Annotated in this window: 40 protein-coding genes; 19 read left to right on the top strand and 21 right to left on the bottom strand. The window is 45.4% G+C overall.

What is annotated here, in order from left to right:
• A partial coding sequence (gene tnpA / locus AACT18_RS05440) for an IS200/IS605 family transposase (RefSeq protein ID WP_094146632.1) occupies positions 1–364 on the top strand: 364 nt, incomplete at its 5' end.
• A 140-nt stretch (positions 365–504) separates the two neighbouring features.
• Here the strand turns inward: tnpA and AACT18_RS05435 are convergent.
• The gene (locus tag AACT18_RS05435) at positions 505–1,278 is read right to left on the bottom strand and encodes a RelA/SpoT domain-containing protein (RefSeq protein WP_094124747.1); all 774 of its coding nucleotides are present in this window, start codon (positions 1,276–1,278) and stop codon (positions 505–507) included.
• Between the two features lie 347 nt (positions 1,279–1,625).
• Here AACT18_RS05435 and AACT18_RS05430 point away from each other — a divergent pair, with 347 nt between their 5' ends.
• Positions 1,626–2,273 carry a thiopurine S-methyltransferase gene (locus AACT18_RS05430; RefSeq protein WP_094124748.1) on the top strand — a complete coding sequence of 216 codons (648 nt, stop codon included), beginning with the start codon at positions 1,626–1,628 and terminating at the stop codon, positions 2,271–2,273.
• A 121-nt stretch (positions 2,274–2,394) separates the two neighbouring features.
• A complete protein-coding gene (locus AACT18_RS05425) occupies positions 2,395–3,690 on the top strand; it encodes a methyl-accepting chemotaxis protein (RefSeq protein WP_094143287.1) in 1,296 nt (431 codons plus the stop codon).
• A 69-nt stretch (positions 3,691–3,759) separates the two neighbouring features.
• Here AACT18_RS05425 and purT read toward each other — a convergent pair whose 3' ends face one another.
• Positions 3,760–4,935 (bottom strand): formate-dependent phosphoribosylglycinamide formyltransferase, encoded by a 1,176-nt coding sequence (gene purT / locus AACT18_RS05420; RefSeq protein WP_013856626.1) that lies wholly within the window; start codon positions 4,933–4,935, stop codon positions 3,760–3,762.
• Between the two features lie 288 nt (positions 4,936–5,223).
• On the opposite strand from purT, the gene AACT18_RS05415 reads away from it, so the two are divergent.
• The gene (locus AACT18_RS05415) at positions 5,224–7,971 is read left to right on the top strand and encodes a bifunctional diguanylate cyclase/phosphodiesterase (protein WP_237666691.1); all 2,748 of its coding nucleotides are present in this window, start codon (positions 5,224–5,226) and stop codon (positions 7,969–7,971) included.
• A 58-nt stretch (positions 7,972–8,029) separates the two neighbouring features.
• On the opposite strand, the gene cdd is transcribed toward AACT18_RS05415, so the two are convergent.
• The 8 genes from cdd to AACT18_RS05375 form a co-directional block, all read right to left on the bottom strand.
• Complete coding sequence (gene cdd / locus AACT18_RS05410) at positions 8,030–8,917, bottom strand: cytidine deaminase (protein WP_094125486.1); 888 nt, start codon at positions 8,915–8,917, stop codon at positions 8,030–8,032.
• Between the two features lie 208 nt (positions 8,918–9,125).
• Positions 9,126–9,806, bottom strand: a complete 681-nt coding sequence (locus tag AACT18_RS05405) for a CidB/LrgB family autolysis modulator (protein WP_010319624.1) — start codon at positions 9,804–9,806, stop codon at positions 9,126–9,128.
• Positions 9,806–10,138 carry a CidA/LrgA family protein gene (locus AACT18_RS05400; RefSeq protein WP_033197434.1) on the bottom strand — a complete coding sequence of 111 codons (333 nt, stop codon included), beginning with the start codon at positions 10,136–10,138 and terminating at the stop codon, positions 9,806–9,808. Before AACT18_RS05400 ends, AACT18_RS05405 begins: the two co-directional genes overlap by 1 nt.
• A gap of 124 nt (positions 10,139–10,262) precedes the next feature.
• A complete protein-coding gene (sbcB, locus tag AACT18_RS05395) occupies positions 10,263–11,687 on the bottom strand; it encodes an exodeoxyribonuclease I (RefSeq protein ID WP_017047014.1) in 1,425 nt (474 codons plus the stop codon).
• 151 nt (positions 11,688–11,838) lie between these two features.
• Positions 11,839–13,206 (bottom strand): L-cystine transporter, encoded by a 1,368-nt coding sequence (locus tag AACT18_RS05390; protein WP_026028454.1) that lies wholly within the window; start codon positions 13,204–13,206, stop codon positions 11,839–11,841.
• Between the two features lie 421 nt (positions 13,207–13,627).
• Positions 13,628–15,763: a type I secretion system permease/ATPase gene (locus tag AACT18_RS05385; protein WP_094125485.1), complete on the bottom strand. Its 2,136-nt coding sequence runs from the start codon at positions 15,761–15,763 to the stop codon at positions 13,628–13,630.
• A gap of 1 nt (position 15,764) precedes the next feature.
• Entirely contained in the window at positions 15,765–17,117 is a 1,353-nt protein-coding gene (locus AACT18_RS05380) for an HlyD family type I secretion periplasmic adaptor subunit (RefSeq protein ID WP_094125484.1), read from the bottom strand.
• The gene (locus AACT18_RS05375) at positions 17,114–19,222 is read right to left on the bottom strand and encodes a peptidase domain-containing ABC transporter (protein ID WP_094146631.1); all 2,109 of its coding nucleotides are present in this window, start codon (positions 19,220–19,222) and stop codon (positions 17,114–17,116) included. Before AACT18_RS05375 ends, AACT18_RS05380 begins: the two co-directional genes overlap by 4 nt.
• A 303-nt stretch (positions 19,223–19,525) precedes the next feature.
• On the opposite strand from AACT18_RS05375, the gene rtxH reads away from it, so the two are divergent.
• The 10 genes from rtxH (at position 19,526) to btuD (ending at position 40,359) form a co-directional block, all read left to right on the top strand.
• Positions 19,526–19,861, top strand: coding sequence for a protein RtxH (rtxH, locus tag AACT18_RS05370; RefSeq protein ID WP_013856638.1), 336 nt, complete (start codon positions 19,526–19,528; stop codon positions 19,859–19,861).
• A gap of 15 nt (positions 19,862–19,876) precedes the next feature.
• The gene (gene rtxC / locus AACT18_RS05365; RefSeq protein WP_017044044.1) at positions 19,877–20,338 is read left to right on the top strand and encodes an RTX toxin-activating lysine-acyltransferase RtxC; all 462 of its coding nucleotides are present in this window, start codon (positions 19,877–19,879) and stop codon (positions 20,336–20,338) included.
• Between the two features lie 22 nt (positions 20,339–20,360).
• Positions 20,361–33,995 (top strand): MARTX multifunctional-autoprocessing repeats-in-toxin holotoxin RtxA, encoded by a 13,635-nt coding sequence (gene rtxA / locus AACT18_RS05360; RefSeq protein WP_094124609.1) that lies wholly within the window; start codon positions 20,361–20,363, stop codon positions 33,993–33,995.
• A gap of 192 nt (positions 33,996–34,187) precedes the next feature.
• Positions 34,188–35,216 (top strand): nicotinate-nucleotide--dimethylbenzimidazole phosphoribosyltransferase, encoded by a 1,029-nt coding sequence (gene cobT, locus AACT18_RS05355; RefSeq protein ID WP_094124610.1) that lies wholly within the window; start codon positions 34,188–34,190, stop codon positions 35,214–35,216.
• Positions 35,216–36,016 (top strand): adenosylcobinamide-GDP ribazoletransferase, encoded by an 801-nt coding sequence (locus AACT18_RS05350; RefSeq protein ID WP_094124611.1) that lies wholly within the window; start codon positions 35,216–35,218, stop codon positions 36,014–36,016. The genes cobT and AACT18_RS05350 overlap by 1 nt, the downstream gene beginning before the upstream one ends.
• Positions 36,016–36,615: a bifunctional adenosylcobinamide kinase/adenosylcobinamide-phosphate guanylyltransferase gene (gene cobU / locus AACT18_RS05345; protein WP_088732563.1), complete on the top strand. Its 600-nt coding sequence runs from the start codon at positions 36,016–36,018 to the stop codon at positions 36,613–36,615. The genes AACT18_RS05350 and cobU overlap by 1 nt, the downstream gene beginning before the upstream one ends.
• Positions 36,612–37,214, top strand: coding sequence for a histidine phosphatase family protein (locus tag AACT18_RS05340; RefSeq protein ID WP_094124612.1), 603 nt, complete (start codon positions 36,612–36,614; stop codon positions 37,212–37,214). Before cobU ends, AACT18_RS05340 begins: the two co-directional genes overlap by 4 nt.
• Positions 37,215–37,437: 223 nt before the next feature.
• Complete coding sequence (locus AACT18_RS05335) at positions 37,438–38,466, top strand: succinylglutamate desuccinylase (RefSeq protein ID WP_047691738.1); 1,029 nt, start codon at positions 37,438–37,440, stop codon at positions 38,464–38,466.
• A 155-nt stretch (positions 38,467–38,621) separates the two neighbouring features.
• Positions 38,622–39,617: a vitamin B12 ABC transporter permease BtuC gene (gene btuC / locus AACT18_RS05330; RefSeq protein ID WP_161439642.1), complete on the top strand. Its 996-nt coding sequence runs from the start codon at positions 38,622–38,624 to the stop codon at positions 39,615–39,617.
• The gene (btuD, locus tag AACT18_RS05325; RefSeq protein ID WP_010318604.1) at positions 39,604–40,359 is read left to right on the top strand and encodes a vitamin B12 ABC transporter ATP-binding protein BtuD; all 756 of its coding nucleotides are present in this window, start codon (positions 39,604–39,606) and stop codon (positions 40,357–40,359) included. Before btuC ends, btuD begins: the two co-directional genes overlap by 14 nt.
• Before the next feature lie 228 nt (positions 40,360–40,587).
• Here btuD and AACT18_RS05320 read toward each other — a convergent pair whose 3' ends face one another.
• The 3 genes from AACT18_RS05320 to AACT18_RS05310 all read right to left on the bottom strand — a co-directional run bounded on the left by AACT18_RS05320 (position 40,588) and on the right by AACT18_RS05310 (position 43,157).
• A complete protein-coding gene (locus tag AACT18_RS05320; protein ID WP_010318603.1) occupies positions 40,588–41,163 on the bottom strand; it encodes a nucleoside triphosphate pyrophosphohydrolase family protein in 576 nt (191 codons plus the stop codon).
• 143 nt (positions 41,164–41,306) lie between these two features.
• Complete coding sequence (locus AACT18_RS05315) at positions 41,307–41,873, bottom strand: DUF1415 domain-containing protein (RefSeq protein WP_026027360.1); 567 nt, start codon at positions 41,871–41,873, stop codon at positions 41,307–41,309.
• A gap of 69 nt (positions 41,874–41,942) precedes the next feature.
• Positions 41,943–43,157 carry an MFS transporter gene (locus AACT18_RS05310; protein WP_094124614.1) on the bottom strand — a complete coding sequence of 405 codons (1,215 nt, stop codon included), beginning with the start codon at positions 43,155–43,157 and terminating at the stop codon, positions 41,943–41,945.
• 154 nt (positions 43,158–43,311) lie between these two features.
• Here AACT18_RS05310 and AACT18_RS05305 point away from each other — a divergent pair, with 154 nt between their 5' ends.
• Positions 43,312–44,181: a LysR family transcriptional regulator gene (locus tag AACT18_RS05305; RefSeq protein ID WP_026027359.1), complete on the top strand. Its 870-nt coding sequence runs from the start codon at positions 43,312–43,314 to the stop codon at positions 44,179–44,181.
• A gap of 23 nt (positions 44,182–44,204) precedes the next feature.
• Here the strand turns inward: AACT18_RS05305 and AACT18_RS05300 are convergent, their stop codons facing one another.
• On the bottom strand, positions 44,205–44,432 hold the full coding sequence (locus AACT18_RS05300; RefSeq protein WP_010318599.1) for a glutaredoxin family protein: 228 nt from the start codon (positions 44,430–44,432) through the stop codon (positions 44,205–44,207).
• A gap of 165 nt (positions 44,433–44,597) precedes the next feature.
• Between AACT18_RS05300 and AACT18_RS05295 the strand changes: the two genes are divergently transcribed.
• The 3 genes from AACT18_RS05295 to AACT18_RS05285 all read left to right on the top strand — a co-directional run bounded on the left by AACT18_RS05295 (position 44,598) and on the right by AACT18_RS05285 (position 46,419).
• Positions 44,598–45,101: a M48 metallopeptidase family protein gene (locus AACT18_RS05295; RefSeq protein WP_010318598.1), complete on the top strand. Its 504-nt coding sequence runs from the start codon at positions 44,598–44,600 to the stop codon at positions 45,099–45,101.
• Positions 45,101–46,135 (top strand): 23S rRNA (adenine(1618)-N(6))-methyltransferase RlmF, encoded by a 1,035-nt coding sequence (gene rlmF / locus AACT18_RS05290; protein ID WP_094124615.1) that lies wholly within the window; start codon positions 45,101–45,103, stop codon positions 46,133–46,135. The genes AACT18_RS05295 and rlmF overlap by 1 nt, the downstream gene beginning before the upstream one ends.
• A 62-nt stretch (positions 46,136–46,197) precedes the next feature.
• Entirely contained in the window at positions 46,198–46,419 is a 222-nt protein-coding gene (locus tag AACT18_RS05285) for a hypothetical protein (RefSeq protein ID WP_017048653.1), read from the top strand.
• Positions 46,420–46,441: 22 nt separating this feature from the next.
• On the opposite strand, the gene pilW is transcribed toward AACT18_RS05285, so the two are convergent.
• Both pilW and metA read right to left on the bottom strand, forming a co-directional pair.
• Positions 46,442–47,155, bottom strand: coding sequence for a type IV pilus biogenesis/stability protein PilW (pilW, locus tag AACT18_RS05280; protein ID WP_094123773.1), 714 nt, complete (start codon positions 47,153–47,155; stop codon positions 46,442–46,444).
• 145 nt (positions 47,156–47,300) lie between these two features.
• On the bottom strand, positions 47,301–48,242 hold the full coding sequence (metA, locus tag AACT18_RS05275; protein ID WP_013856656.1) for a homoserine O-acetyltransferase MetA: 942 nt from the start codon (positions 48,240–48,242) through the stop codon (positions 47,301–47,303).
• A gap of 137 nt (positions 48,243–48,379) precedes the next feature.
• On the opposite strand from metA, the gene AACT18_RS05270 reads away from it, so the two are divergent.
• Positions 48,380–48,754: an ATP-binding protein gene (locus AACT18_RS05270; RefSeq protein WP_029189800.1), complete on the top strand. Its 375-nt coding sequence runs from the start codon at positions 48,380–48,382 to the stop codon at positions 48,752–48,754.
• Between the two features lie 4 nt (positions 48,755–48,758).
• Here the strand turns inward: AACT18_RS05270 and AACT18_RS05265 are convergent, their stop codons facing one another.
• From AACT18_RS05265 to AACT18_RS05245, 5 genes are all read right to left on the bottom strand, one after another.
• A complete protein-coding gene (locus AACT18_RS05265) occupies positions 48,759–49,895 on the bottom strand; it encodes an ABC transporter permease (RefSeq protein ID WP_094124616.1) in 1,137 nt (378 codons plus the stop codon).
• On the bottom strand, positions 49,888–51,036 hold the full coding sequence (locus tag AACT18_RS05260; protein WP_094124617.1) for an ABC transporter permease: 1,149 nt from the start codon (positions 51,034–51,036) through the stop codon (positions 49,888–49,890). Before AACT18_RS05260 ends, AACT18_RS05265 begins: the two co-directional genes overlap by 8 nt.
• A 5-nt stretch (positions 51,037–51,041) precedes the next feature.
• On the bottom strand, positions 51,042–52,016 hold the full coding sequence (locus AACT18_RS05255; RefSeq protein ID WP_017042989.1) for an HlyD family secretion protein: 975 nt from the start codon (positions 52,014–52,016) through the stop codon (positions 51,042–51,044).
• Positions 52,013–53,449 (bottom strand): TolC family protein, encoded by a 1,437-nt coding sequence (locus tag AACT18_RS05250; protein WP_094124618.1) that lies wholly within the window; start codon positions 53,447–53,449, stop codon positions 52,013–52,015. Before AACT18_RS05250 ends, AACT18_RS05255 begins: the two co-directional genes overlap by 4 nt.
• 144 nt (positions 53,450–53,593) lie before the next feature.
• Positions 53,594–53,848, bottom strand: coding sequence for a hypothetical protein (locus tag AACT18_RS05245; protein ID WP_013856662.1), 255 nt, complete (start codon positions 53,846–53,848; stop codon positions 53,594–53,596).
• Positions 53,849–54,018: the final 170 nt, after the last annotated feature.

Here is a 54,018-nt window from a genome sequence, read left to right as displayed (position 1 = left end):
ACGAAGGGCAGTAGGCGAGATACTTAGAAAACTATGTGAATGGAAAAGTGTGAATATTATTGAAGCGGAGTGCTGCGTAGATCATATTCATATGCTTTTAGAAATACCACCGAAGATGAGTGTTTCATCATTTATGGGGTATTTGAAAGGAAAAAGTAGCCTGATGCTATATGAGCGATTTGGAGATTTGAAGTTCAAGTACAGGAATCGAGAATTTTGGTGTCGAGGGTATTATGTAGATACGGTAGGAAAAAATACCGAGAAGATACAAAGTTACATAAAGCACCAACTAGAGCAGGATAAAATGGGAGAGCAATTATCGCTCCCGTACTCAGGTAGCCCGTTTACGGGCCGCAGGAAATAGTCATATGCAAATGTCAGATCACTATGCGCCTGCTAGGGCGCTGCCAGTAGGAAAGCCTTATAGGCGCATATGAAAAACCACCGGCTATGCCGGTGGATACTTTTTTTTCTGTTTATGGTGAGTTAAGGGTTCTGAACGTATTAGGCTGCTTGAATATGAGTGGTGATATACGGCTGCCAGGCGTTTTGGTAGAGCTCGATAGATTGGCGACGAAACTGGTTAATTTGCGCCTTTTCAATATCATGTAACGCTCGCTTCTCTAATGCGGCGACACGTTCAAACTTCTGGATCTGTTCATAGAAACGATGCTCGGGGCCATTTTTCACATCGGCAATGGCTTTAAGATGTAATTGTACTTCTGCAATGACATTGGTTTTAGGAAGTTGAACCAGTAAGTTTAAATCGCGATAGCCCGATGCGGCAGGCGATTTAAAGCGGTTCTTTACTTTTACGATACTGGCTTCTCGGCTTAATACCTCATAAGCCTCGACTAAGCTTGGTACATCATTTGCCACCAGGGTTGTTCTGGCTAAATCTGTGATCCTATCAGCTCGCCCACCTAATTCATGTTCTATTTTGTTTAATGCTCGTTCACGTGATTTCACGCCAGAAAAGTGAGCCTCTGTTGATGTCAGTAAAGCAGTACTTCTGCACAATGTTTCAAGTTCACGTTGAGCTTGGTGAGCTTTACTGTAGAGAATTTCAAAATCGTTGTAGGGTTGCAAAGGCTGGTTGTTGGTGGACTGGATGCCATATAAACCGCTTAAACTATGCTTGAACAGTTTAGATGAGAGTTGATTTTTCGATTCACCAACCTTGGCATCACTTTCTGAATTGAACGGAACGGCTGCAAAGGCAGGGGCTCTGCTTAGTACTAAAAGCATCAGTGCCGTAGTACGTAAAAATAGGCTCATTCATTCTCCTTAACTTAGTCTAGGTAAAAGGTGAAACCAAAATAGACCTAAACACGTGATAACCAGAGTCGCTTGCTATGAGATCTTGGGCTAAACAAAGTGAACTCAATAGCTCGTGGAACAATTAATCCATAATTTTGCGCTTTATCACAGGTCTTATCTTCAGACGCCTCGCCAGGCTATCTGTTCAATTTGATGTGTTACCAAGTGTATCTAATGAGGATGAACCAAATATGAACATCTTTATCTGTCTTTATGCTGTTTGTTTAACCCGTTGAGGATTCACTTATTAGTCAGTAGTATGTACTTTGTCTGGCTGTAGATTTTAATCGTAGAGTACGAAGATAATGAAAGATCCCGAGTTTTGGCACAAGAAATGGGCCTCCAACCAAATAGGATTTCACTTAGAAGATGTGAACCCATTGTTGATCGAATATTGGCCTCAACTCTCACCTCAACGAAATGAAAGTGTATTTGTACCATTGTGCGGAAAAAGTGAAGATTTGATATGGCTCGCTTCCCAGCATGAACAGGTTCAGGGTATAGAGCTGAGTGAAATTGCCGTTCGTTCCTTTTTTGCCGAGCATTTTTATACGCCAACGGTCACTCGCTTAAATGGAGCGCATGAACTGTATCAGTTTGATGAACTGATGATTTATACCGGAGATGTTTTTAGTGCGCCGCTAAAAGCGGTTGAGCTTATCTACGACCGAGCGGCGTTAGTTGCGCTGCCCCCTGAAATGCGAAAGGAGTACGTTACTCGCTTGCTTTCATTGTTGAAAGAGGGCGGAAGGGTGCTGCTTGTGACGCTGGATTACGTTCAAAGTGAAATGACGGGTCCTCCATTCTGTGTCGCCAAAAATGAAGTTGAGTCGTTATTCACTGACTGCAAAGTGACGTGTCTGTTTCGTGACGATGCTGATGACAATCACCCTAAAATCAGTCAACGAGGATTAAGCCGTTTTGCTGAAGTCGTGTGGTTAATTGAGAAGTAACAGACTATGCTTAAATCGTTTATTTATACATCTTATACAACAATAAATAGATAGGTTTTAGGCGTTTGATGAGAGCAAGCCATTACGTCTATATCAGCCGCTCTAATACTAAGGAAAAACTATGGGTTTGTTTAGTCGGAAGCCAAACAGCAATCAACAGTCTAAAAAGAGTAGTGATGAACTGGTGGTTGATTCAATAAAACGCACGATGGCTTATATTGAGTTTGATCCACAAGGACATATTCTGACTGCCAGCTCTTCATTCTTGCAAGTGTTGGGTTATTCATTATCGGAAGTGGTGGGCCAGCATCATCGAATGTTCTGTGAAAGTGAATTTGTTAATGCGCCTCAATATAGTCAACTTTGGCAAAATTTAGCGCAAGGTAAAACTCATGCGGGTACGTTTTGTCGTTTAACTAAAAGCCATAATAAAGTGTGGATTGAAGCTACATACATCCCAGTAAAAGATGAGCAAGGAAAAGTGGTTAAGGTGGTGAAGATTGCCAGTGATATCACTGCTGCAAAAGAGAAATTGGATAGGCAAGTGGCCGTATTTGAAGCTGTCGATAAGTCAATGGCGGTGATTTCTTTCACCCCCGATGGGACGGTTGTTGAGGCGAATCAAAACTTTTTATCCTGTGTTGGATACAAATTGGCAGAAATCGTTGGTAAGCATCATCGACTTTTTTGTGATGATGAATTTTATAAAAAGGATCCTAATTTTTGGGCGTCGCTCGCTAGCGGCCATTTTAAAACGGGATTATTTAAACGTTTTACAAAACATGGTGATGAAATTTGGTTAGAAGCGACTTATAACCCCATCTTTAACGAAAAGCATAAAGTGATTGGTGTGACTAAGTTTGCAACTGATGTCACGCAACGAGTACTGCAAGCTCGGGCGATTAAAGAGGCAGCAGCGGCTGCGCATCACACCTCACAAGAAACGGTTAATATAGCTCAACTAGGCACCACCACTTTAGCCGAAGCCGCTTCCATTGCTAAAGAGATTGATAACGCGATCACTAAGGCGAATACATCGATGACGCAACTGGCCAACCAGTCGCAGCAAATCACCAAAATTGTAACCACCATTACAGGCATAGCAGAACAGACTAATTTGCTGGCGCTCAATGCCGCTATCGAGGCTGCGCGTGCCGGGGAGTATGGCCGGGGTTTTGCTGTGGTTGCTGATGAGGTGCGCTCATTGGCCTCCAATACCACCAAAGCGACCGATGAAATTGGTAATATTGTTAAGCTCAATAGCGAACTGACCAACAGCTCGACATCGATGATGGGGGCAATTCAAGGCCAAGTCACGGCATGTAACAGCAAACTAGAAGAGACGCAAAAGCTGATTGATGAAATGAGAAAAGCCGCGGACAGTGTGGTTGGCACGGTCAGTGAACTGATTAAATAGTAAGGCTCTGCAGCGAGTATTGTTGGTGAAGAAAATGAAAGCGAGCCTATAGTGGCTCGCTTTGCGTTTTTACAGAATCACTTGTACGCTTTTGGCACATTGAATTGCGTTGTGCAAAGCCTGTTTGAGTTCTTTATCTTTCGCCAGAGCAACCCCAAGCCGACGGCGTCCATCAATGTCTGGTTTACCAAACAGACGAAGTTGAGTGTGTGGGATAGACAGTGCTTCATTTATTCCATCAAATTTAAGGTTAGTGGAGGTGCCTTGACCTAAAATAACCGCAGATGCCGATGGCCCATATTGGGTAATACTGTTGATTGGCATACCCGTGAACGCGCGCACGTGTAACGCAAATTCAGACAGCTCTTGTGAAATGAGGGTGACCATTCCCGTATCATGTGGGCGAGGGGACACTTCATTGAAGATAACATTATCGCCTTTTACAAACAGTTCAACACCAAATAAGCCGTAACCACCGAGTGAATTAACCACTTGTTCTGCTACATATTCAGCGGCTTTAATTGCGTTAGCCGACATCACTTGTGGTTGCCATGATTCGCGATAATCCCCTTCCTCTTGTCGATGGCCAATGGGAGCGCAGAAATGGACACCATCCACTGCTCGAATCGTCAAGAGAGTAATTTCGTAGTCGAAATCGATAAATCCTTCGACGATCACTCTCCCAGCTCCACTGCGGCCACCTTCTTGAGCGTATGCCCAAGCGCGGCTAATATCCTCTTGCGTCTTAATCACACTTTGGCCTTTACCTGATGAACTCATCACAGGCTTAACTACGCAAGGCATACCGACATGCTCAATCGCCAGTACAAAATCATTATAGTCATCAGCAAACTGATAAGGAGAGGTAGGTAAGGCAAGAGTTTCTGCGGCTAAACGGCGAATGCCTTCACGGTTCATCGTCAATTGAGTGGCCGTTGCGGTGGGGACCACGTTTAAGCCTTGCGCTTCCAGTTCAACCAGCTTGTGAGTGGCAATTGCTTCAATTTCTGGCACCACGTAGTCTGGTTTTTCGAGTTCGATAATGGCTTGTAGCGCATCGCCATCGAGCATATCCAATACGTGGCTACGATGCGCCACCTGCATTGCTGGAGCGTTGGCGTAGCGATCACAGGCAATCACTTCTAAACCAAGGCGTTGGCATTCAATTGCCACCTCTTTGCCCAATTCTCCGGAACCAAGCAGTAAAACGCGGGTGGCATTTTCACGTGTAGCAGTACCAAACATAGTGAATCCTTACATTCAAGCAATAGGTAATAGCGAAAACAGCCAAAATCATACTAAAATTAAGAATAAAAGCAAACGTTTGCCTTTGTGATGAGAGATGAGTAATTTCCTGTTCGTGCTGTCGATAGAGTGGTTTGTGTAATACGCAGTAAACGAACTCATATCTGTACAAAATTAAGGCTGAAATAGCAATTAATGTGCAGTAAACAGCATTCGAGAAACTGCGTTAAGAATATGAAGTAATTTCAGTCTAAGGTTTATGTGGGATTGACTAAGAAAAAGACACCTATGGCTATGAAAACTTTCTTACGTTTGCGTTTTATAACTCTACACACGAAAACTGCTCTGTTGTTTTCTGTCGGGTTGGTTGGGATCATTCTTAGCAGCTTATTTATTACTCGCCACTTTTTTTTATATAGTTTGAATGAACTTGAATCAATTGAGATTCATCGAGATAGCAATCAAGCTCAGTCGGTCATTCAAGATCTTTTAGTACAGCAAGAAAAGCGTTCTTATGATTGGGCTTATTGGGATGAAACTTATCTGCTGCTGTTGAATGGCGACACTCAATTTGCTGAGCGCAACTTGTATCCTGATTCCCTCGATACTTTAGGTTTAGACGTTTTGGCTTTCATCACCGAATCCTCGCAATTGGTTGAATACTTATGTCGGGATATTGAACCTGGCACAAACTGTTCGTTAGTGGAACAGTTGATACGCTCACAAGGTGTGAGCGACCATTTAATTCAGATGCATCACACACTTGATGAGGATAAAACTAGCCGATCTGGCCTCATCCGTGTGGAAAATAGTGTGTGGGTGGTGAGCCTAACTCCGGTGCGTAACAGTGAAGGTACGGCTGATGTTGTGGGGTGGATGCTATGGGGACAGCACTTAACCCGCCGTTTCCCTTCTCAGTATCAGAACCTACTAACCGCTAAAAATGACATTGTAGTTACCGATGCTCCTGTGATTTTACCTGTTAGTCATAATCAAGAGGGTATTGAAAGAGATCAAAATAATATCACGCATTACACCTTACTCAGTGATATGACAGGGCAACCTATTGGCTATCTAAAAACCTGTGCTCAGCGGCTTTACTATCAAAAAGGGAACGAAACTTTTTATTATTTGATTTTGACGATCATCATTGCGGCCGGCTTTGTCGCCGTGGCTACTTTTGCTCTGTTTCGCAGCAAGGTAGCCAAACGGTTTGAGAATTTTGAGCGTGGAATCAATCAGCTGATTGAAGAGAGTGCATTCTCTTCACAATCGAATGATAAACAAGATGAGTTTGAACGAATTACCGAACTTGTCCGTTCACTTGCTGCCTCATCCTCCTTGGCGGAAGATAGGCTTAAAGAGACGTTACAGAAATTTGATGCACTCTATCAAAGCCAAAATCTCGGAATGTTGCTGGTGGTTGATCGCTTCATTGTCGATGTGAACCAAGCCTTGTTGGATATGCTTTCTTATTCTAGAGATGAGTTGGTTGGAAAGGTTTTAGATGAGTTTTGTATTATACAAAATGATGTGGTGTGCAGCAGTGAATTACTCTACCAAAATATAGAACAAGGGATGCGTGAATTTGAGGGACATGTTGTTACAAAGGGTCAGCAGCGTTTAGAGTGTCTTATCGAAGCTACATTGATAGAACAACGTGGGCATCGCTCTATCATGCTATCGATTACTGATATCAGCGAGCAAAAGCAGCAAGAGCAGCTTATTTACGACCTTACTCATTGTGACCCAGTGTCAGGTTTACTTAATCGTCCAACGATGATGAGCCAAGTCCAGCCTTTGATTGACAATCCGACTGAATGTGGTGGGTTTTCCGTGCTCTACCTACGGGTTAAAAGACTAAAAGAAATTTCAGAAGTGTACGGACACAGTGCTTACGATATAGCCGTTAAACATTTTTCGGCTACGCTTAGAAACCGTTTCAATACGTCCATAATGGGACGAATTAGTGAATATGAATTTATGGTGTGTGAGTTGGGTAACGGGGCAACCTCTTTTTTGATTCACAGAGGCACTAAGCTTATCGATAGTTACAAGAGGAAGACTGACATTGGCGGCTTGGAACTCGATTTGAGTGTGGAAGGCGCTGTGATTGATTCACAATTGCCGATCGATTCTTTCGAAACTTTGGTTCAAAGTGGTTTTTATGCCATTCAACAAACAGAGAAAGCTGGAGCCAGCCTGGTTGTTTCAGTGACACAAGAATTGTTTGTTCATGCCCAGAAGTCGTTAGCGATCAATCGAGATCTCATCTCAGCTGTGAAAGATGGTCATATTATTGCTTACTATCAGCCGATTGTTCGTGCAGACAGTGCCGAAATCATTGGCTTTGAAGCTCTAGCTCGCTGGGAACACCCTCAACTTGGTATGGTTTCGCCAGCCGTATTTATCCCTTTGGCTGAGCAACGTAAAGTGATCATTGAATTGGGAGAGCAGATACTAGGCCAAGCCTGCCAATTTATTAACGAACTGCAAACGCAGTCGCAATTTTCGTTGGGTAAACGGCTAAGTATTCACGTCAATCTTTCTAGCCCGCATTTCTACAGTAAAAAATTGGTCGGGTACTTATCAGTATTGATTGAAAAATATCAAATTGAACCGGGACAATTAGTGCTCGAATTGACGGAAAGTATGTTGTTGGGGGCTGAAGAAGAGACGATCAAACGCATGGATGCGATAAAAAAACTCGGTATACAGTTGGCGCTTGATGATTTTGGTACGGGGTATTCCTCGTTTAGTACATTGTGTGATTTTCCATTAGATATAGTGAAGTTAGACCAGTCTTATATTTCCACATTGGAATCCAATGACAAAGCCAAAACCTTGGTGCGCAGTATTATCAATATGTCGCAAGAGCTAGGCTTAACTACCGTGGCTGAAGGGGTTGAAACTGCTTCGCAACTGCGCAAACTCAAAGTCTGGAATATTGATGAGATCCAAGGCTTCTATTTTTACAAGCCGATGAGTAAACAAGAGGTGTTCGATAATTTGTTGGGCGGAAAGGATATGCGGTAAAACCTGCACCATCAAAAGGCAAAAATCCCCATGCGTTGGGGATTTTTCACTAGAGCGCCTAAACCACAAGATAGGAAAGAGGAATGTCTGGGTTAATTACTTCCAAGGTGGCTTGAGTATCGGCTAAATGGCTAATACTGCCATCAGACATCTCAACTAATGCGGCTGTGACAATATTATCAAAGCGTTGGCCATCCATCATTAACTGAACAAGAGCAACTTGCAATGGTGGTAAGCTTGGGTTGAATGCGGCATTTTCAGCATACGCACCGACGTAGGTTTTACCATTCTCAACTTGCAGGGCAACACCACTGAGATTGTTGGTATAGGGTGCGTAACTGCGGTTTAGGCCATTAAGAGCTAAGCCAATGAGTGGGTCATCTTCGGTAGTTGTTTTGCCGTGGTTAGCGTCTGCCATTAGACCAGAATCAACACCTAAATCGGCAGGACCAAATGATTCAGGTAGGTACTCTTGCAGTGACTTCTCATCACGCTGTGGTAGCTGAATGGCAAGCGAGTCTGCGGTCGTAAGCTCATTCATAAACTGACGGCAGTGCCCACAAGGGCTGAAGTTGATGGTAATGTCAGCAACGCCTTGTTCACCTTTCATCCACGCATGGCTGATGGCACATTGCTCGGCGTGTACGGTTTGGCCTAATTGTGCACCGGAAAACTCCATATTCGCGCCAAAGTACAAACGGCCCGATAAACCTCTGACGATGGCTCCCACGTAAAAGTTTGAAAGCGGTACATAAGCATAGGCGGCCGCAAAAGGCAGCAGTGCAACGCGCAATTCCGCATCGTCTAAGCCAGAAAGAGAAAGCAGTTGGTTGAACTGTTCTGGTGATAGGGTTGCGTCAAAATCATCGCACAGCAGAATGGGCGACAAAAATTCTGCAACGGGTTTTGGCGTATCAGCTAGCGCCTGTTCAATACGGCTTTTCATAATGAGTCCTTATCTATGTATTGACGAATATTCTAGGCGAAGAATGAAATTTTACTGAGATTTAAGTCACGTAATTTAATGTAACGTGATTTTGGTTTTCACATTTAGAGTGAGGTCACACATGAAATCGATTACAGTCAGCCTTAGAGTGAGACACGTCTACAATCAAAATCCATGAGTAGACGTATCTTTGATTTCTGTTGGCACTCTATAGCGTGGACAACCACATTGAAAAAGCAAAAAAACTTGGAGCAAGTATCGATGTGATTACGCCGCACACGACTAATGCAAGTGAACTAAATGCTGCGTCACGTGGATCTTTTTCAGCGCAGGTTGCTGTGCCCAGCGCATGAGATACGGTGCCCATGGTTAAGCCTTTAGCAATGGGATGCGTAATGTTGAGAAGGTTATAGATAGGGTAGGCGAGAATCGCGCCAAACAGCCCTACAATGACCACTAAAACGGCGGCAATGGCTGGCTCCCCACCGAGGTTACTGGAAACTTCCATCGCAATCGGTGTGGTAACTGATTTACCCAGTAGGCTGGCGATTAAATGTATATCCGTTTGAAGATAAACAGCAATTAAGCTGGCTGTGAGCATTGACATAGCACTGCCCACCCCGCAGGCGAGGGCAATGATGCGCCAATTTGAGCGGATCTGAGGCAGTTGTTCATAGAGAGGATAAGCCAGCGCCACCACGGCCGGTTGCAACAGAAAGCTCAGCCACTGGTTATCAGCATAGTAACTGGCATAAGGAATGTTAAAAAATAGCAAGATAGGAATGATGATCACAAGGCTGAGCAGTAACGGATTCATTATGGCCGTTTTGCATTTTTTGCTGATCCAACGTGTCAGGAAAAAGACCGCAATTGTGAGCAATAACCACATCACTTATTCCCCTTTTTCAAAAAACGATCCAACCCTAAACCCAGACAAACTAATACGATCAGCGTACCGCCCACCGCGCTGGCAAGAATCGGTATGGCGTTACTCATCAATAAATCAAAATGCTCGATTAATCCGACACTGATAGGGACAAATAAAATGACCATATAACGGATAAAAAGACTGGCACTGGGTTTTACCCATTCGACAGGCACGAGCCCACTTGCCAATAAACTAAACAGAATTAGCATTCCGATAATACTGCCCGGAATGGTGATGCCAAGCCAATGTTGAAGATTGATACCTGCCATCAGGCAAAGGAAAATCAGCCCCATAGAGACCAAATATTTTGCAATGGTATTCACAATAAAAGTCGGTGCCTTGTTGTGCCTAAACTATTTTCGGAAATGGAATCGCAGCGTGTTGGTTTGAAACCTGACAGCGCGAAAACCTCGTACATTAACTCGCGATGTCTTCCACATAACGGTAAACGGATTTTAAAATAGCCATTTTCTTTTCGTCACTGCTGTGGGTGTGAACTAAGTTCTCTAAATTGAGCATGTACTCTTCAAGGTGGCTTTCGAAATAATCACGACAGTGAGTTGCCCAACGTCTTTGCTCTTCGTCACTTAATGTCAATGGGTAATGGCGAGCGCGGTAGCGAAACAGCAAGGGTTCGATGCGCTTATCGCTAAAACTAATGTCTAATGCGGCGAGGTTGACAGGGTCAGCTTGGCGAATGATCTCCATCGCCGCTTTGTCGGCCGGAGAGAAGAAACCGTCGTAGAGTTGAGTATCGACATCGTCACTGTGCTTATATTCGCGCTCAATTGTGTAGAGGCCAATCAGCTTTTCTCTGATCTCTGGGTACTGCTTGATGAGCGCTAAGTGTTCAAGACACAAGTTTCTATCGACCCCGATATGGTCTGCATTTTCGGCCGTTAATGTTTTGGCCGGCGCAAGGATAGGGCATTTATTGAGATGCACTAATTTGATGGGCACTGGCAATTCATCTTCTGCCAACTCTTCGCGTTTGGTATATAGACGTTGATGCAGTTCTTCGCTGCTTAAATCGATCAGGGGTTGAGGGTTTTTGGCAAGGTCCACCACAATAACCGCATTTTGATTGGTGGGATGCCAAGCAATCGGCACGATCCAACTGGTGTATTGGCATTCTCGGCCTAACATACCCGATACGTGCATTAAAGGTGTCATGTTGACGATATCAATCAGATCATTGAGTTTGCGTTTATGGCGCATGTTAAAAAAGTAATCAAACAACTTGGGTTGGGCGGCTTTTACTTTTTTGGCCAGCTCAATGGTGGCGATAACATCAGCCATAGCATCGTGGGCATTCGCATGTTCGATGCCATTGGCAACTGAGAGATGCTCCAACTTAAAACTGGTAAAGCCTTCGTCATTTTCGGGCCAGTTGATGCCTTCTGGGCGTAGCGCATGGCAGGCGCGCATCACATCAAGTAAATCCCAGCGTGAATTGCCGTTTTGCCAGCTCCAAGCATACGGATCAATGAAATTACGATAGCAAGTGTAACGCGTTACTTCATCATCAAAACGAATACTGTTGTAACCAAGACTGGTGGTGTTGGGTGTGGCGAGTTGTTGATGAATTTTGGCGATAAATTCAGGCTCTGGCAAGCCTTGGGCCACCGCTTTTTGTGGAGTGATACCCGTAATAAGCGCCGCTTCTGGAGAAGGCAGATAGTCTGCTGGTGGTTGGCAATAGATGACCAGTGGTTCGCCAATAATATTAAAATCCATATCGGTGCGAACGCCCGCAAATTGGCTCGGACGATCTTTCGCAGGGTTGACTCCCCACGTCTCATAGTCGAGGAAAAAGAAAGTAGGCGGGTGCTCTTGTCGCATTCGATAGTATCCAGTCGCTGAAATTTAAGGTTTATTAGACCATTGCCCGTGTGACATAGCAATGTGCGAAGCATGCTCTGATGAGGATTTGAAATGAAAAAGCCGGCGCATTGGCACCGGCTTGGAGAAAAACGAGAACGTTCGATACTTTCTAGGCTTGCTGTTCTTGAACTTGTACCTGTTTACCGTTCAGTAATCGGCTGGTAATGGTACCTGCCGTCATTGAGCCTGAAACGTTCAACGCGGTGCGGGCCATATCAATCAAGGGTTCAATGGAGATAAGCAGTGCTGCAATCGTCACTGGTAGGCCCATCGCTGGTAGCACGATTAAGGCTGCAAAAGTGGCACCGCCACCGACGCCGGCAATACCAAATGAGCTGATTGCGATAATAGCCACTAGCGACAAAATAAAGTGCACGTCCATTGGATTAATACCGACGGTAGGAGCAACCATCACAGCGAGCATGGCTGGGTAAATACCAGCGCAGCCGTTTTGACCAATAGTGGCACCGAATGAAGCCGATAGGTTGGCAATTGCTGGTGGTACGTTCAGCTTAGTGATTTGCGCTTCTACATTCAGAGGAATGGTTGCCGCTGAGCTACGTGAGGTAAACGCGAAGGTCAACACTGGCCAAATTTTCTGAAAATACTCTTTAGGGCTAACGCCTACAAAAGAAACCAAGATACCGTGCACCACAAACATCAATGCAATGGCGACATAAGAGGCGACAATAAAACCGAGCAAACTCAGAATATCGCCCGCACTTGATGTAGCGACAACTTTCGCCATCAACGCCGCAATACCGTAAGGGGTTAGTGCCATCACCATTTTCACGAGGCGCATCACAATCGACTGTATCGCTTCGACAAAGGTGCGGATTGGCGTTTCTAGCTCGGCTTTCTCTGACATTACTTTACGCGCCGCAATACCCGTTAGTACGCCAAAAATAACCACAGCGATGATCGAGGTTGAGCGAGCACCGGTTAAGTCGGCAAAAGGATTGGTCGGAATAAAGCTTAATAGCATTTGAGGAATAGTTAAATCACTCACAGTAGCGGCGCGGCTTTCTAGTACAGCAATACGCGCCGTTTCACGGCTGCCTTCAACGAGGCCGTCTGCTGTTAAACCAAAAGCTTGGGTGACAAAAATACCGATCAATGCCGAGACAGCGGTCGTCAGCAGTAAGATAGAAATGGTCAGGCCAGAGATTTTACCCAGCGAGCCACCTTTATCGAGCTTCACAACCGCAGCGATCATCGACACCAGCACCAAAGGCATAATCACCATTTTTAGCAAACCAACATAGCCGTTACCGACGACGTTGACCCAGCCTAATGTTTCCTTGATGGCCACATGTCCTTCACCAAGAACCACTTGTAGAGCAAGGCCAAATGCGCTGCCTAGGATCAACCCAAGTAGTACTAAGCGTGAAAGAGTGTGAGATTTTTTCTGCTGTCCGAAGAGAAAAAACAGAATGCCAATAAATACTGCGAGTGCGGCAATGGCTGCAACTGACATGATGCGACACCTTAAAAGTTGTGTACCCATGATTACGTTGATCGCCGATGAGCGATGTAGTCGATAATGCTAGGTAAAAGGGGAATAAAAGCGATGAAACGCAACCATATCTTTTAACGTAGGTTAATCCAAAGACAAAATCAGCATGATTTAGAACAAATGGTTATCAATCTTTCTATTGTGCTGGTAAATGAACCGATCGGTGAGTTATTTAAGCAAGTCATTGATACTTCTTGAGCAAGGCAAGCATATCGCGAGAGTGCAAAATATCTATGGCGTGTGGTTGTATCGAGCCGAGCTCTACTTAACTCACAAAATCTCGCGAGTTCAGCTGATGATCTGAATAATTTAGTGAGTAAGTTTAAGACCCAGTAATTTCTGGGGAGATTTTTTATACCTAACCCATTTGAAGGAGAGAAAGTTAACCACTGACTTGTTGTTTCCATAAACGTGCGTAAAGTCCTGCACGTGCGAGCAACGCTTCGTGAGTACCTTGCTCGGCCACTTGTCCATCTTCGATGACGATGATGTTATCGGCATGACGAATCGTCGATAACCGATGTGCAATACTGATCACCGTTCGATCATGGCAAATGGTTTCCATGTTGCTCATGATGGCCGCCTCTGACTGATAATCGAGCGCTGAAGTCGCTTCATCAAGCAGTAAGATTTTTGGGTTAACTAACAATGCGCGAGCCAGTGCAATGCGTTGACGTTGCCCGCCAGATAAGTTGGCACCTCTTTCTCCTACTTGTTGTTCAAACCCTTGTGGCAGCGCTTCAATAAAGCTTAACGCACCAGCAAGCTTTGCAACGTTTATCAGCTCTGCATCGCTTGCATCGGGTTTACAAAGACGAATATTGTCGGCAACGCTGCCTGCAAATAGCATGCTTTCTTGCAGCACCACACTCATGCTGCGCCTTAACGAGACCGGATCTGCAATGGCGAGATCCATACCATCGACCAAGACTTGCCCATGCAAAGGTACATAAAGACGCTGTAGCAGTTTCGTTAATGTACTTTTTCCAGATCCGGAAGGCCCAGTAATACCAATAAATTGCCCCGGAGCGATGGTCAACGAGAGATTCGCTAAGACTTCCGGTGCATCGATATGATAACGGAAGCGAACATTTTTAAACTCAATGCCTCCTTGAACAGAAGGGATGGAAGCAAGGCCATCTTTACTATTTTCAGCCGGTTCGTTAAGAATGTCGCCTACGCGACGCAAGGCTACTAAGGTGTGCTGGAAATCTTGCCACACTTGCGCAAGTCGCAAAACGGGTTGAGTAACATGCCCTGCTAGCATATTGAAGGCGACCAATTCACCGGGGGTGAGCTGCCCATTGAGCACTAAATTGACTCCCCACCAAAGTAAAATGGCAGCGGCTATTTTCTGCACTAAGGCAATCAATTGCCCAGCAATTAAACTGGCTTTTTGGGCTGAAAACGCGCATTCAATTTGTCGACTGAGTATTTGCTGCCACCGTTCTAAAAATCGAGCTTCCGTTGCGGTTGTCTTGATTGTTTCTATACCCGTTATAGATTCAGTCAGGAAGGTGGTTGTCTCTGCTTCTGCGTCATACTCTGTCGTTACCTTGTGACGAACCCAAGGTCCAATACCTAACCACAGCAGAAAATAAATCACTAATGAACCGATAATCAGCCCGGTGAGCGCTGGCGCATAATGAAACATCACACCAATAAAGAGGGTGATAAAAATGAGATCCAAGAGCAGCATTAAGGTTGAGCCCGTCAAAAACTGACGTATTTGCCCCATTTCCCGTACGCGGGCGATGATTTGCCCCGTTTGACGCTGCTTGAAATAACTTAATGGAAGATTAATCAAATGCCGATACAATCGCCCTGATAGTTCTGCATTGACTTGACTAGAAAGATGACCAAAAACCGTATTGCGCAAATAACTGTAAAGAGGTTCAGCAATGGCCAGTGCAAGCATAGCCAGCGCTAAAACGTGCAAACTCGACAAACTTCGCCCCACAAGAACCTTATCAATAACGGTTTCAAAAAGTTTGGGACCAAACAGGGCAAACAGTTGCAGCACAATCGAATACAGAAACACATCACGTAGCTGTTTTGACTGACGAAGTACCGAAGGCATAAACCAGCGGAGGCCAAAAGCGACATCGCTTGGCTCTATACTCTGCTCAATCAGTAATAAGACCTCATAACAGGAACTTGACGATCCTTGCGCCAACGGAAACTCGAAATAGCGCTGTTTAATTGGATCGTACAAGGTCCAACCATACTCGTTTAGCGCATGAATGACATGCCATTGCTGACGGATTTTGACCAATGCAGGTAGCGGGATCGGCTCGCTTCCTCTGACGGTGATCATTCGGCTTTTCAGACCAATAGATTGAGCGGCTCGCTGAATGTCGAGAGCACTGAGCTCATTTTCGGCAACGCCTAGTGTATGAATCAGTTGTGATGGCGTGACTTTCTTATCAAATGAAAGGCTGGCAAACGAGAGGGCCGCTAATGCGCCATGGCTTTCTTGATCATGAACCGTTGAGACGGTGTTGGTTAAGGTATCCACTCTATTTTTCTCGCAATGCTTCAGCTTGATATTCTCGGATTGGGCTGAGTAGATAATCGATGATCCGACGTTGGTCGGTTTTAATCTCAGCCACGACAGACATACCGGGCAATAAGGCAACAGAGGCACCATCGACCTCAATTGTGTGGTTTAACAATTGCACTTGAGCGGGAAAAACCAACCCAAGTTGCTCATCCATTGTCGAGTCTCTAGAGACGTGGACCAATGTTGCCGACAAGGTGCCGTAACGCGTATAGGGAAAGGCATCAATTTTCAACGTCACGGGTTGGCCAGCATAAATAAAGCCAATGTCTTTATTGAGAATTTTAACTTCGGCGACTTGTACCGAATCGTCAGGCACAATAATCATCAAATTTTGTGCTGGTTGTAAGACTGCCCCAAGGGTGTGAACACTCAATTGCTGTACAGTGCCAGTGACAGGAGAGCGAACCACTTGTAATCCTTCGTGTTCACGCACTTTGTCCAGTTCATGTTGCAGCGCTGAGAGTTGTAGGTGTGCTTGCTGACTTTTGTCTTGCCACTCTCTGGCTTTTTGCGCACGCAGCGCTTTTAAACGCTCTTCTAGGTTGAGATATTGCTTTTGCAGCACATGTTGTTGTGATGTTTGCTGGGCTAACGCTCGTTCGGATTCTAATAACTCTTTTTCCTGCTCCAGATACTGCACTTGACCGATCAAACGCTGTTGCTTGAGCTTTTTTTGAGCATCAAGGCGCTGAGTAATATTACTCACTAACTGTTTTAAGCCTCTGATATCGACCTCAAGTGAGGACTGGGAAGCAAGATTGACCTGCATTTCAGCACGCAAGTTTTTCAACACCGATGTAAATTCGTTTTTTTCAGTATCAAAGCTGTCGATGACCTCTTGCTGCGCCGAAGGTGCCAATGCCAAATACAGGGGATGTTGAGCTAGAACAGCCTTACCACGTAAAGCTTGATACTTGAGAAATTCATGGGTTTGATAGCGTATTTGATGACGCAAACGTTCAATATCTTGGCTAACGCCTAACGTGTCCAGAGTCAGTAAGGGCACTCCTTTTTCGACACGTTCACCATCCGTCACATGGATTTGTGCTACTCGGCTTTGTTCGTAAGACTGAATCACTTGTGAGCGCCCAGGGACTAACAGCCGCCCGTTTGCGGTCGCTTGGATATCCAATTTTCCCCAATAGGTCCAAAGTAAGGTGAGCAGTAACCCTACACTTAGCGTGATGGCGGTGATGCGAGCAAACGGAGAGGGCGGGCTCTGCTGTAGTGCAAGATGGCCGGGTAAAAACTCAAAGTAGCCGTTCGTTTTCGAGCGCTTAGAGCGAAGCTTCTTTAACTGAGAGATCATACTCGCTCATCCTCTTGTTTTAATGCTTGTTGCAGTTGCCACAGCTGGAAATATTTGCCTTGCTCTGCGAGAAGTTGTAGATGCGTGCCTTGCTCTGCAATCTCGCCTTTTTCCAGCACGATAATCCGGTCACACTCTCTTACCGTAGAGAGGCGGTGTGCAATGGTAATAACGGTACGCCCGACGGCAATTTGCTCCATATTGGTTTGAATGATGGCTTGTGATTCATCATCTAAAGCGCTGGTGGCTTCATCAAGAATCAAAATCTTAGGGTCTGCAAGCAGTGTGCGGGCAATGGCTAAACGTTGTCGTTGTCCGCCTGAAAGTGACTGCCCCCCTTCAGCTAAAATCGTGTCGTAACCCAGTGGCAGCTTTAAAATAAACTCATGAGCGCCCGCTAATTTTGCTGCTTGCACAATCTCATCCAAGTTGGCTTGTGGCTTTGAATGGGCAATGTTGTCACTAACACTTTTACTAAAGAGAAAGTTCTCTTGTGATACCACCCCCAACTGGCGACGCAATTCATGAACACCGATCTGTTTGAGTGGGGTGTTATCGAACATGATTTGGCCTGATTCAGGGCTGTACAGCTTGAGTAAAAGCCGAGCCAAGGTGCTTTTTCCCGACCCCGAGCCACCGACCACTCCAATTTTCTCACCCGCTTGGATATTGAGTGAAAGCTGATTGATGGTCAGCGGTAAATCGGGTTGATAACGGAAACTCACTTTACTGAGAGTGATCGCACCTTGCAGCTGTAGGGGATGGCTGGCTTGCTGCTGTTCGGTGGGCAAATTGAGTAGGTCGGAAAGTTTATCGACTGCAATTTGTGCTTGTATAAATTGTCCCCACAGCTCGACGAGCCGGGCAAGAGTTTGTGCAACATGACTGGCGAGCATGTTAAAAGCGATCAGTTGACCTATGGTCATTTGTAACGCGAGCACTTCAGATGCGCCAATCCATAGTAGAAAGACGCTCGCTATTTTTTGGATGAACTGCACTGCGTGGCTAGAGCGGTTATTCCACTGCTGAACCACATAGTTGCTCGATATCATCTGTTCGGTTTGAGTATCCCAACGTCGAATAAAGCGAGGTTCAGTCGCTAAGCTTTTAATGGTATCACTCCCCGCGACGGTTTCAGTTAGAAACGAAGTGTTGTGTGCCATATGGGTAAATTGTTGTTCAATCGCTTGTTGCAGCCTTGGGGTTAACCACCAAGCCAAAAAGAGATAACACGGCAGTGTGGCCAATACCAATAAGGTTAGTCCGCCAGAAAGTAAGCTCATCACATAGAAAAAGATCACGAGAAAAACGAGATCAATCGTGAGGGTAAACATCGAACCTGTGATGAACTCGCGTATGGTATCGAGCTCTCTTACTCGAGTCACAATCGCCCCAACTTGCCTTGATTTGAAAAACAGCAGCGGCAAACCAAACAGATGGTGAACCAATTTAATGCCAAGCTTAATATCAATGCGGTTAGCGGTATGAGCATATTGATATTCGCGTAAACCGCGTAGCAATACCTCAGCTATTCCAGAAATAACTAAGACGAACACTAAAACATCGAGTGTCGAGTGGGCTTGATGCACTAATACTTTGTCCATCACGACTTGGAAAAATAGCGGTGTAATAAGTGCAATAACTTGCAGTACGAAAGAGAATAAAACAATCTCAGCGATTAAATGTTTATGTTGCGATAATTCAGGTAAGAACCAACGAATATCAAAAGAGGATTGCTTTTTTTTGATATCTAGCGTTTTTCCATTCCAATTCTGTTTTAAATAGCTTGTATCTACTACTTTTGGGGTATCTGAATTACATGGATGAATTAAACATTTATCCTGTTCAACTTTAGCTAAAATAAATGGGTGATTATTTTTGTTAAATAAAATAATCGGTTTCTTTATTTTAGTAATTCTAGTAAAAGACTTCGCTTTATTAGTAGTGACTAAATAATTTCTTCCTTTTAAATCTTTTATTATTGAATCAATTGCACTGGATGGCGTTCCATTAGAGATATCTAATTTTATCTCACGAATTCCGATCAGCGGTAAGTAGACTGATAAGCAATGTAGCATGGCTTTTTTTTCATTTAAATCAGTCATATATTTGATTCTTCAAGGGCCAGAAAAAGAAAGGGGGCGGATCATATCATTAATATCAATAGATGCTCAAATATTATCTGGTCTGATTAGTTAATTGTGGTTTTTAAAGGTTTTAATTATCAGTTGCTTGTATTCGGTAATATTTTGGTTTTGTTAATTTATTCATGAATTAGCGTTATTGTATGGTTGCATGCCATTGAAATGCTGTATAACATTAAAAATCATTTTTGGGTTATCGCTACTTTTTTATAAGTGGCTTTAATCTTTTTTTATTTTCTTTTTAAATTATGAGGTGAGTTATTTATGTCTGAGAAATTCGTTCAAACTGTATCGAGTGTTAATTATAATAAAGGTGTTTTTTCTCTCTATTTTGTTGGACAGAATCAATCCAACATGGCAAACGGTATTATGGCGGAAAGTGATACGGACTTAGAGCTAAAAGAAGTGATTCATATGCCTGCTTCTGGTTTTATGTATATGGTTTCGATGGTTAAGAATATGCTTGAAGATCCTCGTATGAACGAAGAGTTAGAAAAATTAATTGCCGCAGGTTTTCTACCATCACCGAGTGAAGCACCTCAAGAGAACGAGAGTGGTATTGAGCCTGCTAAAAAACGCGTGACACGCACGAAAAAATAAAAGGTGGCTTAGCGTATGTTGATTCAACATCACGCGGCAAAACTGGATCGTGCAATGATGCAGAAAATGATGGGTGGGATTCTTCTGCTCAGCCAATATTCTCCTCTGCATCAGCGGTACCTTATCAGTGAATGGCAGCAACGGATTATGCCATCATTTGAGTTAAATCAGTTTTGCTATTACGAAGATGAACAAGGACGTCCAATTGCATTTTGTAATTGGGCGTTTTTGTCTGAGCAAGTGAGAGAGTTGCTATTGTCCGGTGAACGAGAAATCGAAGCCGCTGACTGGCGCTCTGGTGATCATATCTACATTCCTGAAATGCTTGCTCCTTTTGGTCACGGACGTCAAATCGTCAATGACTTACGACAGCGTGTTTTTTTGCCGTGGAAAGGGCAAAAAGTGTGTACTGTACGCGGCAAAATCGACACGCAAAACGACCGCTGTATCCGTAAGGTACAGTGGTTTTCTATTTAAATAATAATAAGAGCCACAGTCTATGGGAAAACCATTTTGGAGAAGTGTCGAATACTTCTTCACCGGAAATTATTCCGCTGACGATGGAAATAACGACATTGTTGCCATCGGTTTTGGCGGCGAAATTCATGCTTATGGCGGAGATGATCATATTCATCTGGGGTCGATCGGAGCCACGGTATATACCGGTTCAGGTAACGATACGGTATCGGCGGGGGCCGGCTATCTAAAAGTTGAGGATACAACGGGGAACCTAAGCGTTCGAGGCGCTGCGGGTTATGCTGATATCAAGAAAAACGGAGACGGTAATCTCTCATTTTCAGGTGCTGCTGGTGGTGTAGACATTGGTCATGACGGCCAGCATGGCAACATCAGCTACGGAGGTGCTGCGGCTTACAACCACATTAAGCGTCAAGGGTCATCAGGCCATGTTTCTTTCCAAGGTGCTGGTGGCTACAACGCTATCTGGCATGAAACCAATCATGGAAACTTGAGTTTCGAAGGTGTAGGTGCGGGCAATAAAATCGATCGTACTTGGTTTAACCAGTATCAAGGATCTCAAGGTGATGTGCGTTTTGTCGGCGCGGGGGTTGCTAACAGTATTAGCTCACGTGTTGAAAGCGGTAACCTGCACTTTAGTGGAGCTGGTGCGGATAACCATTTGGTTCGCAAAGGCAAGGTTGGGGATATTACCCTAGAGGGTGCCGGGGCATCCAACCGAATTGAGCGTACGCACAATGCGGACGATGTGTATACCGAAACACGCGGTAATATTCGCTTCGAAGGTGTGGGTGGTTACAACAGCCTTTACTCTGATGTGGCACATGGTGATATTCACTTCTCGGGCGGCGGTGCTTATAACACCATTACTCGTAAAGGTAGTGGTGGCGACTTTGATGCTCAAGGTATGGAATATGCCAAAGCGGACGAGATCGTTCTCACTACCGCACAGATGCACGGTTTATCGATTGATAACGGCAACAAGTTCCATGCGGTCAACGCCGTAAAATCAGAACGAGAGCCCAATACCTATCTGTTCGCTATTGCAGATGGTAATTACACCAAAATCAACAAAATCCGTCTCTATAACGATGCCGAATCCGGCAAACTCAAGTACTACTCAGAGGCGTGGTTCAAGCAGGGTAATCACTTAACCGATCTTGCTCATTCCGATGTTTCTTTTTCAGGTGGCTTTGAGTCCAATCCAGTCAACGGTGGTTACACCCTTTCTAATATTGCCATTGAACATCAGCAATCAGTGACTGTTCATGCGGTTGAGAAAAGCTTGACTGAATATGAGTGGGTGACTTACGCCAATGGTGCGGTGATTGATGCGAAAGATGTGTCATTGTCGGATGCAAAAATGGGTGGTCACGCGATTTATGCTGATGGCACTAAGGTTGATGTCAAAGCGGTGAAATCAAACCGCAAACCCAACACTTATGTTTACGCTAAAATGCTGGGACAACACACGAAAATCGTTGTGGTTGAACTGGCTAACGATGCCGAAACTGGCGCGCTGAAATATCAAGCTCGCTCTTGGTATAAAGAAGGTGATCACACTGCCAATTTAGCTAACCAAGATATTTCGTCTGCGTATGGATATCACGCAATGGGCAAAGGGGGTTACTCGCTCAGCGACTTGCATTACAGCGTTAACGCGGTAAGAAGTACCAGCGAAACCGTGGCTGATATCGACGAATACACGGATCAAACCTTATTCAAACCCGTAAGCGATAGCGGCGAAAGCTCTGGCGATATTCATTTCAATGGTGTCGGTGGCGGTAACGTTATTAAATCCAACGTAACACGCGGTCATGTTTACTTTAACGGTGGCGGTCTTGCCAACGTGATCCTGCATAGCTCTCAGTTCGGTAACACTGAATTTAACGGTGCAGGCGCGGCTAACGTGATTGTCAAAAGTGGCGAAGAAGGGGATCTCACCTTCCGCGGCGCAGGTTTGGCAAACGTATTAGTGCACCAAAGTCAGCAAGGCAAGATGGATGTTTACGCGGGTGGTGCGTTGAACGTGCTGGTTCGTGTTGGTAACGGCGACTATCTGGCTCACTTATTGGCTTACGGCAACATCTCGGTACAGAAAGGCCAAGGCAATAGTCGAGTTACTCTACTGGGCGGCTATAACACGCACACGCAAATCGGTAGTGGTGATGCACTATGGCTAGCGGCTGGCGGTTTCAATGTCATGACGCAAGTCGGTCAAGGCGATGTGGCTTCGGTACTGGCTGGTGGCGCAAACGTACTGACCAAAATGGGTGATGGTGAACTCACGGCGGGCATGCTGGGTGGTGCGAACGTGATTACCCATATCAGCAGTGATGATCAATTATCGAATACCACGGCGGTGGCACTCGGCGGCGCAAACATTCTCACCAAAAAAGGCAAAGGCAACACCCTTGCTGTGATGGGTGGAGGCGCTAACGTACTCACCCATGTCGGTGATGGCACCACAACTGGTGTCATGGTAGGCGGCGCGAACATCCTAACGAAAGTCGGGAATGGCGACACGACAGGCATTATGCTTGGTGTTGGCAACGTGCTAACGCATGTTGGTGATGGCCAAACCCTTGGCGTAATGGGCGCCGCAGGCAACATCTTCACTAAAGTGGGCGATGGAACATCCATTTCAGTCATGATTGGTGCAGGCAATATCTTTACCCATGTGGGCGAAGGGAATGCTTGGGCACTGATGGGCGGCCTTGGTAACGTCTTTACCAAAGTGGGCAACGGTGATGCTCTCGCGTTAATGGTGGCCGAAGCTAACGTCTTCACCCATATCGGTGATGGCATGTCGGTGGCGCTTATGTTAGCCAAAGGCAACATAGCAACTAAAGTCGGTAATGGAACCACACTTGCGGCTATGGTGGGTAACGCTAATATCTTTACCCATGTAGGTAGTGGCAGCACGTTTGCTGCAATGATCGGTCAAGCCAACATCATGACCAAAGTGGGCGATGATCTCACCGCTGCGCTGATGGTCGGTAAAGCCAACATCTACACGCATGTCGGCGATGGAACTAGCTTAGGAATATTTGCGGGCGAAGTGAACGTGATGACTAAGGTTGGTAACGGCACAACCTTGGCTGCGATGTTCGGTAAAGCGAACATCATGACACACGTCGGGGATGGTCTAACGGGCGTGTTAGCACTGGGCGAAGCCAATATCGTCACCAAAGTGGGTGATGATTTCATGGGTGTTGTGGCCGCGGCGAAAGCCAACGTCGTGACTCATGTCGGTGATGCAACCACCGCCGCTGTATTGGCGGGTAAAGGCAATATCCTCACAAAAGTGGGCGAAGGCACCACGGTAGGGTTGTTGATTTCCGATATCGGCAACGTGATGACCCATGTCGGAGATGGCACGACCATTGGTATTGCCAAGGGCAAGGCAAACATTATTACCAAAGTCGGTGATGGCTTGGGTGTTAACGTGGCTTGGGGTCAAGCTAACGTGTTTACTCATGTAGGTGATGGAGATCGCTATAATTTTGCCAAAGGTGAAGCCAACGTCATCAGCAAAGTGGGCGATGGTCAAGAAGTCTCTGTCGTGCAAGGTCAAGCCAATATCATTACCCATGTGGGTGATGGTGATGATTATACCGGTGCTTGGGGCAAAGCCAACGTTATCACCAAAGTGGGTAATGGCCGAAATGTTGTGCTAGCCAAAGGTGAAGCCAACATCGTGACTCAAGTGGGTGATGGCGATAGCTTTAACGCACTTTGGAGTAAGGGCAACATCGTCACCAAAGTCGGTGATGGTATGCAGGTGACCGCCGCGAAAGGTAAAGCGAACGTAACGACTCGAGTGGGAGATGGCCTAAACGTCACCGCCGCTTATGGGGATGCCAATATTAACACCGTGGTTGGTGACGGTATTTCGGTCAATGTTGCCTGGGGCCAATACAACGTCAATACCAAAATCGGCGATGGTTTGAACGTCGCGGTCATGAAAGGTAAAGCCAACGCTAATATTCATGTTGGTGATGGTTTAGGGGTTAATGCTTCTTACGCTCAAAACAACGTGGCGATCAAAATCGGTAATGGTGATTTCTACAGTTTGGCGGTCGCGTCGAGCAACACCAGTAGCAACAAGCTCTCCGCCCTGTTTGATAACATCAAGCAAACCGTACTTGGTGTCGGTGGTAGCCAAGCAATCAACTACTTAGTGCAAGGCGATGAAGCATCATCATCCGGCACGCATAAAGGCCGTGGTGCGATTGCGACACCTGAAATCACCAAGCTGGATGGCTTCCAAATGGAGGCGATTGAAGAAGTGGGCTCTGATTTGGGAGACAGCCTAACAGGTAGTGTGACCAAGGTAGACGCACCTGATCTCAATCAAATGCAAAATGCGCTCAACGTTGACTCATCTCAGCAGTTCGCGCCTAACTTGATCGTCAATGGCGATTTTGAGCAGGGGGAGTACGGTTGGAGGGCCTCTAACGGTATTGAAGCAGGTTTTTCTGCCAACGGTTATGGCGTTGCAAGTGAAGGACACGGCAACCGAGTCAGTGAGCTTGACACCTACATCAACACGACCATTTTTCAAGATCTGAATGATCTCAATCATGGCGAAGTTATTACGCTGAGCTTTGATTTTGCAAAACGTGCAGGCATTTCTAATAACGAAGGCATTGACGTTCTCTGGAACGGCGAAGTGGTTTTCTCATCGTCTGGTGATGAATCTGCTTGGCAGAAAAAAACCTTAAAACTGACCGCTCAAGCTGGCAGTAACCGTATCGAATTCAAAGGCACAGGCCACGATGATGGGTTGGGCTATATCTTAGATAACGTAGTGGCGAAATTAGAAACGCCACAGCAAACTAATGCGGTGAGTGAGCATGCAACGCAAAATCAAGCGTCGCAGAATGCTCTATCAGACAAAGAGCGCGCAGAAGCGGATCGCCAGCGTCTAGAACAAGAAAAGCAGAAACAGCTCGATGCTGTCGCAGGTTCGCAAAGCCAGCTGGAATCTACCGACCAACAAGCCTTGGAAAATAATGGTCAAGCTCAACGTGATGTGGTGAAAGAAGAGTCGGAAGCCGTGACGGCTGAGTTGACCGAACTGGCACAAGGTCTCGATGTGCTCGATGACAAAGCCACGCATACGGGTGAGTCGGGCGACCAATGGCGCAACGATTTTGCCGGTGGCTTGCTTGATGGTGTTCAAACCCAATTGGACAACGCAAAACAGGTTTCTGGTGAGCAGATTGCTGCCGCGAAACAGACGCACGCGGACAATCAAAACAAAGTCAAAGATTCGGTTGCACAATCGGAAGCAGGCGTCGCAAAAGGTGAGCAAAACCTGGCGGGTGCAGAGCAAGGCATTGCTGATGCTAAAACTGATGCTGAAAAACGTAAAGCTGATGCTTTGGCAAAAGGCAATGACGCGAAACAAGCCGAATCTGACGCACACAGCGCAGCAAACGACGCGCAATCGCGTGGTGATCGCGATGCGATGAACGCGGAACATAAAGCCAACCAAGTGCAGAATGATGCGAAAGGGGCTAAGCAAAACGAAAGCGATCGACCTGATCGTCAAGGTGTTGTGGGCAGCGGCCTTGCGGGTCAAGCACATAGCGTCGAAGCCGCTGGTGTTGCGGGCCGCCATATCAACGCTGACAGTCAAACAAACGCTGATGGCCGCTTTAGCGAGGGCTTGAGCGAGCAAGAGCTAGAAGCCTTAGAAGGTGCGACCAATGCAGTCAACCGCCTGCAAATTAACGCAGGAATTCGAGCGAAAAATACGGGTAGTTCTGTCACTTCGATGTTCACTGAGACAAACGCCGACAGCATTGTTGTGCCAACAACGGCCTCTCAGGATGTGAGCCGAAAAGAGATTCACATTTCAGGGGTGAACCTAGAAGGTCTTGGTGAGGCATCCAGTGATATAGCATTGGGTGGTAACGCCATCGACAACATGTTGCGTGAATCTCTACCATTCTATTCACTTCGTACTGAGCGCAATCTCTTGGTGCAAGAAGGGGATGAAGGCTTTGAAGTGCGTGCTTGGCCTGGCACAGATGACAATAGCAAGACCATTGTTCTTGATGATCCAGAAGATGCGGCTCAACAAAAAGCCATTGAGCGTTTCATTTTGGCCAACTTCGATAATTTTGAACAAATGCCCGATGAGCTCTTTTTGGTGGATAACAAGGTTATCTCACATCATGAGGGTCGCACGCGTGTTTTGGCACAAAAAGAAGAGGGCGCTTGGAAGTACAACACCAAAGCAGAATTGATATCTGTCACCGAATTACTCGATGCTGCCAGTGTTACAGGGAAGATCCGTGGTGAAAGTTACCAACAAGTGATTGATGCTCTGGCTGAGTATCATTTGAGTACGGTTGAACATGCAGACTACGAACAGGAGTCAATGGAAAAGCTGGTTAACCTACATAAACAGATTGAAGGTTATGTACTTGGTCACCCAGATTCTGGCCGCATTGAAGCAATGAGTTCACTGTTAAATCAGGTGAATACACGTTTAGAAGAAGTCTCTACTCTGGCGGTATCAGAACAAAATATCAAAGCGCAAGACAGCTTTAGCCGATTATATGGCCAGCTTGAAAATGCCAACTTGAAAGAGAGTAAGCATTTGTATCTTGATGGCAATGGTGACTTCGTTACTAAGGGCAAAGGAAATCTTGCCAATATCGATCAGCTAGGCGGCAGCGAAGCTGTGCTTGAAAAAGTGAAATCGACAGTAAGTAACGAGTATGGCCAAACCGTTGCGGATACAATCTTTGCTGGATTATCTGTCAAAGAGCTTGCCAAAGATGGCAAAGGTATTGATATCGCTGGGCTTAAAAAAGTGCATTTAGCGATTGAACAACACTTGTCACCCGTCAGTGCAACACTATTTCTTTGGAAACCGAGTGATCATAGTGCCCTTGGACATGCAGCTCTGCAAATTGGCCAGGGACGTAATCAAATCAGTGCAGATCAAGCACAAGCTTATAATCAGAGCAATTATGTAAGCTGGTGGCCAATGGGTAGTAAGTCATCTAGCGTAAATCGTCTATTTGATGTTTCATCAGAATCTCACCCAGATCTTAAACTGCGCTGGAAAGATTTTAGTCAGCCAGCCGCGCAAGGTGAATCTCTAGTATTTGATATGCAGTCGGAAGAAAATGATGATTTCGGGTTAAAAAGTTCTGAAGATAAATTGAAGTCTTTTATCAAGCAATTGGCTTTAGCCTCTGGTGTTGATGAAAAATTTAAAGATATCTCTGAAACGTTTACCATGATGGTATTAATGAACCCGGATCTTCTGGAATCGGCCAATATTCCTGAGCATATTTCTAAACCGTTTGTTGACCAATGGAATGACACCAGTTACGACATGCAAGATGTGGCGCATCGTTTTGCGAAAGAGCTACAAGAGCAAGCGAAAATTGCGGTTAACTCGGAACAAATGGAGCACCAGATAGCCGAGGTCGTTCGTCAGTTTGCACAAGATGAATTGGGTAAAATTCAGGCTTTTAAAGAGATGCAGTCTGACCAAGGCCGTGTATTCCGCATTAACCTTGAAGGCCTTGATGTGGCTGCGATGCAAGATGAATGGAATCGCCTCAGTAACGACCCGGATGCGCGTTATCAACTGCTCACCAAAAACTGCTCTAGTACGGTCGCCAAAGTGTTGAAAGCCGGCGGGGCGGATAAATTAATTGGTCACACATGGCTGCCTAAATTTGGTGTTTGGACACCGACAGAGCTGTTTAACTTTGCTCAAGATTTGCAAAAAGCTCAATTGGTAAGTAATGCGAAGAAAGATAAGCAATATCTTGACTCAGATTCTCACCAATCAGCTGAACGCGCTTTAGAAAGCCTCGGCGAAGGTAAGCAAACAACGCTCGATTTATCATCGGTGTCTACTAAAGACGAACTGAAAAATGAAGCGAAAGTCTTTGCTAAACCTATTGGTGAATCTTATCAAAAGATCTTAGACCAATTGGATTTACTGCATACCACGCAAGGTGATAAGCAAATAGAAGCAGCATTAAGAGTTAATAACTTAATTGATGACTATGTATCACACCATGAAAAATCAGGTCGTAATACCGCTTTGCTGAGCCTCAAAAATCGCGTGAGTGAAAGCCTTTATAATAACGTTGCGCAAGAAACGAGAGTCGAAATCGCAAAATTGTCTGCTACTCGCATTGATTTAGCGGCGGATCTATTGCATCGACTGCGTTCTAGCACCAACAAGGTGTCTTCCGTTGTTGATATTAAACATCTTGCCGATGGAACAAAATACAGCAGCCAAGAGAGCTTAGCTGTGCTTTCGGAACAAGAGGTTCCTTTTAATAAAGAGCTGCAAGACCAACAACTAGTACAAGGAAGAGAGACCGGTGAAGCGGTAGTTAATAACGTACAACTGTCGGATGACGAGATAAAAGGGATTAAATGGTATACCAGTGAAGGTTTCCAATATGTAAATGAAGCTTTAAGAAAAGAAGAGAAGCTGACCTATTTTGTCAAAGACAATGCTGTTAATGCTGTTAAAGGTTTAAATAAACTTGAGACATTTGAAGGTACCGTTTATAGAGCTTTCATGCCAGGAGTAAGCTTGAACGATCTTGCTTCACAAGTGACTCCTGGCCAGTTATTTAGCGATCAAGGTTTTACCTCTACATCAACCAGTATTGAATTGGCTAAAAGTTTCCGAGGTGGGAAAGACACAGTTATTCTGACCATTCTTGATGCCAAAGGAACTAACGTTGCTGGGCTTGCGCAGTTAAATCAAGCGGAAGTCTTACTCAAACCAGGTGCTCATCTACGCATTGAAGCGGTGAAAGAAACGGATCAAAATTTACACATCGTTGCTAAGCACACTGAAGAATTTCATGCGGGTGAAACGGTACGTAATTTATTTGATGGTAAAACGATAGGCATAGCCATCAACCGAAACACTTCAACTATTAATGAAAGTGTAATTACTTCGTTTGATCATGATGAAATCACCACATTATTGAAAAACAAACCTGTATTGGATAATGCGGATACGATATCAAACGCAGATTCTCGCCATAAGAATTATCAATCCCGAGATTTAGTTCTCGAGCCAATCGTGCAACCAGAAACCATCGAGCTTGGTATGCCTGATATCGATCAGAAAATATTGGCGGAGGTTGCTGAGCGTGAAAATGTCATTATCGGTGTTCGACCAGTTGATGAGAAGTCGAAGTCACTGATTGATTCTAAGCTCTATAGCAGTAAAGGTTTATTCGTTAAGGCGAAAAGCTCTGATTGGGGGCCAATGTCTGGTTTTATTCCTGTAGATCAGTCATTTGCCAAAGCATCTGCGAGAAGAGATCTCAATAAATTTAACGGCTATGCCGAACAATCCATTGAGTCTGGTAATGCGGTAAGTGCCGATTTGTATCTGAATCAGGTTCGAATGGATGAGTTGGTGTCTAAATATCAGTCACTGACAGCTCTTGAGTTTGATGCAGAAAGCGGTATGTACAAAACAACGGCAACCAATGGTGATCAAACAGTCACTTTCTTCCTGAATAAAGTGACTGTTGAGAGTAAAGATCTGTGGCAGGTTCATTACATGAAAGATGGCGAGCTAGCGCCGTTCAAAGTGATTGGTGATCCTGTATCTAAACAGCCGATGACAGCAGACTATGATTTGTTGACGGTGATGTATTCCTACGCTGATCTAGGGCCGCAAGATAAGGTCAAGCAACCATTAACTTGGGAACAGTGGAAAGAGTCTGTTACTTACGAAGACTTAACGCCTAAGTATCAAGAGCTATACGACAGTGAGGTGCTTTATAACAAGAAGGATGGGGCGAGCCTTGGCGTTGTGAGCGATCGCTTAAAAACGCTGAAAGATGTGATCAATACCAGCTTGGGCAGAACCGATGGCCTAGAGATGGTGCATCATGGTGCAGACGACGCAAACCCTTATGCGGTAATGGCGGACAATTTCCCTGCGACTTTCTTTGTACCTAAAAGCTTCTTTATGGAAGATGGTTTAGGCGAAGGAAAGGGCTCTATCCAAACGTATTTCAATGTGAATGAGCAAGGTGCGGTGGTGATTCGTGATCCGCAGGAGTTTTCTAATTTCCAGCAGGTAGCGATTAATGTCAGTTACCGAGCATCACTCAATGATAAGTGGAATGCTGGCCTTGATGACCAACTCTTTACACCAAAACGTAAATTGTCTCATGAGTTCTTAGATGTGAGAGATGAACTCGCTCATAAATTGAAAGCAAAAGTTGTTGATTTTGAAAAAGAAGTTCAACTGGATAGACTCGGTGATCATCAAGTCGATAGCACTGTATCAACGTTATCAGTGATGGCTTTAGACAATCAAAACGTCGACGATTGGAGTCAGATAGCGGTTGTGCCTAAAGATGACGGCGGTGAAACGCGCTTTGACGGCCAAGTGATTGTTCAAATGGAAAACGATTCAGTAGTTGCAAAAGCGGCGGCAAATCTAGCTGGCAAGCATCCTGAAAACAGTGTGGTCGTTCAGCTAGATTCTGAGGGGAATTATCGCGTGGTGTATGGTGACCCATCGAAATTGGATGGAAAGCTACGCTGGCAATTGGTTGGCCATGGGCGTGATGATTCAGAACACAACAACAGTCGCTTAAGTGGCTACAGTGCCGATGAACTTGCAGTGAAATTGGCCAAGTTCCAGCAGGCATTCGGCCAAGCGGAAAACATCAGCAACAAGCCTGGCCATATCAGTATTGTCGGTTGCTCTTTAGTGAGTGATGACAAGCAAAAAGGCTTTGGCCATCAATTTATCAATGCCATGGATGCCAATGGTCTTCGCGTGGATGTGTCTGTTCGCAACTCTGATGTAGCGGTAGACACAACAGGGCGCAAACATACTCAAGATGCCAATGGAAATTGGGTAAAAAAGGCTGCAAACAATAAAGTCTCACTGACTTGGAATACGCAAGGCGAAGTTACCGCACGTGACGAGATCATTCGTAACGGTGTGGCGGAAGGGGATATCCATCTTTCTCGTGTTGGTGCGAGTGAGGTTAATGAGCCAGCACGTGGTGCCATCGGCGACAACAGTGAGGTGTTTGAAGCACCTGAAAAGCGTAAACCGGAAACGGATACTACGGCATCGGCGGGCAGTGACAATAAGCTCAGTTACTCGGGCAATATTCAGGTCAACGTCGGTGATGGTGAGTTCACCGCAGTTAACTGGGGTACGTCAAATGTTGGTATTAAAGTGGGTACGGGAGGCTTTAAGTCGCTGGCCTTTGGTGACAACAATGTCATGGTTCATATTGGTAATGGTGACAGCAAACATAGTGTCGACATCGCTGGTTATCAGGCGCTTGAAGGTGCTCAAATGTTTATGGGTAACCGCAACGTAAGTTTCAATATGGGTCGCAGTAATGACCTTATCGTGATGATGGATAAGTCGATCCCGACACCTCCACTGGTCAATCCATTTGATGGTGCATCACGTATTTCAGGAGTATTACAAAGCATCGCACAATCAGGAAAGGGTGCCGATTGGTTAGCGGCTCAAGAACAGCAGTGGACACTCTCTGGTGCGAAAAAATTTGTTAAAGAGATGTCCGGTCTCGATCAAACCAGCAGTGTTGACTACACCAGTTTGGTTGATTTGGACTCTCAGAATGAGCGCAGCAGCCGCGGCTTGAAGTCTGACGCTGAAGCAACGTTGAATAAAAAGTACAACCAGTGGCTAAGTGGCAATAGTAATAATGATACTGGCAAGATGAGCCGCGCGGATAAGTTCCGTCAAATGAACGAGAAGTTGGCCTTTAACTTCGCGGTCGGTGGCCAAGGAGCCGATATTCAGGTCACCACGGGCAACTGGAACTTTATGTTCGGAGACAACATCCAAGCGATTTTGGATACCAATCTCGGTTCATTGTTTGGCGTGTTGACCCAGCAATTCTCAGCAACGGGAATGGCTCAAACGACCTTTACCTATAATCCGCAAGACTTGCCTCGTCAGCTTAAGAATAAGCTGCTGGGTAAATTTGCTGAGGTCGGTGCAGAGACGACTTTAGGTGATATCTTCGGTGTCAATTACACCGCTGATGGCAAAATAGTCTCTCGTACTGATGAAGCGGTAGATGGCGTTGCCATTTTAAAAGAGATGCTAGAAGTGATTGGCGAGTTTGGTGGTGAGCAGCTCAGCGCATTTACTGACCCAGAAAAATTGCTAGATAGCCTCAAAGCGGGAATCGGTATGGGGGCTGATGGTCTTCAATCCTTTGCTGAAAGTCATGGACTGAAAGAGAAAGCACCAGAGGAAAACGATACAGCGCAAGTGACTCTCAATGGCGCGCCTGCGGCAACGGAAAACGTATCAGCCACTGTTGAAGAAACCAAACCAGAGCGCGCATTTGGTTTTAATGCGCTCAATTTGCCCAATTTATTTGCCACCATGTTTAGCAAAGATAAGCAGGCAGAGATGGCATCATTGGTCAGTAATCTGAAGCAGAATCTCACCGCCGATTTGCTCAATATGAAGGATAAAACGTTTGATTTCCTTCGTAACAGTGGGCATTTGCAAGGGGATGGCGATATGAACGTTTCTCTGGGCAATTACAACTTCAACTGGGGTGGTGACGGTAAAGATCTCGGCGCTTATCTAGGCGACAATAATAACTTCTGGGGAGGACGTGGAGACGATGTGTTCTACGCAACGGGAGTCTCCAATATTTTCACTGGCGGTGAAGGCCACGATATGGGCGTTTTAATGGGTCGCGAGAACATGATGTTCGGCGGTGATGGTAATGATACGGCAGTTGTGGCCGGACGCATTAACCACGTCTTTATGGGCGCGGGTGATGATCAATCCTTTGTCTTTGGCGAAGGTGGTGAGATCACCATGGGGTCAGGTAATGACTATGCGGTCACTTCAGGTAACTTCAACCGTGTGGACATGGGAGACGATCAAGACTTTTCTGTAACCATCGGTAATAACAACCAACTTGATCTTGGTGCAGGCAATGACTTTGCGAGAGTCTTTGGCAATCACAACCGAATTGATGCTGGCCAAGGAAACGATGAAGTCAAACTGATGGGTTACCATGCTTCGATTAATGCTGGCGAGGGCGAGGATTACTTAATTGCCGCCGCCATCTCAAAATTCAGCACATTAAACGGTGGTGAAGGTAACGATGTCATGGTGCTTGGGGGTTACCAAAATACGTTCAAAGGCGGTGCTGGCGTAGATAGTTTTGTGGTCAGTGGTGAGGTGATCGATAACGTGGTTGAAGATATTCGCCAAGGTGAAAACATCATCTTCAACGGTATTGATTGGAACCGTTTATGGTTTGAGCGTAGTGGTTATGATCTGAAAATCTCTATGGCACGCCATACTGATACCTCTTCCGATCAAACGCTATTTGATGCGTTAGGTTGTGTTACTTTCAATGATTATTTTGCAAATAATCGAGCCAAACTTATTATCGGTTTAGGTGAAAAAGACGCTCAAGGCGAGCAGGAATATACCTGCTTGACTGATAATGCGTTAGACAATCTCATTCAAGCGATGAGTTCCTTCGCGCCTAAGGTGGGAGAAAGCAACTTTATGGATGGATTAGCTTCTCAGCCTCAGCAAGCGATTATGGCCGCATGGTCGGATGTGAATACCGGGAAGTTTAGCTTGTCGTAATCATGTCTTTCTCGGGTTAAAACCAGCCTTTGTGGGCGTGTCTGTTTGACAATAGCGCCCATATAAACCTAAAAACGCCTCCTGATTTTATAGAAAACAGGGGGTGTTTTTTTAGGCTCAAATAGGCAAAACCTAGCCGATACTAGCGAATACGAGTAAACTCTTCTCTTTTCATGGAAGAGCCCAGAAGCAATGTTAAAACAAGATCATAGCCAAGCGATACAACAAAGAATCGATCAAAAAACCAAACCGTTAGGAGCGCTGGGCCAACTTGAGTCATTAGCACACCAGCTCGCCTTAATCCAAAGTCAAAATCAGCCTCAGCCCACTCAGCAGATCACCATTCATAAGCCTACAGTATTGGTCTTTGCTGGCGATCACGGCATTGCAGATGAAGGCATTAGCATTGCGCCAAGCGCGGTGACTCAGCAAATGGTGCTTAACTTTCTGGCGGGTGGTGCGGCCATCAACTGTTTTTGTCGCAGCAATCAAGTCGAGATGAAAGTAATAGATTGCGGGATTTTACTCCCTGTAGAAAGCGACAATCCGCACTTTCTTGTGCAGCGCTTAGGTAGCCGAACGGAGAACTTTGCTCGCCAAGCGGCGATGTCTGTAGAGCAAGTGAAGCAAGGGCTACTGCTAGGCAATCAGGCCGTGCAGCAGGTGATTCGTGCGGGGTCCAATATAGTGATGTTTGGTGAAATGGGCATTGGCAATACCAGTAGCGCTTCTGCGATATTAGCGGCGCTTTCTAAACATTCTGTTGAACAGTGCGTTGGTTACGGCACTGGCATTTCAACACAGCAATATCAGAAAAAAGTAGAGCTGGTGAAGCAAGGCGTAACACGTTGCCGTGGTTTGGATCCAGAAACGGTCCTTGCGGAAGTAGGCGGCTTTGAAATTGTGCAAATGGTCGGAGCATTTTTAGGCGCTTACCAGCAGCAAACGCCGATTCTGGTGGATGGATTTATCGTCACGGTAGCCGCGTATGTGGCCACACTTATTGAACCAGATTGCCGCGAGTTGATGATTTTTGCTCATCAGTCCCATGAATCGGGCCATCAACGCGTACTGGAACTGTTAAACGCGACACCACTGCTTAATTTAGGGTTGAGATTGGGTGAGGGAACGGGTGCTGTATTAGCCGTACCTTTGGTCAAAGCGGCCGCCGAGTTCTACAACACCATGGCCAGTTTTGCCGACGCAGGAGTGATAGTGTAATGCTGCGCGCTTTCGCTTATCAATTAGAGCTATTCTGGTTGGCGCTGAGTTTTTTCTCGCGCCTTCCTATTCCTAACAATACGCCCTATTGCAGTGAACGAATGAACCGATCTGGGCGCTATTTTTCCTTGGTTGGTCTATTACTCGGCGCGATCTGCGGTGCCATCTACAGTGTGCTGATCCTGATTTTACCAAACGAGGTAAGCATCGCACTGACGATGGTGGCCAGTTTGCTATTAACAGGGGCGTTTCATGAAGATGGCTTAACTGACATGGCGGACGGCATTGGCGGAGGAATGACGGCTGAGCGCCGTTTGAGCATCATGAAAGATAGCCGCATTGGCACTTATGGTGCGGCCAGTTTAGTGATGGCGCTACTGTGTAAGTTTCTCTTTTTAGAGGCGCTACTTGGTTATGGCAACGTATTGATGGTGTGGGTGCTAGGCTACAGTTTTAGCCGTGCGATAGCGGCATCGTTGATTTTCGACATGCCGTATGTGAGCGATCTCGATAGCAGCAAAAGTAAGCCGCTAGCCAATAAACAAACCCTTCCAGAGCTCATTTTTCTACTGCTGTGCGGCTTAGCGCCTGCGTTATGGTTTGGTTGGCAGGTAAGCTTAAGTTTGGTATTGGTTGCTGTAGTTTTTCGTATTTTCTTCAAAGCTTGGTTGATGGCGCGTATTGGTGGCTTCACTGGAGATTGCCTTGGCGCTGCACAACAGATTATGGAACTGCTGATCTATCTGCTGCTTATTGTATTCGCTGGGTTGGGTTATTTGAGCATGGGACTGATTGAATAATGGTGCATTTGATTTTGGGTGGTGCGCGTAGCGGTAAGTCTTGTTTCGCTGAACAGGCCGCAAAGCAAGAACACCAAGCGCTGTTAATGCGGCTGCCGCAGGCTCAGCTTAACTATGTTGCCACCGCGATTGCGTTTGATGATGAAATGCAGGCAAGGATTGCTCACCATCAGCAGCAAAGAACGTCGGAATGGCAAGAGCACGAATGCCCTGAACAACTGCCTGAGTTAATTGCCACTTTTTCGGCACATGATGTGGTATTGGTGGACTGCTTAACGCTGTGGCTGAATAACGTTATCTATAACCATGGCCAGCAAGCTCACGAAGCGGAGATAAAAAAGCGAGTCGAGCAACTCTGTTTTGCCGTTGAGCAAACGCCCGCCACTTTGGTTATCGTCGCTAACGAAGTGGGCCTTGGCGTGATCCCGATGGGGGAGGTTTCGCGCTTATTTGTCGATAACGCGGGCTGGCTTAACCAAGCGCTAGCCAAGTTAGCAACCCGAGTGAGCTTTATTGCGGCGGGCTTACCGATTGTTTTAAAAGACATCGTTTTAAAAGACACTGCTCTAAACGACATCGCTTTAAAAGGCTCACAATGATCAATCTCTATTTGATGCGCCACGGTAAAACCGTCGGTCGGCCTGCGCTCAATGGTAAAACAGATGTGCTCGTTGAAGCGCATCGGCAAGAGCAGATCGCTCACACTTTGCTGAGATCCCCTTACTCCTTCTCAAACATCATTACTTCGCCGCTACGCCGTTGCTGTGATTTAGCGCAGCAACTGGTTTTACAGCAGCCGAAATTGGATTACCAAATTGAGCCTGATTTCCAAGAGATGGATTTTGGTGACGTCGATGGCGTGGCCTTTGATGAACTGCAATCGATGTGGCCAGTAGTGGAAACTTTGTGGACCAATCCGGCCCAACATAAACTACCGAATGCAGAAAACTTGGCCGATTTTCATCAGCGTGTAACTCGTGCTTGGGAGGCTCAGATTAAAGAGATCAAGCAAGACACTTTAATCATCGCTCATGGTGGAACAATCAGAATGATACTTGCCAATGTTCTAGGCACTGATTGGCAAAACCGCCATTGGTATAGTGTGTTGAATATCGACTATCAATCATTAACTCATATCCAAATAGGAAAAGATAACGCTGAGAATGTGAGTGTGAAGAGCATCGGAATTCAAATTTAGCACCGGGTGAGCATGCAGTAGAGTATGGAGTAACTATCAGATTTAATGATAGAATTCCCGGCAATTAACGCAGGCCTCTGGTTAAGCGTATTTTTGTATAAGGTATTGAGACGATCGTTGATGAGTTAAGTTTACCCTTATCCATCTTGATAAGTGGGATCGCCTCAACATAAATTACTTCTACAATTCATTAACATACCGCTGTGCAATAAAGGAGTAACGCATGACGAAGTCCCTTTTCCGCCAATCTTTCCTATTTGATAGTTTGGATTTAGACCAAGAAATGGTCACTGGCGAAATCAAAACGGCAGCTGGTATTACGCTTAAAGTGCTCTCGCGTGGAGTGCTCGAAGTGATCCCCGCTCATCTCAACGATGAGAGTAAGCACATCATTATTTCTTGCGGTATTCATGGTGACGAAACTGCGCCAATGGAATTAGTAAATAAGCTGGTGGATGATATTCAGTCAGGTTTTCAAGCGGTCCAACACCGCTGCTTATTTATTGTGGCTCATCCTCAGGCGACGAATCAACATACCCGTTTCGTGCAAGAAAATTTGAACCGTTTATTTGATGATAAAAAGGGTAATACCTCCCTAGAAAGAGAGATTGCACAGCATCTCAAACAGACAGTGAAAGACTTTTTCGAACACACTGCTGAGCAAAACCGGTGGCATCTTGATTTGCACTGTGCGATTCGTCACTCCAAACATTATTCGTTTGCCGTCAGTCCCAAATCTCGTCATCCTGTCCGCAGCCGCGCGCTGATGGCATTGATTGAAAGTGCGCATATCGAAGCGGTGCTGCTTTCAAATTCACCCTCGAGTACCTTCAGTTGGTACAGTGCAGAGAATTTTGCCGCGCAAGCTTTAACGCTTGAGCTGGGGCAAGTCGCACCTCTTGGTCAAAACAACCTAGAGCGATTAGTCGCGTTTGACTTAGCCATGCGCGATTTGGTAGCCAATGCGACACCTGAACACTTGCCAAGAAAGCCAACTATTTATCGTGTCAGCCGTACCATCGTCCGTTTGCATGACGATTTTGATTTCATGTTTGATGATAACGTCGAAAACTTTACTGCGTTTAAACATGGTGAGGTATTTGGTCATGATGGTGAAAAGCCACTCATGGCGAAAAATGAAGATGAAGCGATCGTATTTCCTAACCGAAAAGTGGCATTAGGCCAGCGCGCCGCGTTAATGGTGTGCAAAGTGGCGACACGCTATGAAGACGATCAATTGGTATACGATTAACCGATGGTACTTTTGGCTTGTTAATCTTTTGGCCTGTTAACCTTTTGGCCTGTTGACAAGGTTAACAGGCGATTGCTTTGGTATATCACTTTCTATTTAAATGGCTTAACGGTAAGGTTAGGCCATTATTGTTTCTCTTACTTACATATAAGCGCATGACGTTCAATCAGTTACTCTTAAAAAAACAGCGTCGCTGGCATTACGCCCTCTACGCTATGCTGGCATTGTTGATTACGATGAGTGCGTTTTATTTGATGGTGGGTGAACTCTTTATCAGCCCATTTCACACTTGGTCACCACTGGAATGGCAGTTAGTGACTGAACTTCGTGCTCCTCGTCTGTTCTCTGCCGTCATCATCGGTGCTTCACTAGCCGTATCAGGCGCTGCGCTGCAAGTGTTATTAGGGAATGTTTTGGCTGAGCCTGGCGTGCTTGGTATTTCTGGTGGCGCCAGTGTGGCGATGGTAGTGGTGCTGTTTTTCTTCCCTGCCTTGGCCTCCCCTGAAATTTTCATGCTTTGTGCCGTAGTCGGTGCGATGGTGTTTACTCTTTTACTGGTCAGCATGGCTAAAGCGATGCGTTTAAGCACAACTCGCTTACTGTTGGTCGGTGTGGCGCTGGGTATTTTATCTGGTGCTGTGGTGACATGGGCGTTTTATTTCAGTAATGATCTCAGTTTAAGGCAACTGGTTTACTGGTTGATGGGCAGTATTGGTGGTGCAAGCTGGTATCAACATACGCTTTCATTAGCTGCGCTTCCGGTGATCATCTGGCTTGCTCTGCAAGGAAAAACGTTAGACAAACTGATGTTGGGCGAAACTCATGCAAAGCAGTTAGGTGTGGATGTGCATCGACTACGTTGGAAATTGATTTTTGCCGTGTCGCTGCTGGTAGGAGCTGCGGTGGCATTGGGCGGTGTGATCAGTTTTGTTGGGTTGGTTGTTCCGCATTTATTGCGCTTGGCGTTTGGTTCTGAAAACCGCTACCTTTTACCTATGTCGGCTCTGTTCGGCGCACTTTTACTGGTCTGCGCGGATACCGTTGCCAGAACGGCGCTTAATGCTGCTGAGCTTCCACTTGGTGTCGTCACTACCACCATTGGTGCGCCGATTTTTATTTGGATGTTGTTGAAAAACCATGATTCACGTTAATAGCCTGCAGGTTTCATCACGCTTATTGCCACTCTCTTTTACTTGCCAAGCGGGAGAGGTGCTGCATGTTATTGGGCCTAATGGCAGCGGAAAAAGCACTTTACTGTCGGCGTTAGCTGGCGTGACAGAGAGCCAAGGTGAGGTCTACATTGGTGATCTTCAGCTTTCAAGCGCATCGTTAGAGGCGCTGTCACTGCACCGAGCTTATTTGTCGCAAAACGACAAGCCTGTTTTTAATGTCGATGTTTATCAATATCTTGCTTTAGCGATCCCCAGTTGTGCCGATTTACATTCTCAGGTTGTTAATCAAGCCGTGGTTCATCTCACTCAACGATTGAATATTCAAGACAAATTGCATCGATCCATTCACCAACTGTCAGGCGGCGAATGGCAACGTGTCCGCTTGGCCGGTATTTGCTTGCAAATTTGGCCAACCTTAAACCCTTACGCGCAGTTATTGATATTAGATGAACCTGCGGCGCCTCTTGATATTGCTCAAGAAGGGTTGCTTTATCGTTTGATTGAAGAGGTTGCACAGCAAGGGATAGCGGTAGTGATGGCCAATCACGATCTCAATCGAACATTGCGCCATGCCGATCGCGCTCTGTTACTGCAAGATGGCGTATTGCAAAGTTCCGGCTCGGTTGAACAAGTATTAGAGAGCCAAGCGTTAAGTGCAGCGTTTCAGACTCAGGTGAAGCAGGTTGTTGTTGAAGGAAAGCCTTACCTTATCTTTGATTAAAAGCACAACTGTCGTGCAATAAGCACACTTTTAGCGCATCAATGTGCTGAAGATAGAATGGTAAAAATAATAAGTCTATTAAAAACAAACGGTTAGATTTTATGCAAAAGTTGGCACGCCAATCGCATTAATAGAATCGATACATTCTCGTTCTTGTTAGGCTTTTTATAAGTCTCTTAACCACCTTGCTCCCACAAGGTGGTTTTTTTTATCTGAGTCTTTGCAAGGTTATTGCGTCAATGAAGCAAGGTCAGCAGGACGGTAATAGACTGATTTGAGCACTTTACCTTGGCGAATCGTTTTGCCTTCAGAGACAAAATCTTGTGCGCATTTAGCAATAATGTAGTCGCCTTTTTGTACGGCCATCAGCTCAATACCTTGCTCAGCATAGTAGGCTTGGGTATCGGCATACTCTTTTTCATTGCGACATACTTTACTCATGTTCGAGCTGTGTACTTCATCCCAGCATGGAATAAATTCGATGCCACGATTTACGGCAACATTGAGCAGAAGATCAATCAAATAGCTGATCGCTAAGTTGTCACTCACTTGGCTATGTCCAAGGTGGACTAAACGACCCATCAAAACATACACAGTATCGATGATCGCATCCGCTTGTTCTGTTTTATTGTCAGCTTCAGCAAGTTCAGTCAACTCTTCAATCGCGAGCGAAGTATGCAACGTGTCAGCTTTATCGTTTAAGCTGCTGGCATCAGCAACGGGGAGATCAAAGGTGCTACGAAACTCGGTAATATCGCGGTAAAGATGATCGTAAATCTCTTGAGTAAGCTTGGATAAATGCATTATCTCGGTCCATTGGTTTGGTTAACAGGGATTGTGACGCGTAGTAACAAATTGATAGTAATAAACTGATAGTAAGAAAATGGATAGTAACAAACTGATGGCAAAGCTGCGACCCATGCCATCAGTTTGGTTAAAGAACAGGGTTACTTATTGAGAAACAAATAAGGAAACAGTTGGCGGCGTTCTTGGTCACTTAGAGCACTAACACGAGCGATATTGGTATCGGGAATCGCTTCTGGGTTAGGGTAGTGTTTGAGTACTTTTTCCATGCTCTCTTCGCGAATAAGATGGAAAATCGGGTACGGCGAACGGTTAGTTAGGTTTTCGTCATCTTCGGGGCGTGTGCCGCCAAAACAGTAGTGAGGGTGAAAGGTAGCGACTTGGAAGATGCCTTGCCAATCTTGTTGCGTAATTAATGCTTCGACCCAATCGATAAAAAAGTTGTACTCAAAAAAATCTTCGAGCATGTTTGGCACTACCACTAAGGTAGTCTCAAGAGACTGTGCCGAGCTGCCTTCTAACTCTAGCAATTGTTGCAAAATGTCTTGCAGCAACTGTTCTTCAGTATCGGCTTCACTGACGAAAATTTTGATCTGCTGGTTACGTTGTGGTTTTGCGGCGAAAGGGCAGAGATTTAAGCCAATCACCACATCGTTAAGCCACTGTTCGACTTCAGTTGTGATGGCGGTTTTATTTATCGTTACGCTCATAGTGCTTATTAAAACAGTCAATTTGGCGCAAGCATAACATGAGTCTTTTGATAAAGTGAGTGGATAACACTACTTGATCAATTCATGCAGCGGTTTGCGGTGCGCAAGGGCGCGGTCATCATGGTGCAATTTCCAACAGAGAAAAAACATCGTCACATACAACACCATTCCACCCGAAACCACCACCGCCCAACCGCCATTTTGCCAGCAATAGAGTAGGAAAAACCCGCCGAGGCTGCCACCCACATAGTAATGAACCAAATACAGAGCGGTCGCGGTTGCTTTTGCGCTGCTGGCCTTTTGGCTCACCCATGAATAGGCGAGCGTATGAGTAAAAAACGCGCCGAAACTGATCAACATTAAACCGATCAGCATAAACGGGATTGATTCAACCAAGGCTAGCCACATCCCCGATAAACTGAGCAAGGCTCCCAACATCATGCCCGAAATGGCATTGTAGCGTTTTGTCCAGTTAGCGGTCAGTTTCGAGCTGAGTGTTCCCGCCAAATAACATAGGAAGATCAATGATGCTAAGCCAATCGGTAGCGAGTAGGGTTCGGCGACAAGCCGAAAGCCCATCACTGAGTAGAGATTAACAAACAGCGCGAAGTTAGTGCCACCAATCAGCATCGCTAGCCACAGTGTGCGGTTAGAAAGATGTTTTACTAGCGCACGGTTGTGGTGAAAGAACAAGCCTCGTTGCGGCGTGAAATTGCGTTGAATGGGCAGTAACCACAGCACAATGATGGCGCATACGAAAGTGAGTATGGCAATCACAATCACGGCTTGTTGCCAGCCAAAGGCATCGGTCAATATACCGCCTAAAATTCGGCCGCTAATACCACCTAATGAATTCGCAGCAATATAACCGCCAATCGCTTGGCTAAATGCTTGAGGCGAAAGCTCCTCAGCCATGTAAGCCACGGCAACCGAAGCAAAGGCGGCCAATGCGACGCCCATCAGTGCACGTGTTAAAACCAGCACCCATAGCTGTTGGCTGATCAACATTAAGCTGCCGATTAATGGCATCATGAATAGCCCTAATAACATCACTTTGCGGCGGCCAAAGGATTCAGAGCTGATTGCCCAAGGGACTAAACTGACGGAGAGTGCGAGGGTTGATGCGGCAAATAACCAGTTAATTTGGGTTTCTGAAACCGCAAAATGCGTAGCAAGGTAGGGCAACATTGGCTGAAAAAGATAGAGATTACAAAAGACTAAGAACGAGCCGAGCGCAAGTCCCCAAGTGACTTTTCGGTATTCTTTACTGCCAATTTCGATCATGATTACGCTTCACTTACGTTATGTATCTGTGATCACAGTAGCAGTGGCTTGGTGATTAATAAAATATATTAAAAATATCGTCGTGATATATAAAATATATCCAAACCTCGTTGGACGAATATCGCTTCGTTTGATTCTGTGGAACCATAAAGCTATGGATACTCGCCATCTAAAACATTTTTCGGCTGTGGTTCAGTGCGGCAGCTTTACTTTAGCAGCCCAGCAACTGCACATTGCGCAGCCAGCGCTTAGTATTTCGATTAAAAAATTTGAGCAGCAATTAGGGGTTGTTTTGCTAAAAAGAGATGAGCGAAAAGTGACGCTGACCCATGAAGGGCAAGTGTTATATGAACACGCCACTCGTATTTTGCAGCAACTTGAAGATGCACAATTGGCGATGGATGAGCTTAAAGGGCTCGTCAAAGGCGAAGTGAGGCTCGGCGCGCCGAGCATGATGGGATCCTATTTCTTTCCAGAAATTGTAATGGCTTTTAAAAGTCACTTTCCCTTGCTAAAAATGACGGTGATAGAAGCGGGAACTCAGTCGATTAGAAAAATGTTGCTCAGTGGTGAGCTAGATATTGGCGTGATCCTCAATCATGATCTTCCTCCAGATTTAGAGGTTGATCCCCTCTTATCATCGCAAATGGTGGCGGTAGTGGGGAAAGAACATGAGTTAGCACAACGAGAATCGATAGATTTTAAGACCTTTTTTGAGCATGAATTGGTAATGTTTAAGCCCGGTTATTTCCACCGCGACTTCATTGATAAAGTGTGTAAAGAGCATAAGCTCAGCGCACATTTCTCTTTTGAAACCAATCTGTTGCCAATGATTTTAAGTATTGTCAAACATGAGTACGCAGTGACTGCGTTATTAGAGCTTGTAACGGAGCATGAACCGGATGTACGAGCGATCCCTTTTGAACCGCCAGTCTGGTTAGATTTAGCCCTCGCATGGCGCAAAGAGGGCTATTTGTCTAATGCCGACCGTACTTTTATTGAATTTGTGAAACAGTACGTGTGAAAGGGGCGATGTGTATCGTTCGATTAACTTTGATAGATTTTTTCAAAGTTGTTTGGGTTCCAGCCAATCATAATTCGATCACCAATTTTTAAAGCCGGTACACTGCGCGCGCCGATCGCATCCAGTTCCTTCCGGCCGCGTTGCATTTTTGCGTTACATAAGCGGTAGGGGATCTGTTTGGCGTCAAGATAGCGCTGAGCATCTTTACAGTGCGGGCATTTATCTTTGACGTAGAGCACAATACGTTTCATCCAATTCACTCATTAACCGAACATAAAGGGCGGCAAGTTTACCCACCGAGGCGCTGAGTTTCAACTCTCTCGGATACGAAGCCTTGCTCCTTGTGATTGGAAAGATGAAACGCAGGCTTGATTCAGTTACACTTAGCGCCTTTTTTATGAGTCAGTTGCTGGGCTATGCATCCATCTTTTCGTTACATACAAAACTATCCGCCTCATCTCGTGTCACAAGTTGAACAGTTGATCACGGCCGGTAAATTCGTTAGTTGGTTTGAGCAACGCTACCCACAGCGCCATTCGATTCAAAGTGAAAAAGCGTTGTTTAACTACGCGATTGATCTCAAAAATCAATACATGAAGAAAACGGCGCCGATCAGTAAAGTGGTGTACGACAATAAAATCCACATTATCAATAACGCACTAGGGTTGCACAGTTATGTTGCCAAAGTGCATGGTGGGAAAATCAAATCTAAAAATGAGATCCGCATAGCGAGCATGTTTAAAGAAGCACCGGAGCCGCTGCTGCGCATGCTAGTGGTACATGAGCTGGCTCACATCAAAGAGAAAGAACACAACAAGGCTTTCTATCAACTGTGTTGCCATATGGAACCGAATTATCATCAGCTCGAGTTTGATGCACGATTGTTTATGATGTATCTCGATTTAAAAGAGGAGCAGTAATGTCAGCCAAAGCGAAGCCGCAGAAAAGCCAACCAGAAGCGAGCCATAAAAAACCTGCGTTAAAAGCAAAGCAGGGGTTACATCCTCGTAATCAGCATCAAGGACAATACGATTTCCCCGCGCTGATTAATACACTGCCTGCTTTGAATCCCTTTGTTATTCGCAACCCGAGTGGTGAACCGAGCATCAATTTCTCCGATGCGATGGCGGTGAAAATGCTCAACAAAGCGTTATTGGCACATCATTATCATGTGACACATTGGGATATTCCCGCTGGGTATTTGTGCCCGCCGATCCCCGGTCGAGCTGATTATATTCATCGCGTGGCCGATCTGCTGCTAGATGAGTGCTCAGCAATCAAGCATGAAAAGGTTCAAGCACTTGATATTGGGGTCGGAGCGAACTGTATTTATCCGATCGTGGGTGTGGCAGAGTACGGCTGGCGCTATGTTGGTAGCGATATTGATCCTATCTCTATTAAATCCGCCAATCTGGTGGTTAATAGCAACGCTTCACTCAATGGGCGTATTGAATGCCGTTTGCAGAGTGATGCAAAACACATTTTTAAGCAGATTATTCAACAAAATGAGCGTTACGATCTCACAACGTGCAACCCGCCTTTCCACGCGTCACAAGTAGAGGCGCAGCAAGGCAGCGAACGTAAGTTGAAAAATTTACAGCGTAATCGAGTCAAAAAAGGTCAAGAAATTGCGGGGCAAGACGCTAACAGAAGTAAGGCGGTCACGCTCAACTTTGGTGGACAAAAAGCTGAGTTATTGTGCCCCGGTGGTGAAGCTGCTTTTATTAAAAACATGGCCTTTGAAAGTCAACACTACGCTCAGCAAGTGCTGTGGTTCACCACATTGATCTCTAAAAAAGAGAATGTACGTTGGATGCAAAAACAGTTAGATAAAGTGGGTGCTGCAGTGGTGAAGGTTGTTGAAATGCAACAAGGGCAAAAAGTGAGTCGATTCATCGCATGGAGTTTCCAAAATGACAGTCAACGCAAACAATGGTTAGCGGCAAAGTGCTAGGCTGACTGCGTTGATTGACTATATTGGTCAGTGAGTTGAGATAGCAATAGAAGGAGTAAGGTATGGACTTTGACCTTTATTTACCTTGCCAACCCGGATGGATCTGCCAGCCCTTCGCTTATCTGTTTGCCTTGCTTGCGATGATTGGGCTTGGGTTTTTTATTCGTATTATCTATCGCGAATATCAAAAAATTCAGCGCGCTCAGAAAGTCAGACGTCTTCGCCGTATCCACTATCGTGACCGTAATGGTGGCAAAGACGGTAGACCTACCAATATCAAATAACCCTTGCCCTAGTAATACGATGTTAGGAAAAGGTATCGAGCGCCGCTTGATATTTTTTCTCTAACGCTTTATTTCCTGCCTTTTTCTCTAACTCTACCAATAATTGAAGCGATGTTTTTTGGTTACCGTAGCGCTGATTAAATTGCATCAAGCGGATGCGAGCTTGCGTGTATTGTTGAGCGTCAATTTCCAATTTAGCTAATTGCAGCAATGAACGAGCTCGATTAGGGTCATGGTCTAATGTTTTTGCAAAATAGTAGCGCGCTTGTTCTTTATCGCCAGATTTTAACGCGCAAAAGGCTGCGTTCTCATAGCTTGCTGGGACAAGGTAATAATAGGGTTGAGCAATGGCGCGGTTAAAATATTCATCGGCTTTTTGATATTCGCCCTGCTTGCACAAAAATGTGCCGTAGTTATTGAGAATATTGCCATTTTTGGGATGGGCGCGAAGCGCGGTTTGATAGGTTTTACGTGCGGCCTCTGTTTCACCGACAGTTTCGTAGTAGTGAGCCATCGCAAGTTGCGATCGATAGTAAGTTGGCGCATGTTGTGTGGCTTTTTCTAGGTTCTCACGTGCTTTGCTCATGTTGCCATTTTCTAAATAGCCTAGGCCGAGCGCAATGCGAGATTCAGCCATTTCAACTGGATCCGCTTTTACTTCAGGCTCACCCTTTTCGTTCACGGTGACACAGGCCGATAACGTGAACATTATCAATATCATCAGTACTTTTTTCATTATCTGCAGCTCCTAAATCGCCTAGACGCATGATAAGGAAATCAGAAGATCGAGGGGGAAAGAGCAGAGAAGAATGCGAGTCAGTATGCACTATGTTTGATGAAAACCTGAACACCTCATTACTGAGATGATCAGGCATGAAACACTAATCGTCTTTGGTAAATTTATCTTCGCTAAAGTGTTCAAGGTCGTAAGGTGTTTGTTGGTAAACACAGTAGTTTAACCAGTTTGCAAACAGCAAGTGACCGTGGCTTCGCCAACTGGCGACTGGTTTATTATCTGGATTATCATTGGGGTAGTAGTTGACTGGGATTGCGGGTTCCATCCCTTCACCCAAGTCTCGAATATATTCACCATGCAGTGTATGTGCGTCGTACTCAGGGTGACCTGTGACAAACACGTTACGTTTGTCTTTGGTTGAGGCTAAGTACACACCCGCCACATCAGAGGTGGCGAGAATATCTAAATTCGTATGTTCGGCTAAGTATTCTGGTGAGAAATCAGCATAACGAGAATGGGGCGCTAAAAAGGTGTCGTCAAAGCCGCGTAATATCGGATGAAAGGGATGGTGGATTTCATGATGATAAACGCCCGATAATTTTTCTTTGCGAGTTCGTTTGGGCAGATTGTAGAGCAGTTTTAGCCCCGCTTGCGCTGCCCAGCAAACGTAGAGTGTGGAAGTGACGTGATTTTTAGCCCATTCCATCACGCTTTTTAAGTGTTCCCAATAAATCACATCTTCAAATTGGACCAACCCCAAAGGCGCTCCGGTGATGATGAGCCCGTCGAAGTTGCGATTTTTTACCATCTCAAATTGACGGTAAAAGTTCTCCAAATGCTCAGTGGGGGTATTTTTACTTGGGCGCTCATCAATTCTCAGTAATTCAATATCCACTTGCAGCGGAGTATTGGATAACAGGCGCAAAAATTGAGTCTCGGTTTCGATTTTCTTCGGCATTAAATTCAAAATCAAAACTTTCAGTGGACGGATGCCCTGTGTGGCGGCACGTGTTTCTGACATCACGAAAATGTTCTCATGACGCAGTACATCACCGGCAGGCAGTTGGTCGGGGATCTTAATCGGCACAGCTTTCTCCCTAAGCTATTTTTGGACGTCTATACTGCCGAACTTAACTCAATCAAAACCAGATGTCGATAGCAAAATGAATCTTGCTGTGAAATTGGTTACTATTGGATATCCGTTTACTTACCTGTTGGATACACATGGCGCTAACCTTAACTTTGATCAGGGGATTACCCGGCTCAGGCAAAAGCACCTTAGCAAGGACGCTACATGCAAAGCATTTTGAAGCGGATATGTATTTTATCAATGAGAAAGGCAACTATTGTTATCAGCCAGATAAAATCGAGCAAGCTCATCGGTGGTGTCAACAGCAAGTGGAGCGCTGTTTAGCGCAAGGTGAGGACGTTGTTGTGGCGAATACTTTTGTTCGACAGTGGGAGATGCGAGCTTACCAGCAGTTGGCTAAACGTTACCATGCAACCTTAGTGATTAATGTTTGCCGTGCGCAATACCAGAATGTTCATGGCATCGATGATGCCACTGTTGAGCGTATGCGTCAGCAGTGGCAGGAATGATTAATTAACGCTTCCGCTGGAGTTGGTAAAAAGCAAGGGCTCCCCAACCAAACACTTGCACCCACAAGATCCCCCACTGAGTGCTGATTTGATCCCATGATGCGCCCATTTGGTTCAAACTGAGAAAACTCTGGATGGCAGGCGTACTTGGAAAGAGGTTGGATATCCAAATGATAGGTCGTGGAATTGCTTCTAACGGCCAAATAAAACCAGCTGAAAAAATCAGTGGCATTGAGCTGATTAATACCACTAACGTCACCAATTCTCGCCGCGGTGTAACTGAACCAAGCCAAATGCCGCATAGGCAAGAGGCCAGTAAGAAAGGCAGTAGAAGTAGCAATAAATGCCCCGCACTGGCGAGGGTGTTGACACCATGTGAGGTAAAACTGGCACCAAAGTAGTAAATGCTGAGTAGATAATAAACAGCAACAAGGACAATGCTGCGTACCAATATTAATCGTAGCGGTGTGGTATGGCTCCAGTAGCCATTTCCGTGCTTTTGTGTTCCGCCCATTAATCCTGCCGCCATGATCATGGTTTGTTGTAAGATCAAAACAAACACCGCTGGGACAACGTAATCAACATAACCCATGCGTGGGTTAAAGGTCGGTTTTAAGTTGATGCTTGTGGCGGAATAGTGCTGAGCGGCCAGAGAAAGCGGTTCTCCTTCCATCACTAAACGTGACACTTTACTTTTCGCGGCTAAGGTTCCACCAGCTTGCGATAAGCCCTCAACGATGGTGCCGTACACTAGAAAGTAAGAGGCATCGCCAGCGTAGGCCAGTGTTGGACTTTTTCCAAGTAGTAGGTCTTTATAAAAATGTTCAGGAATCACTAAAATACCGCTAACTTTGCGGTTAAGAAACGCCTGCTTGGCATCTTCAATGGTGCTGTCTCGTTGAATCACTTTGACTTGTGGTGTTGCGTCAACCATGCGTTCTAGTTGGTAACTGGCTTGGCTTTTATCGAGATTGACAATCGAGAGTGTCTGCTCGCGTGGAGTTTGCTGCGTATAAGGCAAAGGGTATAAAAAGGAGTAAAAAACCACGCCACCAAAGACAGTCAACAGCACTACAGGGTTAGTGAATAGCGCTTTTAGCTCTGCTTTAAGTAGAGCAATGAATCGCGTAGTTTCAGTCATGGTTGATTCGCTCGGCTTGCTTGTGTTTACGGATAAGAATCAAAGTGAGCAGCAGCGGCAATGCATAGCCCAGCATTGGCACTAAATACTTCAGTGATGACAACAGCTCAGCGTTATAACTCACTTGGCTTACTTGCACTTCAATGTAGTGACTCACTGGTAGCAGGCTTCGCCACCACTGCGCTAGAGTATTCATATCCGTCACTGGGAACGTAATGCCCATAAACGCAAAACTTGGTGCGGTAAAAGCGCCAGCAAAACTCATCGCTCTGGCCGGATCGAGTGTTAGAAAGAAAAAGAGTGCGCCCATGATCATACAGGCGAGCGTCATTGCAAGTTGTGCGATAATCAATAGAGCAAAACTGCCGTGCATTGGCCACATTAATACTTGATAAAACCAGATTAAAAAACCAATCCCTTGCAGCATAAAAATCGGCAGATAACGCATCAATGTTAGCGTTAAAATTCGTAATGGCTTTTCTCCAAGCCACGTTTGCAAACCAAAGTGACGATGGTTTGCAGCCAAAATCATAATGGTACTGACCACGACAACGATTTGCCAAAGAGCGGGTACAACCGCCGAGACTAAAAATTGCGCATAGTTTGTATTGAGATTAAACAGGGGCGTAATCTGTGTCCTGATTGGTACGGCTCGCCCCATCGCACTCAATGTGGTTTGTTGGCTAGTCGCTAGGTTTTTTACGACATCCACTTGGGCATTGAACGTACTTTGTGCTTGAACAATAGCAGAGTTGATCAATCGTCCAACCAAAATGTATTGGCTATTGAAGAAGGTCGATACTTGTGGCTGCTCACCACGAAATATTGATTTATCAAATTGATACGGAATGACAACGTACGCATAAATGTCACTTTCAATTAACGCAGTTTTGGCTTGATTGACATCTTGGAACTGGTGCGTGACTGCCATAGTCGAGGTTGCATCGAAATCTCTTATCAATTGACGTGACAATTGGCTGTGAGACAAATCGACCACGCCAATCGGCAGATCGCGCACTATCCCTTGTGAGAAAATCCACCAAATACTGAATGCCAATACTATTGGTATCCAGCTTAGGCTAGACAATAGCCAAGGGTCATGGCGCAGCAGAGGCCATTGAGGGCGAACCTGAATCGACATAAGGCTTATAGCTCAACCACTAAACTCATTCCCATACGCAAACCTTCGACAGGTGTGGTAGGGCGAGCTTCGATTTCAAAGGTACGTAAATCAAACCCTTGTGAGGCGTCTGTTGATCGCCATGTGGCGAAATCACCCATCACTGCAATGTGGGAAACGATAAATTCTACTTTGGCTTCTAAAGCAGGTAAGTAAGCCGTAAATGTTGTGCCTTTCGTAAAATGCTTGAGTTGATCTTCGCGTACGTTGAGCACCGCCCATGAGTCTTGGGTATCCACGACAGTCACGACAGGGAAGCCCTGTGGAGCCAGTTCGCCACTTTGTAGCAGTACTTGGGACACTTCACCGTCAAACCAACTCTCAATTTTAGTGTCCGCGGCATAAGCTTCAACTTCCGCTACGGCACCAGCAGCCATACGTTCTTTTTCCGCGGCAGCGAGTTTAGTTTCAGAGCGTGCGCCTTCTTTGGTCATTTGATACATCTGAAAAGCGGCGCTTTCAGTATATTTAGCGGCCTGCCATTGGGTATTCGCTTCATCACGCTTTTGTTCAGCGACGACACCATCACGGTAAAGATTATTGACACGCAAATAGGTTTTTTCCATTAAATCCGCTGCGGCTTTAGCTTTAAGCCATTGATCTTTTGCCGCTTGGATCTGCTGATCGCGTGCGCCTGTTTCTGCTTCTTTAGCCAGTGCTCCCGCCGCTTTTTGACCCGCAATCGCTTGATCTAATTTAGCTTCAATTTCAGGGCTGTGCAGCGTGAAAATGAGCTGGCCACGTTCAACGCTATCGCCTTTGCGCACCAGTACCTGATCAATACGGCCGGGAACTTTTGAGGAAATACTGTATTGTTGAGATTCAATTTGACCTTGTAAGCGGACAGGTTTAGGTTGAGATGCTTGGTAAAAGCGATAGCCTACCCAAGAGATCGCAACCACAGCAGCAAGAGCAATCAGTGTTGGTTTTACGGCTTTCATAAGGCATCCTTTTGAGCAGGTGATTCGTGAGTCATTGATGAGTGCAACAAAATCGCTGATTGTGTGTAGATAGGGAAAGTATTCATTTCACTGGTCAATGCCAGTAACTTATTTAAAGAAAGTAAGTAGTTGAAGCTGGCTAATGACTGTTGCGTTTTTATACTCGCAAGGTAGAGCTCTGCATCCACTACATCTAAAGACGTTGCTAAACCCTGACTGAATGCCTTTTGGCGTAGGTTCAGGTTTTCATTAGCCAGTGTGAGACTTGAGTTTAGTCCCATCACTTCTTCCAATGCTTGTTCGGCTTCCAAATAGGTTTTTTCCACCAACACGCTCAAGTCTTGCTTAGCTTGCGCCTTTAAGTAACGTACTTGTGAGACCGCGCTGTGCGCTGCTTTGACTTGATCGCTGCGACCCGATGTTTCAATTAACGGAATGTTGACCCCAATACCCACTAACCAATCCGGTTTCATTTGGCTGGCCAGCGAATCGTCTTCATGTAGGCTGTAATCACCGTAAAGGTAGACTTCTGGATAGTATTTGCCTTGTTCAGCTTTGATCAAGCTGCTTGCTTGCTTTTCTTTTGCTTCAAGTAGTGCCAAGCCCGGATAGGTATTGAGCGTTTGCTCCACAAAAACAGAGAGCGGCGGTAAGCGGTCATTGACAAACAGTGAACCACTTGGCTCGACTTTTTCTGTTTGACCTAGAATTTGGGTTAGTGCGCTTTGGGCAATATCTAAGGTTTTTTGTGCTTTTTTGCGTTCAACCGTTGCTTTATCTAATGAGGCTTCAGCTTGTAGCCGTTCCACATGGGCAATTTGTCCTTGTTGCTCTAACTTTAGTGCATTATCACGGTGCTTGGTTAACCCTTGCTCAACGGCTTGGCGAGTCACTAAAACCTCTTTTGCCAAAAGAACACTAAAGTAATATTTGCTCAAGTCTTCATAGCGCGCTTGTGTTTCCATTGCGAGCTGGCTTTGCGCTTCTTCTTTCTTACCTTCCGCAGCAGCTTGTGCGGCGCTGATCCGTCCGCCCGTAAAAATGGGCCAAATAGCGCGAATCGAAGAGCTGAAAATATCTCGTTCGGTGATGGTTGATGTGATGGAGCCAGCACTGGCCAGTATCGGTCCTAAATCTGGCCCCAAAGATGATGGGACAGATTGCCCAGTGCTATCGAATATCTGCTTTCCTGACAAAGTAACATCTTGGTCTAAACGCGTGTAGTTTGCACCAATAGAAACAGCAGGCAAATTAAGACTGTCTGTGGAATTTTCAATATGCTGATAACGTTCGACATTTGCTCGCCCAGCGGCAAGTGAATTATTGCTCTGTTGCAAAAGATCCCATGCTTGTTGAAAGGAAATCGGCGCGGCGAAAGAAGGGGCTGCACCAAGCAGAGTAAAGACGAATAGGCTGAGTGTTTTCGCTTTCATGCTAAGCTCGAGTAATAATAATTAGAGTTAATGCTCTAGTTTTTTGCTGCGGAAGTCAACAGTGTGATGAGTTGAAATGTCGAAACAACAGCAAGTGATATGCGCTAGCATGAAGCGCATATCACCAAAATTCAATATTTAAATTTAATACTTATGGTAAGAAGGGCAGAGATAATCGGCCCGCCAAACCAATTTTTTGCTACCTCTCACGTTTGTACTGCCTTGCATCGTGGTCAGTACGTCCTTACCCGACATCTGCGGGAAAGCGAGCAGCACTCTCAGGTCATCATTTGACTCAGTCGCTATTTCTTCATAAGCCCGAACATGAGTAAAGGTTGACTGTAAATGGTTAAACAGCATATCTCGGGAAAGGCAAATTCCAAAGGCATCGCGTTTCATTGTAAGTGTCCTTCTGACAATGTTATGAATGGAATCGATAGCAATTGGTATGGTTATTATAGGGCTATCTTTTTGTGAGGTTTCCTCATCATCTTCTTCACTGCACAATTAGTATACAAATGCTTTGGCATTATAAGATAAAATTTTTCTAAAATAGGTGTGATATAGAT

It is taken from the genome of Vibrio sp. V04_P4A5T148, from assembly GCF_963875605.1.
Lineage (GTDB): Bacteria > Pseudomonadota > Gammaproteobacteria > Enterobacterales > Vibrionaceae > Vibrio > Vibrio anguillarum.
This window is presented reverse-complemented; position numbering and strand designations above follow the sequence as displayed.

Bases quoted from the DNA above. Each gene is read 5' to 3' on its own strand.
- AACT18_RS05435 (WP_094124747.1), bottom strand. From the start codon at position 1,278: ATGAGCCTATTTTTACGTACTACGGCACTGATGCTTTTAGTACTAAGC.
- AACT18_RS05430 (WP_094124748.1), top strand. From the start codon at position 1,626: ATGAAAGATCCCGAGTTTTGGCACAAGAAATGGGCCTCCAACCAAATA.
- AACT18_RS05425 (WP_094143287.1), top strand. From the start codon at position 2,395: ATGGGTTTGTTTAGTCGGAAGCCAAACAGCAATCAACAGTCTAAAAAG.
- purT (WP_013856626.1), bottom strand. From the start codon at position 4,935: ATGTTTGGTACTGCTACACGTGAAAATGCCACCCGCGTTTTACTGCTT.
- AACT18_RS05415 (WP_237666691.1), top strand. From the start codon at position 5,224: ATGGCTATGAAAACTTTCTTACGTTTGCGTTTTATAACTCTACACACG.
- cdd (WP_094125486.1), bottom strand. From the start codon at position 8,917: ATGAAAAGCCGTATTGAACAGGCGCTAGCTGATACGCCAAAACCCGTT.
- AACT18_RS05405 (WP_010319624.1), bottom strand. From the start codon at position 9,806: ATGTGGTTATTGCTCACAATTGCGGTCTTTTTCCTGACACGTTGGATC.
- AACT18_RS05400 (WP_033197434.1), bottom strand. From the start codon at position 10,138: ATGGGGCTGATTTTCCTTTGCCTGATGGCAGGTATCAATCTTCAACAT.
- sbcB (WP_017047014.1), bottom strand. From the start codon at position 11,687: ATGCGACAAGAGCACCCGCCTACTTTCTTTTTCCTCGACTATGAGACG.
- AACT18_RS05390 (WP_026028454.1), bottom strand. From the start codon at position 13,206: ATGTCAGTTGCAGCCATTGCCGCACTCGCAGTATTTATTGGCATTCTG.
- AACT18_RS05380 (WP_094125484.1), bottom strand. From the start codon at position 17,117: ATGATCTCTCAGTTAAAGAAGCTTCGCTCTAAGCGCTCGAAAACGAAC.
- AACT18_RS05375 (WP_094146631.1), bottom strand. From the start codon at position 19,222: ATGACTGATTTAAATGAAAAAAAAGCCATGCTACATTGCTTATCAGTC.
- rtxH (WP_013856638.1), top strand. From the start codon at position 19,526: ATGTCTGAGAAATTCGTTCAAACTGTATCGAGTGTTAATTATAATAAA.
- rtxC (WP_017044044.1), top strand. From the start codon at position 19,877: ATGTTGATTCAACATCACGCGGCAAAACTGGATCGTGCAATGATGCAG.
- rtxA (WP_094124609.1), top strand. From the start codon at position 20,361: ATGGGAAAACCATTTTGGAGAAGTGTCGAATACTTCTTCACCGGAAAT.
- cobT (WP_094124610.1), top strand. From the start codon at position 34,188: ATGTTAAAACAAGATCATAGCCAAGCGATACAACAAAGAATCGATCAA.
- AACT18_RS05350 (WP_094124611.1), top strand. From the start codon at position 35,216: ATGCTGCGCGCTTTCGCTTATCAATTAGAGCTATTCTGGTTGGCGCTG.
- cobU (WP_088732563.1), top strand. From the start codon at position 36,016: ATGGTGCATTTGATTTTGGGTGGTGCGCGTAGCGGTAAGTCTTGTTTC.
- AACT18_RS05340 (WP_094124612.1), top strand. From the start codon at position 36,612: ATGATCAATCTCTATTTGATGCGCCACGGTAAAACCGTCGGTCGGCCT.
- AACT18_RS05335 (WP_047691738.1), top strand. From the start codon at position 37,438: ATGACGAAGTCCCTTTTCCGCCAATCTTTCCTATTTGATAGTTTGGAT.
- btuC (WP_161439642.1), top strand. From the start codon at position 38,622: ATGACGTTCAATCAGTTACTCTTAAAAAAACAGCGTCGCTGGCATTAC.
- btuD (WP_010318604.1), top strand. From the start codon at position 39,604: ATGATTCACGTTAATAGCCTGCAGGTTTCATCACGCTTATTGCCACTC.
- AACT18_RS05320 (WP_010318603.1), bottom strand. From the start codon at position 41,163: ATGCATTTATCCAAGCTTACTCAAGAGATTTACGATCATCTTTACCGC.
- AACT18_RS05315 (WP_026027360.1), bottom strand. From the start codon at position 41,873: ATGAGCGTAACGATAAATAAAACCGCCATCACAACTGAAGTCGAACAG.
- AACT18_RS05310 (WP_094124614.1), bottom strand. From the start codon at position 43,157: ATGATCGAAATTGGCAGTAAAGAATACCGAAAAGTCACTTGGGGACTT.
- AACT18_RS05305 (WP_026027359.1), top strand. From the start codon at position 43,312: ATGGATACTCGCCATCTAAAACATTTTTCGGCTGTGGTTCAGTGCGGC.
- AACT18_RS05300 (WP_010318599.1), bottom strand. From the start codon at position 44,432: ATGAAACGTATTGTGCTCTACGTCAAAGATAAATGCCCGCACTGTAAA.
- AACT18_RS05295 (WP_010318598.1), top strand. From the start codon at position 44,598: ATGCATCCATCTTTTCGTTACATACAAAACTATCCGCCTCATCTCGTG.
- rlmF (WP_094124615.1), top strand. From the start codon at position 45,101: ATGTCAGCCAAAGCGAAGCCGCAGAAAAGCCAACCAGAAGCGAGCCAT.
- AACT18_RS05285 (WP_017048653.1), top strand. From the start codon at position 46,198: ATGGACTTTGACCTTTATTTACCTTGCCAACCCGGATGGATCTGCCAG.
- pilW (WP_094123773.1), bottom strand. From the start codon at position 47,155: ATGAAAAAAGTACTGATGATATTGATAATGTTCACGTTATCGGCCTGT.
- AACT18_RS05270 (WP_029189800.1), top strand. From the start codon at position 48,380: ATGGCGCTAACCTTAACTTTGATCAGGGGATTACCCGGCTCAGGCAAA.
- AACT18_RS05265 (WP_094124616.1), bottom strand. From the start codon at position 49,895: ATGACTGAAACTACGCGATTCATTGCTCTACTTAAAGCAGAGCTAAAA.
- AACT18_RS05260 (WP_094124617.1), bottom strand. From the start codon at position 51,036: ATGTCGATTCAGGTTCGCCCTCAATGGCCTCTGCTGCGCCATGACCCT.
- AACT18_RS05255 (WP_017042989.1), bottom strand. From the start codon at position 52,016: ATGAAAGCCGTAAAACCAACACTGATTGCTCTTGCTGCTGTGGTTGCG.
- AACT18_RS05250 (WP_094124618.1), bottom strand. From the start codon at position 53,449: ATGAAAGCGAAAACACTCAGCCTATTCGTCTTTACTCTGCTTGGTGCA.
- AACT18_RS05245 (WP_013856662.1), bottom strand. From the start codon at position 53,848: ATGAAACGCGATGCCTTTGGAATTTGCCTTTCCCGAGATATGCTGTTT.